Source organism: Tumidithrix elongata BACA0141, assembly GCF_036349135.1.
Classification (GTDB): domain Bacteria; phylum Cyanobacteriota; class Cyanobacteriia; order Pseudanabaenales; family Pseudanabaenaceae; genus Tumidithrix; species Tumidithrix elongata.
The window spans coordinates 1-46099 of sequence record NZ_JAZBJZ010000031.1; the positions used below are offsets into that span (position 1 = coordinate 1).

Annotated in this window: 49 protein-coding genes, 1 tRNA gene and 1 pseudogene; 26 read left to right on the plus strand and 25 right to left on the minus strand. The window is 45.6% G+C overall.

All coding sequences use genetic code 11. The features are described 5' to 3' along the window. Positions 1-202: 202 nt before the first annotated feature. Positions 203-1441, plus strand: coding sequence for an NB-ARC domain-containing protein (locus tag V2H45_RS09745; protein WP_330483446.1), 1239 nt, complete (start codon positions 203-205; stop codon positions 1439-1441). On the opposite strand, the gene V2H45_RS09750 is transcribed toward V2H45_RS09745, so the two are convergent. Then, positions 1442-2629 (minus strand): MFS transporter, encoded by a 1188-nt coding sequence (locus V2H45_RS09750; RefSeq protein WP_330483447.1) that lies wholly within the window; start codon positions 2627-2629, stop codon positions 1442-1444. Positions 2630-2725: 96 nt separating this feature from the next. Between V2H45_RS09750 and V2H45_RS09755 the strand changes: the two genes are divergently transcribed. Genes V2H45_RS09755 through V2H45_RS09765 form a run of 3 tightly spaced genes read left to right on the plus strand, consistent with a single transcriptional unit; the run spans position 2726 to position 4843 of the window. Continuing rightward, positions 2726-3055 carry a type II toxin-antitoxin system RelE/ParE family toxin gene (locus tag V2H45_RS09755; protein WP_330483448.1) on the plus strand — a complete coding sequence of 110 codons (330 nt, stop codon included), beginning with the start codon at positions 2726-2728 and terminating at the stop codon, positions 3053-3055. Then, positions 3042-3365 carry a helix-turn-helix domain-containing transcriptional regulator gene (locus V2H45_RS09760; RefSeq protein ID WP_330483449.1) on the plus strand — a complete coding sequence of 108 codons (324 nt, stop codon included), beginning with the start codon at positions 3042-3044 and terminating at the stop codon, positions 3363-3365. The genes V2H45_RS09755 and V2H45_RS09760 overlap by 14 nt, the downstream gene beginning before the upstream one ends. Positions 3366-3370: 5 nt before the next feature. Continuing rightward, complete coding sequence (locus V2H45_RS09765) at positions 3371-4843, plus strand: tetratricopeptide repeat protein (protein WP_330483450.1); 1473 nt, start codon at positions 3371-3373, stop codon at positions 4841-4843. 368 nt (positions 4844-5211) lie between these two features. On the opposite strand, the gene V2H45_RS09770 is transcribed toward V2H45_RS09765, so the two are convergent. Next, positions 5212-5832: a flavin reductase family protein gene (locus V2H45_RS09770; protein ID WP_330483451.1), complete on the minus strand. Its 621-nt coding sequence runs from the start codon at positions 5830-5832 to the stop codon at positions 5212-5214. 235 nt (positions 5833-6067) lie between these two features. On the opposite strand from V2H45_RS09770, the gene V2H45_RS09775 reads away from it, so the two are divergent. Beyond that, complete coding sequence (locus V2H45_RS09775; RefSeq protein ID WP_330483452.1) at positions 6068-7768, plus strand: tetratricopeptide repeat protein; 1701 nt, start codon at positions 6068-6070, stop codon at positions 7766-7768. Between the two features lie 79 nt (positions 7769-7847). Here V2H45_RS09775 and V2H45_RS09780 read toward each other — a convergent pair whose 3' ends face one another. Continuing rightward, positions 7848-8219 (minus strand): hypothetical protein, encoded by a 372-nt coding sequence (locus tag V2H45_RS09780; RefSeq protein WP_330483453.1) that lies wholly within the window; start codon positions 8217-8219, stop codon positions 7848-7850. 382 nt (positions 8220-8601) lie between these two features. Here V2H45_RS09780 and V2H45_RS09785 point away from each other — a divergent pair, with 382 nt between their 5' ends. Then, a complete protein-coding gene (locus V2H45_RS09785; RefSeq protein WP_330483454.1) occupies positions 8602-10812 on the plus strand; it encodes a phosphoketolase family protein in 2211 nt (736 codons plus the stop codon). A 174-nt stretch (positions 10813-10986) separates the two neighbouring features. Further along, the gene (locus V2H45_RS09790) at positions 10987-12576 is read left to right on the plus strand and encodes an FAD-dependent oxidoreductase (RefSeq protein ID WP_330483455.1); all 1590 of its coding nucleotides are present in this window, start codon (positions 10987-10989) and stop codon (positions 12574-12576) included. 64 nt (positions 12577-12640) lie between these two features. On the opposite strand, the gene pstA is transcribed toward V2H45_RS09790, so the two are convergent. The 3 genes from pstA to pstS all read right to left on the minus strand — a co-directional run bounded on the left by pstA (position 12641) and on the right by pstS (position 15880). Beyond that, complete coding sequence (gene pstA / locus V2H45_RS09795; protein ID WP_330483456.1) at positions 12641-13564, minus strand: phosphate ABC transporter permease PstA; 924 nt, start codon at positions 13562-13564, stop codon at positions 12641-12643. 81 nt (positions 13565-13645) lie between these two features. Further along, positions 13646-14605: a phosphate ABC transporter permease subunit PstC gene (gene pstC / locus V2H45_RS09800; protein ID WP_330483457.1), complete on the minus strand. Its 960-nt coding sequence runs from the start codon at positions 14603-14605 to the stop codon at positions 13646-13648. Positions 14606-14743: 138 nt separating this feature from the next. Beyond that, complete coding sequence (gene pstS, locus V2H45_RS09805; RefSeq protein WP_330483458.1) at positions 14744-15880, minus strand: phosphate ABC transporter substrate-binding protein PstS; 1137 nt, start codon at positions 15878-15880, stop codon at positions 14744-14746. Positions 15881-16728: 848 nt separating this feature from the next. On the opposite strand from pstS, the gene pstB reads away from it, so the two are divergent. From pstB to V2H45_RS09825, 4 genes are all read left to right on the plus strand, one after another. Then, on the plus strand, positions 16729-17517 hold the full coding sequence (gene pstB, locus V2H45_RS09810; RefSeq protein ID WP_330483459.1) for a phosphate ABC transporter ATP-binding protein PstB: 789 nt from the start codon (positions 16729-16731) through the stop codon (positions 17515-17517). 301 nt (positions 17518-17818) lie between these two features. Beyond that, a complete protein-coding gene (locus V2H45_RS09815; RefSeq protein ID WP_330483460.1) occupies positions 17819-18634 on the plus strand; it encodes an ABC transporter ATP-binding protein in 816 nt (271 codons plus the stop codon). A gap of 5 nt (positions 18635-18639) precedes the next feature. Beyond that, positions 18640-19890, plus strand: coding sequence for an MlaD family protein (locus V2H45_RS09820; protein WP_330483461.1), 1251 nt, complete (start codon positions 18640-18642; stop codon positions 19888-19890). Next, a complete protein-coding gene (locus V2H45_RS09825) occupies positions 19887-20324 on the plus strand; it encodes an NfeD family protein (protein ID WP_330483462.1) in 438 nt (145 codons plus the stop codon). The genes V2H45_RS09820 and V2H45_RS09825 overlap by 4 nt, the downstream gene beginning before the upstream one ends. A 25-nt stretch (positions 20325-20349) precedes the next feature. On the opposite strand, the gene V2H45_RS09830 is transcribed toward V2H45_RS09825, so the two are convergent. Further along, positions 20350-20853, minus strand: coding sequence for a hypothetical protein (locus V2H45_RS09830; RefSeq protein WP_330483463.1), 504 nt, complete (start codon positions 20851-20853; stop codon positions 20350-20352). 184 nt (positions 20854-21037) lie between these two features. Here V2H45_RS09830 and V2H45_RS09835 point away from each other — a divergent pair, with 184 nt between their 5' ends. The 4 genes from V2H45_RS09835 (at position 21038) to V2H45_RS09850 (ending at position 23343) form a co-directional block, all read left to right on the plus strand. Beyond that, positions 21038-21346, plus strand: a complete 309-nt coding sequence (locus tag V2H45_RS09835) for a hypothetical protein (protein WP_330483464.1) — start codon at positions 21038-21040, stop codon at positions 21344-21346. Continuing rightward, positions 21343-21636, plus strand: a complete 294-nt coding sequence (locus V2H45_RS09840; RefSeq protein WP_330483465.1) for a type II toxin-antitoxin system RelE/ParE family toxin — start codon at positions 21343-21345, stop codon at positions 21634-21636. Before V2H45_RS09835 ends, V2H45_RS09840 begins: the two co-directional genes overlap by 4 nt. A gap of 28 nt (positions 21637-21664) precedes the next feature. Continuing rightward, positions 21665-22258, plus strand: coding sequence for a TetR/AcrR family transcriptional regulator (locus V2H45_RS09845; RefSeq protein WP_330483466.1), 594 nt, complete (start codon positions 21665-21667; stop codon positions 22256-22258). A 92-nt stretch (positions 22259-22350) separates the two neighbouring features. Beyond that, complete coding sequence (locus V2H45_RS09850) at positions 22351-23343, plus strand: SPFH domain-containing protein (RefSeq protein WP_330483467.1); 993 nt, start codon at positions 22351-22353, stop codon at positions 23341-23343. A gap of 45 nt (positions 23344-23388) precedes the next feature. Here V2H45_RS09850 and arfB read toward each other — a convergent pair whose 3' ends face one another. The 12 genes from arfB to V2H45_RS09910 all read right to left on the minus strand — a co-directional run bounded on the left by arfB (position 23389) and on the right by V2H45_RS09910 (position 33648). After that, entirely contained in the window at positions 23389-23808 is a 420-nt protein-coding gene (gene arfB, locus V2H45_RS09855) for an alternative ribosome rescue aminoacyl-tRNA hydrolase ArfB (protein ID WP_330483468.1), read from the minus strand. Then, a complete protein-coding gene (locus V2H45_RS09860; protein ID WP_330483469.1) occupies positions 23808-24809 on the minus strand; it encodes an NAD(P)/FAD-dependent oxidoreductase in 1002 nt (333 codons plus the stop codon). Before V2H45_RS09860 ends, arfB begins: the two co-directional genes overlap by 1 nt. Before the next feature lie 317 nt (positions 24810-25126). Further along, the gene (gene rpsI, locus V2H45_RS09865; RefSeq protein ID WP_330483470.1) at positions 25127-25540 is read right to left on the minus strand and encodes a 30S ribosomal protein S9; all 414 of its coding nucleotides are present in this window, start codon (positions 25538-25540) and stop codon (positions 25127-25129) included. Between the two features lie 3 nt (positions 25541-25543). Then, positions 25544-26011 carry a 50S ribosomal protein L13 gene (gene rplM / locus V2H45_RS09870; protein ID WP_330483471.1) on the minus strand — a complete coding sequence of 156 codons (468 nt, stop codon included), beginning with the start codon at positions 26009-26011 and terminating at the stop codon, positions 25544-25546. Positions 26012-26096: 85 nt separating this feature from the next. Next, positions 26097-26909: a tRNA pseudouridine(38-40) synthase TruA gene (truA, locus tag V2H45_RS09875; protein ID WP_330483472.1), complete on the minus strand. Its 813-nt coding sequence runs from the start codon at positions 26907-26909 to the stop codon at positions 26097-26099. Positions 26910-27011: 102 nt separating this feature from the next. Beyond that, on the minus strand, positions 27012-27443 hold the full coding sequence (gene rplQ, locus V2H45_RS09880; RefSeq protein WP_330483473.1) for a 50S ribosomal protein L17: 432 nt from the start codon (positions 27441-27443) through the stop codon (positions 27012-27014). 70 nt (positions 27444-27513) lie between these two features. After that, positions 27514-28467: a DNA-directed RNA polymerase subunit alpha gene (locus V2H45_RS09885; protein ID WP_330483474.1), complete on the minus strand. Its 954-nt coding sequence runs from the start codon at positions 28465-28467 to the stop codon at positions 27514-27516. A gap of 129 nt (positions 28468-28596) precedes the next feature. Continuing rightward, the gene (gene rpsK / locus V2H45_RS09890; protein ID WP_330483475.1) at positions 28597-28992 is read right to left on the minus strand and encodes a 30S ribosomal protein S11; all 396 of its coding nucleotides are present in this window, start codon (positions 28990-28992) and stop codon (positions 28597-28599) included. A 209-nt stretch (positions 28993-29201) separates the two neighbouring features. Then, entirely contained in the window at positions 29202-29585 is a 384-nt protein-coding gene (rpsM, locus tag V2H45_RS09895; RefSeq protein WP_330483476.1) for a 30S ribosomal protein S13, read from the minus strand. 484 nt (positions 29586-30069) lie between these two features. Beyond that, positions 30070-30675, minus strand: a complete 606-nt coding sequence (locus tag V2H45_RS09900; protein WP_330483477.1) for a LabA-like NYN domain-containing protein — start codon at positions 30673-30675, stop codon at positions 30070-30072. 357 nt (positions 30676-31032) lie between these two features. Further along, positions 31033-32616 carry a methionine--tRNA ligase gene (gene metG, locus V2H45_RS09905; protein WP_330483478.1) on the minus strand — a complete coding sequence of 528 codons (1584 nt, stop codon included), beginning with the start codon at positions 32614-32616 and terminating at the stop codon, positions 31033-31035. Between the two features lie 108 nt (positions 32617-32724). Beyond that, on the minus strand, positions 32725-33648 hold the full coding sequence (locus tag V2H45_RS09910; RefSeq protein ID WP_330483479.1) for an ABC transporter permease subunit: 924 nt from the start codon (positions 33646-33648) through the stop codon (positions 32725-32727). A gap of 202 nt (positions 33649-33850) precedes the next feature. Here V2H45_RS09910 and V2H45_RS09915 point away from each other — a divergent pair, with 202 nt between their 5' ends. Further along, on the plus strand, positions 33851-34105 hold the full coding sequence (locus V2H45_RS09915; protein ID WP_330483480.1) for an AbrB/MazE/SpoVT family DNA-binding domain-containing protein: 255 nt from the start codon (positions 33851-33853) through the stop codon (positions 34103-34105). Next, positions 34102-34443 (plus strand): type II toxin-antitoxin system PemK/MazF family toxin, encoded by a 342-nt coding sequence (locus V2H45_RS09920; protein WP_330483481.1) that lies wholly within the window; start codon positions 34102-34104, stop codon positions 34441-34443. The genes V2H45_RS09915 and V2H45_RS09920 overlap by 4 nt, the downstream gene beginning before the upstream one ends. Positions 34444-34459: 16 nt before the next feature. Here V2H45_RS09920 and V2H45_RS09925 read toward each other — a convergent pair whose 3' ends face one another. The 3 genes from V2H45_RS09925 to V2H45_RS09935 all read right to left on the minus strand — a co-directional run bounded on the left by V2H45_RS09925 (position 34460) and on the right by V2H45_RS09935 (position 38558). Further along, positions 34460-36046 carry a YcjF family protein gene (locus tag V2H45_RS09925; RefSeq protein ID WP_330483482.1) on the minus strand — a complete coding sequence of 529 codons (1587 nt, stop codon included), beginning with the start codon at positions 36044-36046 and terminating at the stop codon, positions 34460-34462. Positions 36047-36055: 9 nt separating this feature from the next. Further along, positions 36056-36181: a hypothetical protein gene (locus V2H45_RS09930; protein WP_330483483.1), complete on the minus strand. Its 126-nt coding sequence runs from the start codon at positions 36179-36181 to the stop codon at positions 36056-36058. 70 nt (positions 36182-36251) lie between these two features. After that, complete coding sequence (locus tag V2H45_RS09935; RefSeq protein WP_330483484.1) at positions 36252-38558, minus strand: ATP-dependent helicase; 2307 nt, start codon at positions 38556-38558, stop codon at positions 36252-36254. Positions 38559-38906: 348 nt separating this feature from the next. Here V2H45_RS09935 and V2H45_RS09940 point away from each other — a divergent pair, with 348 nt between their 5' ends. After that, positions 38907-39722 (plus strand): pentapeptide repeat-containing protein, encoded by an 816-nt coding sequence (locus V2H45_RS09940; RefSeq protein WP_330483485.1) that lies wholly within the window; start codon positions 38907-38909, stop codon positions 39720-39722. 42 nt (positions 39723-39764) lie between these two features. On the opposite strand, the gene V2H45_RS09945 is transcribed toward V2H45_RS09940, so the two are convergent. After that, a complete protein-coding gene (locus tag V2H45_RS09945; protein ID WP_330483486.1) occupies positions 39765-40136 on the minus strand; it encodes a tetratricopeptide repeat protein in 372 nt (123 codons plus the stop codon). Positions 40137-40253: 117 nt separating this feature from the next. Further along, on the minus strand, positions 40254-40757 hold the full coding sequence (locus V2H45_RS09950) for an LOG family protein (protein ID WP_330483487.1): 504 nt from the start codon (positions 40755-40757) through the stop codon (positions 40254-40256). Positions 40758-41038: 281 nt separating this feature from the next. Between V2H45_RS09950 and rpsD the strand changes: the two genes are divergently transcribed. From rpsD to V2H45_RS09965, 3 genes are all read left to right on the plus strand, one after another. Then, the gene (rpsD, locus tag V2H45_RS09955; RefSeq protein ID WP_330483488.1) at positions 41039-41647 is read left to right on the plus strand and encodes a 30S ribosomal protein S4; all 609 of its coding nucleotides are present in this window, start codon (positions 41039-41041) and stop codon (positions 41645-41647) included. A 193-nt stretch (positions 41648-41840) separates the two neighbouring features. Continuing rightward, positions 41841-42434 (plus strand): DUF3038 domain-containing protein, encoded by a 594-nt coding sequence (locus V2H45_RS09960; protein WP_330483489.1) that lies wholly within the window; start codon positions 41841-41843, stop codon positions 42432-42434. Further along, positions 42431-43039, plus strand: a complete 609-nt coding sequence (locus tag V2H45_RS09965; protein WP_330483490.1) for a DUF4335 domain-containing protein — start codon at positions 42431-42433, stop codon at positions 43037-43039. Before V2H45_RS09960 ends, V2H45_RS09965 begins: the two co-directional genes overlap by 4 nt. 50 nt (positions 43040-43089) lie before the next feature. Here the strand turns inward: V2H45_RS09965 and V2H45_RS09970 are convergent, their stop codons facing one another. After that, entirely contained in the window at positions 43090-43242 is a 153-nt protein-coding gene (locus tag V2H45_RS09970) for a hypothetical protein (RefSeq protein WP_330483491.1), read from the minus strand. A gap of 87 nt (positions 43243-43329) precedes the next feature. On the opposite strand from V2H45_RS09970, the gene V2H45_RS09975 reads away from it, so the two are divergent. The 5 genes and pseudogenes from V2H45_RS09975 to V2H45_RS09995 form a co-directional block, all read left to right on the plus strand. Further along, positions 43330-43421 (plus strand) — tRNA-Ser (locus tag V2H45_RS09975). Positions 43422-43491: 70 nt separating this feature from the next. Further along, positions 43492-43716: a protein IsiD gene (gene isiD / locus V2H45_RS09980; protein WP_330483492.1), complete on the plus strand. Its 225-nt coding sequence runs from the start codon at positions 43492-43494 to the stop codon at positions 43714-43716. A gap of 86 nt (positions 43717-43802) precedes the next feature. Next, the gene (locus V2H45_RS09985; protein WP_330483493.1) at positions 43803-44333 is read left to right on the plus strand and encodes a hypothetical protein; all 531 of its coding nucleotides are present in this window, start codon (positions 43803-43805) and stop codon (positions 44331-44333) included. Positions 44334-44488: 155 nt separating this feature from the next. Beyond that, positions 44489-45814, plus strand: a complete 1326-nt coding sequence (locus tag V2H45_RS09990) for an FGGY-family carbohydrate kinase (RefSeq protein ID WP_330483494.1) — start codon at positions 44489-44491, stop codon at positions 45812-45814. A 143-nt stretch (positions 45815-45957) separates the two neighbouring features. Next, positions 45958-46099, plus strand: a pseudogene (locus tag V2H45_RS09995) (photosystem II q(b) protein); the annotation flags it as partial.

Sequence of the window (46099 nt, forward strand, 5' to 3'; positions counted from 1 at the left end):
TCCTATGAAACCCCTCTTCTGTCTTTATTGCAAGGTTTTGTCCTGTACTAAGGTCATAGCTTCAAAAAAAGGAATTGAATTAGCAGAGAAAGCAAGAAAAGCGAGGGGGTGGGATAAATACGAACCAGATTGGTTTAATAAAGCCCATGTTTCTAGAACAACACTTAGTCGATTTCACAGCCAAATACCGATAAGGACTGAAATGTTTAAATTAATTTGTAATGCAGTTGGGGTGGATTGGGTTGAGGTTGTTGAATGGAATAATGAATCAGAAGTTCTCCAAGAAACTGGTCTTAAAGAAAGCGATCGCCTTGACATTATCGATCCAGTAGAAACCAGATGGGTTGGACGGCAGGCATTGATTGCTGAGTTGATAAACAAGCTACAAGCAGAGTGTCGTATTCTTTCATTAATGGGAATCACAGGAATTGGTAAAACATCCCTAGCAGCAAGACTCTCTGTAGATATGGAACTACGCCAGACATTCCCAATCCTTAAAGTGGTGAATTTCGACCAGCAACCACCAAACTTTGAGGTGGTAGTGAAATGTTTAGTAGGAGAAACTGTCGCTGCTGACAAAGAGCTACAAAAGCAACCTGAAAAACTGGTAATGATTGCAGTAGGAGCTTTGCGATCGCATCCATGCTTATTAGTGTTAGATATGGCAGAAGCATTGCTCTCCACGATATCGGACGGGATGCATGATTTTTTGGAGCCAGCTTTTAAACAATTTCTAGAGCAAATCCTCAAAGTCGATCGGATGCCAAGTCGAGTTGTCCTGACTTCGCAGTATCGTATTCCCACCCTTGCCGAAGGTCGCTACTCAGGTTCTCGTCAAGAGTTTATGGATCTTAAAGGATTATCAGAGTCTGAAGCACTCGATCTATTTCAAGCTTGGGATATTTGCCCAGAAGAGAAAGAGTTAGAGTTACTTAAGCGCATCATTCATGTCTACGAGGGACATCCACTTGCATTGAGAGTCATTGCTGGGGATATACGGAGTTTGCCCTTTGCAGGAGATGTACAAGCATATTGGAAAGAATATGGACAAGAGATAGAAGATGTAGAACGAATGCAAAACTCATCTGCCCCTAAAAATAAAGGCGATCGCCCTCGGCTAGATCGTTACAGCCTAAGTTTAGAAGATTTGGTCAGACAGCGGGTAGAAAGTACATTTAAACGACTCTATCAGTCCTCACGACTTGCCTACTTAATGATCTGCATGATCTCAGAATATCGCTGTGCTGTTGAAAAAAAAGCATGCTTGATTATGATCGAAGACCTTTGCTCAGAAGAAGAAGCTAAATCAGCATTTCTGACATTGCAACGTCGGTTTTTACTAGAAACAGAACAGAATACTGACAAAAAAACGCTCTATCGATTGCATAGCATCATTCGCCGCGTCGCCCTAGATCATCTCGATAAGTTGGAAGATGAGTAATCATCGATCGCTTGTAAAGTTTCCATTCGCAATAGGAAGAAATAACCAACCGAGAGTGCCATAGAGAGCAGCCCCGATCGCCAAAAGTGGAAAAGGAAAACCACGATCGTAGAGCCAGCCCCCTGCGATCGCACCAATCATAGCAGCGAAATTTACAACAGAGACAAAGCAGGCATAAAACGTACCTTCGATCCGATCGGGACAAGAGCGGACAAACGCTTCTGAGAGACTGAGAAAGGCAATAATGGCGGCACAATTAGAGAGGATTTGAGCAAGAATTGCACTATTTTGATCAAAGATCGAGGCAAGAGAAATAGCCGAAAGCGCACCCGCAACTACCGCTAGTTTAAGTAAAATTTTTTGTTGGCACTGTCGAAACCAAATACCAAAAGCGATCACACCCAAACCCATGCCTAAAAAACCAAATGCACCCAAAACACCAAAAAATTCTTCAGAAAATCTCAGTACATCGCGTTGGTAATACAATAAAGGCGGTAACGGCTTAATTCCAAGTAAGAAGACAAAACTAGCGATCGCTAAAAAACTCGGCGATCGCAGCGCCACCCAAAGCGAATGAAAGCTCTTACGCATAGAAACTGTTCCAGACTTCACTTTCTTTTCTGGCATCCAAACTAGCACCACCACGATTCCCAATAGAGGGAAAATAATACTAACCCAAAATGCAAAGGAGAGCGTTTGATATTGGGCGATCTGTCCACCTAGATAAGAAGTAATTACCCCACCAAGCCCCATGCCTGTCCATTGCAAAGCCTGAAGTAGCCCTGTTTTTCCGATTGGTTTGCCAACTTCGATCATAAATTTATCGGCAAGCACATCCGAAAAAGCAATGCAGGCGGATATTGACACTGCGCCTACTGTCAGCACAGGTAATGGATAGGATTTCAGAGTAGCTAAAAACAAGAAAAATCCAGTTGCCAATCCATAGCAGACGATAAAGTAGCTTTTGAACTGGTAGCCTAATAGAGGAAAGCTATCCGCGATCGCACCAAAAATGGGTTTAATCATCCAAGGCAAAAAGGCGATCCCAACAAAATTAGCAGACTCTCTCGCAGACAAGCCAAGGGCTTCCTTCAGATAAATTGATAATGCCAGCGAAGAAATCCCCGGATTGCTGACATAGGTTTGAATGAAGTAAAAGAGTACGGTCAAGGCAAGAATTTGCGACATTATTTTTTGGTAAAGTCCTTACAAACGCATCAAAATCTTATCCTGTATGCAACAATTGCCGAAGCATGACCTAATGCCTTAGAGTTCAATTAGTATATGGAATCACACCCCAAGGAGATTCGCCGCTACATTACCAAAGATGGCAAGATTCCCTTTGCGATCTGGATAGATGCGCTACGCGACTCAAAAGTTAGAGCTAAAATAAATGAAAGACTTAGACGTGCCAGCCTTGGAAATTTAGGTGATTTCAAGTCCTTGGCAGATGGAGTTTTTGAGCTTAGAATTGATTATGGCTCTGGTTATCGAGTTTATTTTGGTCAAGTCGGCTCGACAATCGTGCTACTTCTCTGCGGTGGCGACAAAAGTACGCAGACACGAGATATTCGCAAAGCTAAGGAGTATTGGGCAGATTATGAACAGCGTTAAAACACCGACAAGTGATAGTTATGTTGATGCACTGATAGTATCTCTCAAAAAACCATCAGAAGCAGCCCATTACCTCACAGCCATCTTAGAAGTAAAAGATCCTGAAAATGATTTGCTGAAACTTGCGCTCAGTGATGTTGCAAAGGCTCTAGGTGAAGTGTCTATGTCACCAGAGTTATCAAAATCACATATCCAAGAGCTAGACGAATTGCTGAAAAAACAAGGCAGCGAAGCCATATTTGGCTTAGTTCATTGGCTCAATATGCTGGGTTTGAAGATCGAGATTGCGATCGCTAGCGAAACCAACTGAGATCGATGATTGTAAACACCACATTAGAATTACAGCAACTTACAAGGCAAGAAATGCTGAATCTATGTTGTGATGCCGCAGGGCAGATTATGCTGCCTCAGTCCAAAGTCGCCACTCAAACACAAGGAATCCCTACTCGCAAACTCAAAACGAAAGAAAGAGCAAAGCTACTTGCAGCTTTTTATTGGCTCAATGAATATCAGCCCGATCGGGACGCTTCTAACCTAGAGCAAGTGAAAGGCTATCTAGAAGCATTCCACCATCTCTGCCATGCTTCAATATTTGTAGAGGCACAAAAGATTCTCTTTATTCCAATTCAAATTGCTCAGATCGAACAAGCGCTGCACAAACAACTTGGAAATTGGGGCTATTACCGAGAACAGATTGAACTTTATAGCAGATTAAAAGGGAAACAAGATGCGGCGTTTGACTGTTTTTTGCTAAATGGTTTAGGAGAAGCATATTACAGCTTGGGACAACCACAGCCTGCGCTTTTAGCTTACGAAGAGCAATTAGCGATAGCTCGCACAACCATAAATCGCAATTCTGAAGTAGAAGCATTAGGTGGGTTAGGAAGAGTCGCTTTTCTCCAATGTCAAGATCGTAAGGCGATCGCCTACTATCAACAACAATGGGAAATTGCGCTTGAGACTCAAAACCTACAACAGCAAGCTATAGCATTGAGTGAACTGGCTCGTTCTTATTGTATCAATAAGCCTGTTCAAACTGTTCGTGTCAGCAAAAAAGCGTTAGCGATTAGTCGAGAGATTGGGGATCTCAAACTCACTGCAACGACACTGAGCAGATTGGCTGCAGCCTATAGTTTTTTGGGAAAGTCTAGACAGGCAATTCTGATCATGGAAAAGCAGTTAGAAATTAGCCGAGAGCTAGACGATCTCGAGCTAAAAAAGGAAGGTTTACGCGTGCTAGGGCATATATCCACGTCAAGCGGCAAATATGAAGCAGCACTCCATTACTTACTCGAATACCTGCAAATTAGCCGAGAAGCTGGAAACCGCTTTGACGAAGTTGATGCACTAAACTCTACAGGCGCTACCTATGCTCGCCAGGGAAAATATGAAGAAGCCCTAAGGTATTTACGCGAAGGCACAGAAATTTCGGCACAAATTGGAGATGACGTTTTTCGAGGTTTTACTCTTTCCAATGCCAGTCACTGCTATAACTGCCTATCTGAGTTCGCAAAAGCGGAGGAGAGCTACAAAGAAGCCATGCACATTGCTTGCCAACTCAAAAATCGACGCATGAGAATAACCGCAGAAATTGCACGGGCACATACTCTATGGCTACAAGGAAAGCGACTTAGAGGTTTACTATTGGCAATTAAGGAGATGTTCATGCTGCGCCCGTGGCAAACAGAAGAAGGGCGATTTATGCTGAGAAAAACAATTGAACTGGTTCGAGAGTTCTTGATGAAGCTATTGAAACAATTGAGAAGAGTCGATTTATCTGACTACTAAAGTTCAGTCAATTCTATCCATCGTTTAGTTACTTTTAGTTCCTAGGGAAGCCTGTCAAGATTCTCGAAGCACCTCCCAGAGCCTAGTGAAAGCTCCGCGCTTTTAAAGTTTTTAAAATTTTCTAAACGTAGGCTTTTCAGCATGTAAGCATCTAGTTTCTGGTCTGCTGAAGCGGAGTAACGATCGCACCTACTCGGAAAACCGCATCAGGGAAAGCAAGCAATGTTGTAACATCACCATCCACCTAAATTATAGCAATTTGGGCAGTTTTGATCGCTTGCGAAGTTGCTCTTTGATAAGGGAACAAAATATTCAGCCGAGAGTGGCATAGAGAGCAGTAATGAAGTCCGATCGGTGTTGAGAACATTTTAAAGATTACCCTTTTGCCATTGGTCGTGGCTAATGCGAGGAAGATCGAAGCGATCGCTGGTACGGCAGTAAACAGAAGGAGAGCCAAGACGACCGATTGGGGCAAAGCCATTGATGTGAAAGCGATCGCCGATTAAGCGATCGGCAACATGAAACATGACAACCTGCCCGACAAACAGCGTACAGACTCCCAAAGCTTGTTGGCTGTGAAGCGTACATTCCAAACTGGCTTGAGCTTCGGCAATGCGGGGAACCTCGATCTTCTTTGATTCTGCCATATGTAAACCAGCAGCGGTAACTTCGCTCTCATCGCTCGGGAAGTTAGCAGCAGAGATATTCATGGCAGGCAACAGTTCTTCTGTTACCAAGTTCACAACAAATTCGCCACTTGAGGATATGTTACTTGCTGTATCCTTAAGCCCGCCATCATCGCGATCGGCGATACTGATAATCAGATAGAGCGGGTTGCTACCCACAGCATTAAAGAAGCTAAAGGGAGCTAGATTCACAACACCCTGTGCATTTTGTGAAGTTACCCAAGCGATCGGACGTGGAATAACGAGATTCGTTAAAAGTTTGTAGTTGTCTGATGGAAGATTTGAGTCTGGATCGATATGCATAGGAGTATAGCCAGCGATTGCGTCAAGCGATCTATTTGAACCCAGTATATCCAATGCAAGATATACTCCGCCGTAATTTCAAACACTTTAACTTGTGAGATAAACTATACAAACAATCTAGAAGATGAAATATCGTGAGTAAGAACTCTAAGGTTATTCGCGAATCTCCTCCAGATTAGTCAAGTAAAGCCATCACCACCATGCTTTCCGCTTAAATCAAAAAACTGGCAGCATTATGTATCAGCTTACTATACTCGTTTTCTTAGGATGGTTGCTGTCATTATGTTTGCATGAATTTGGACATGCGATCGCGGCATATTGGGGAGGCGATACCTCCGTCAAAGAGAAAGGATATTTAACGCTTAACCCCTTAAAATATGTCGATCCCGTTTTATCCCTGATCTTGCCTATGCTGTTTTTGCTGATTGGGGGGATTGGACTCCCAGGGGCAGCGGTATATATTAATACCAGTCAAATTCGCAACCGTTTTTGGTTGAGCCTTACATCCATAGCTGGACCACTGGCAAGTTTTGTGGCGACAATTATTTTAGTTGTGATTTACAAGTTGATATTTAGCCAATTGTCGCCAAGTCATCTCCAAGAGCTTTCCCAGTTAGGAGATTTACACCCGTTGCCGACAGACCCATTTTTGGCGTCATTGAGCCCCATTATCGCAAAATATTGGTTCGTTCTCGGACTGGCTGTACTGATCTATTTGCAGGTTTTCGTAACTATATTTAATCTTTTGCCTGTTCCTTTTTTAGATGGTTATGGCGTAATTGAACCTTGGTTATCCAAGAAATGGCAGAAAACCATTGAGCCCCTCAAACAATATGGGTTCGCCATTCTAATTGCTTTATTCTGGTTTTCACCTGCTTTTAGCAGGCAGTTTTCACGATGGTGTTACCAACTCACAGGGCTTTTAACCATCGATCGCGAATATATCCAAACAGGATTTACGCTGTTTGAAAAAGCATCCCCTCCTCTAGCAATTGGAATCTTTATTATCTTTGCGATCGCGCGTAAGTTGACCACCCCTAAGCACCGTGCGCTCTACGAAAGTGCGTTAGCCTATCAACGAACGGGGAAATTAGATGCTGCGTTACGGGATCTAGACAAGGCGATCGCCATCCAACCCGACTTTTCACAAGCATTGCTGCTTAAAGCCGACATCCTGTTCCAACGCAAAAATTATGCTGAGGCGATTTGTATTTGGGAACCGTGGCTCTGCGAACATCCCAACGATTTGGGAATCGAACAACACCTTATCCTTGCCCAATGGAATCTAGGACATTTTACAGAAGCCCTAGCCCGATGCGATCGCCTGTTATCCGAAATTCCCAATAACGCCTATATTTGCCAGTTAAAAGCTGGAATCTTAAAGAATTTGCACCGCGACGATGAAGCGCTAGAAGCCTGCGATCGCGGAATTGCCCTAGAACCTCAGACAACATACCTTTGGCAGCTTAAAGGAGAGATTTTATGGAAAAAGGAATGTTTAGAAGAGGCTTTACAGGTCTACAGGCAAGTCGTAGAAATTGACAGGAAATCCATCTCGGCATGGATTGCACAAGCAAAAATTCTGATTGCTTTAAATCAGTTAGAAAATGCCCTTGCTTGTAGCGATCGCGCCTTGCAAATCGATCCGCGCGAATTAATTTCTCTCGATACTCACAGCTATATTCTCTGCTTGCTCCGTGAATATGATGCAGCCATCGACTTTATCGATCGAATTCTGAGGATAGATGCCAAAAATGCTCTTGCCTATTACAACAAAGCTTGCTGCTATGCCGAACAAAAGCAGTTAAGTTTGGCGATCGCACAGCTAAAATCAGCACTTCTCTATGGCGATCGCGATCTTAAGGAAAAAGCAAAAACGGATGAAAGTTTTGCGAATATTCGGGATTCTTTGGAGTTTCAGCAGTTGATGGTATGAGACTAGCGCACCGACTCTTCCAAGCTATCTCTTCCATCAACTCGATGAGGGAATACAGTCAGATTGATTTAATTGAAATTTAATTGTTACGAACGACAAAAGTATCAGAAAGTTGGAGCAGTTTCACACTACCGTTACTTGCCCGAATCACCGTGTAACTACGTCCCGCTCTGATTTGGAAACATTCTTGTTTCGTGCGATTGACCGCATTGTCTAAGCAGAGTTTAGTATTGCTTCGTACTGGATAGCTGGCGGAAATACCAGAACCGATCTCAAAGCGATCGCCACCGAGTTGTAAAGCGATCGTCGATCGCGTGTTGTTATTAATAAAAATTACATCTTGAGAAGAAGCCTTGGCGTCTGGGGCAGCGATCGTGGCGCTGATTCCTACGGATGCAATGCTGAGTGAGGCTGTAACTGCGATCGCCTGTAATGTCTGATGTAACTTCATAAAACTTTCTTCCCAATTTAACTACAAATCGATAACCTTAAAATTCCCAAAATCCCGTTTGCCTGCGGTAGGTTAGCTCAAAAGCTTGACTTTGCCATCGATAAACTTGTTCCTACAAGAATTAGTGTAGGTTGTGCATGACAAAATCACGTGTGATTTATATCACGCTAAATCTGTGAACTTAGCAGCTTCATCTGCAAAAGTTCTCAGCTAAAGACTTGGGGTTATGTAACAGCCAACTATCCTCAAGATTAGCAACATGCAATCTGCGCTTAAGGTACGCATGAGCGTATAAGATCGAACATGGCAAATTAGGTATGACTTTTAGTTAGCCTAACGCCGAAATTTACTTGCATTGTTCGTGTCAGACAAGGAATTTAATATGGTCGCAACCCCAGACATCAAAACCTCAGCTCCCGATTTTTGTGAAGGTATTCAGTACTTTGGTGAAGAATTAGAGGGGTTTGAAACCTACGGGCGATCGCCTGTACTCGCTGCCGATAAACCTGCGGTAACTGACCCCAAAGATCCTGCGGCTGTGTTTCAAACCTTGCTGGCAGCAGATGCCCTCCGCTACCTTACGCTTCAGGTTACGGCGAGTAAAGCATCGGGGCATCCGGGCGGCTTTGCGAGTTCGGTTGAGGCCTATGCCTCGTTATTTATGCTCGGACATAAAAATATCCCCACCGAAGTGGGACACCATGCCCCGGGATTTTATAGTGCGATGTTCCTAGACCGTTCTTTAGAGGACATGGGAATTCGTACAGTCACCCAATTGCGCGAGCGGTTTCGCGAAAAGCATGGCTTGCTGGGGCATTTATCGGGCTTTATTCCCGGAATTTTGGCTCCCGCCGGGCCCCTAGGGCAAGGCGAACATTTTGCCATGGCTGGAGCGCTACTACACCGCGATAAGCTCTTTCCCTTTACGATGGGCGATGGCGGCATGGGTGAGCCTTACCCCATGAGTGCGATGGCACATTTCCACACGGCCTATCCTCAAGTTACAAATTTCTTGCCCGTACTGGTTTGGAACGGCTTTAGCCAAGAGCATCACAGCATGGTATCGACCAAAACCAATGAGGAAATGATTGCCTATTGGTCGGGGAATGGGTTTGAAGAAGTGATTTTGGTGAATGCCAAGGATTTTGACGATCGCGGTCAAACGGGCGAATATGTCGATAGCACCATCTTTTCACTCAAACAACGTCTGGCTTTTACTGAGGCAGTGCTGGTGGCAGCCGATCGCGCCGCAAAATCGGCATTGGGCGGCAAATTAACTGTGCTGATCGTGAAGCAACTCAAAGGGGCTGGCGTTCATGCCAAGGGGGCAAAATCTCACAATCTTTACGCGCACCACACGCTCGACAATCCTGATGTGGTGAATGGACTCCAGACCAGAGCGCTCTCCCCTAGTGCATGGCAAACCGTACGTTCCAATTACGAACATGCTGCTGGTGGTTCTGCCTCTAAGGTAGCTGTAACGGAATCCATCTTGCCTCTGGTGGATTTGGGAACCTTGCCTTTAGAAGAATACGCGATCGGAGGAGATCCTAAGGTTTCCACAACGGCGATGGGACAATTGGTGGGCTATGTCGGACAAACCGATAAATCTTTTATCGTTACCAATGCCGATGGAAATGAAGCTTCTGGAATTGCCAATATCAATCAGGCACTAAAGATCAACCATCCTACCGATGACCCCCTTTACAACCAAACGCCGGGCGGACAGGTCTACGAACCTCTGAGCGAAGATGCCTGCGCGGGACTTGCGGTCGGTTTATCCCTATTGGGAAGTCGCACGCTCTGGTGTTCCTATGAGTCTTTTGCGATTAATGGTGTGCCAATTTGGCAAACTGTAACGCAGGCAATGGCAGAACTCCGCCGTCCTACACCCTCGACCATTTGTCTGTTTACCGCTGGTGCTTTGGAACAGGGTCGCAATGGCTGGACGCATCAACGACCTGAAATCGAAGCCTATTTTGCTGCCATGATGCGCAATGGGAATATCTTCCCTCTGTTCCCACCTGATGCCAATAGCATTCAAGTTTGCTATGACTGGGCATTGGGAACCAAGAATAAAGGGGTGGTAATTACGGCAAGTAAGTCTCCTTTACCAATTCGCACCTCGTTTGCAGACACCAGACAGGCGCTCCAAGATGGCGCAGTAATTTTGCAAGAAATCGCTGGTAATAAAACCGTGGTCTTTGCCGTGATTGGCGATATGACGCTACTTCCTGCCTACGAAGCGGCGAAGCAACTGCAAGCCCAAGGCATCGGCTCCAAAATTGTCTCGGTCGTTAATCCCCGTCGGCTTTATCGCCTTCACGATACGGCTTGGGATACCTGTTCCGAACCCGATGGCGACTTTTTGGATGATGCTGGCTTCACTCGCTTATTCTCTGGTGATGCTCTAATTGGCATTACGGGCGGTGCTTCGGGAATGCTAGAACCTATTATGTTGCGCGCTCAGCAACCCAGAGACACCTTCGCATGGAAGCGGGGTGAAACCACGGCAACTGCGGGTCAACTGATGGAGTTCAATGGCATTACTGCGGATGCTTTAACGAAACGAGCGATCGCGTTAATTGGATAAGAAGACTATTACCCCTCCCTAACCCTCCCCTTGCAAAGGGGAGGGAACTAGATTTCCGATCTTCCCCCTTTGCAAGGGGGAATTAAAGGGGGTAAGTTTGATTGCTGCTTACACCATAGCCCTTAACTCAAGAAAAACTGGAAGTAGTCAATATCCTTTCATATTTATACTGCAATGACCCAGTTGGAAAACCTACTTCCACAAATGCCTGTAGATCTGTTGGGTCAGTTGGATCGTATGGATCGATTTTGGCTTTCGTATCGCGAGACCGTGCATTCTAGCAAACAGAATCCATCGGTAATTAGTGAGAGTGACACGCTCTTGGTAGAGAATGACTTTGATGTTGCGATCGCAGGCGGAACATTGGGGATTTTTATTGGCTGTGCCCTTCAGCTTCGCGGTTGGCGGGTACTGGTAATCGAGCAGGGCATTCTCAAAGGTAGAGAGCAGGAATGGAACATCTCACGTCCAGAGCTAGAGGCATTTCTCGCCTTAGATTTGCTGACGAGTCACGAACTAGAACAGGCGATCGCCACCGAATATAATCCCGGTCGTGTGGGATTTCATCAAGGTATCGAACTGTGGGTGCGAGATGTGCTCAATATTGGGGTCGATCCTGTATTCCTCTTGGCTACGCTCAAGGCGAAATTCCTCGCGCATGGCGGAATATTACTAGAGAATATGGGATTTCAGCAGGCGATCGCTCATCCCAATGGCATCGAAATCGAAGTGGCGCATAAATCCAACGGCGAGAAGCTAAAAATTACAGCACGGTTGCTGCTGGATGCGATGGGACATTTTAGTGCGATCGCGCGTCAAGCTCGGATTGAAAATAGGCAGAGAACTAAACCCGAAGGCGTTTGTATGGTGGTGGGTAGCTGCGCCCAAGGCATCCCAGCCAAAGCCTATGGCGATTTGATTTATACATTCGCACCGATTCAAAATCAATGTCAGTACTTTTGGGAAGCTTTCCCCGCTAAAGAGGGGAGAACCACCTATCTATTCACCTATGTCGATGCCGATTTAGCCCGCCCCAGTTTCTCTCAGCTATTTGCCGACTATCTGCACTGGTTACCCCAATATCAAGATGTTGAGTTGGAAGCCCTGAAATTTAAACGAACCCTTTTTGGCTTCTTTCCTTCCTACCAGCAAACTCCCTTGCAAACAGCATGGCATCGAATTTTACAAGTTGGTGACAGTAGCGGCAGTCAATCGCCGCTTAGTTTTGGTGGTTTTGGGGCGATGGTGCGCCATCTCACGCGGCTCACCAATGGTATTGATGCTGCCTTGAGTGGAAATTTCTTGAGTCGTAACGATCTGCGATCGCTTCAGCCCTATCAACCTAGTTTATCGGTGACATGGCTTTTCCAAAAAACCATGAGTGTAGGCATCAATCAAAAAATAGAGGGGAATGCGATCAACTATCTTCTTTCTACCGTGTTTGCATCCATGCAGAAGTTAGGCGATCCAGTCCTAAAGCCTTTTTTGCAGGATGTGGTTCAGTTTCCAGCCCTGTCTCAAACAATGCTTAGCATGGCGATCGCCGATCCCGTCCTAGTTACAAAGATCGTGACGCAGGTGGGCATCCCCCCCTTACTAGACTGGATGCAGCATTATATGAATTTGGGAAGATACAGCTTGCTCGATCGCTTGGGGAAATCTCTAGAACCAACCTTTGAGAATCTCCTACCCGAACAGCGATACTACTGGCAAAGATGGTATGACCAATGGAAGTATGGGTCAGGCGGAGATTACCATAGCTAGTTGCGATCCTGCATCTTAGTATCTTGCTTAAAGGTGCAGGATCTGAGTCATAGCGAATGCTCTTTTAATAGGTTCTCTTTCCTGTAGCAAGGCGAGAAAGAATACTAGTAATCAAGATCATTACAACCAACACGAGCGCCCCTGCCCACGCAAGTTGCTGTTGGTTAATAAACTGAGGACCACCGGGCACGATTGAGAAATTATAGACAAGTACGCCCAATGAAGCTGATTTCTCGAAGATTCCATGTGACCAGTATTGACTAAATAAAGCTGTGAAGATTAGAGGAGCCGTTTCTCCTGCTGCTCGCGCTACAGCAAGCATTGTACCCGTAACGATCGCTGGCAAAGCGGCTGGTAAAACCACAAAAAACACCGTCTGAAAGTTCGTCGCACCAATACCAACAGAGGCTTGGCGAATTTCTTGAGGTACAAGTTTTAAACTTTCTTCACTTGTACGAACGATAATTGGCAGCATTAATACTGACAGTGCTACACCACCTGCAAATGCTGAAAATCCTAAACCTAGAGAAAATCCACCTTTAATCACAATAATGCTATAAGTAAACACACCTACCACGATCGAAGGTACACCACTCAAGACATTGGTCGCAAAGCGAATCCAAAAAACAATCGGCTTCTTGCCACCAAATTCTGACACAAAAATGGCTGCCATGACCCCAAATGGAACGCTAATTAAAGCAGCAATTACTACCATAACCAGAGTTCCCACAATGGCATTGCCAAAACCGCCCCCAGCAATGCCGGGAGCAGGGGGAAGTTGGGTAAAGACACCCAAGTCCAATCTACTTGCCCCTTTGATAATCACATAGGTAAGTACGGCAACCAATGGTAACAGTGCGATCGCGGCTGCACCAACTGTCAGCGTTGTCATCACATTACCAAAAAGCGTACGTGGCGAAGCTGAGCTTCTCACCAAGGTTCCCATCGGGATTCTACTTACAGTTAAATTTTGAGGTTCGGGTGTCATAGGTCAACGAAAATCATTGGGTTTGAGAGCAGAAGATTAATTAGGCTTGAATAAGGAGGTTGAATGAACGAATTGACAAAGCTACTTGATTCGCTGCACGCGTAAAATCAGCAATTCAGCCAGAATGTTAACCAACAGTGTTAGACCAAATAGAACGAATGCAGCATACATTAAGGCAGAAATCTGCAAACCATCGGCTTCAGCAAATTCATTCGCTAACTTTGCCGCGATCGAATTAGAAGGGGCTAAAATTGAGAAACTGAGTTGCGAAGCATTACCGATCAGCATCGTGACAGCCATCGTTTCACCCATGGCACGACCCAGTGCCAACATTACTGCCCCGACAATACCTGAAAAAGAAGCTGGAAGTAAAACTTGGATAATCGTCTCCCATCGTGTAGCTCCTAAACCAATAGAAGCTTGGCGTAAATCTGCTGGAACGGCGATCATAGCTTCACGAGAAATCGACGCGATCGTCGGTAAAATCATAATTGCCAAGACCATCGCTGCGGGGAGCATTCCAGTTCCGCTTAGTGGTGTGCTAAATAGAGGGAACCATTTAAAATTGGCAAATAGAAAATCACCAACGGGTTTAATGATTGGAATCAATACAAAAATACCCCACAGACCATAGACCACACTGGGGATTGCTGCCAACAGCTCCACTAAAAATACAAGAATTTCTTGTATTTTTTTTGGTAGAAAATCAAATTCTTCACTCAAAAAAGTGGCGACCCCTACACCAATCGGTACTGCAATCAGCAAAGCGATAAAAGAACTAACCAGTGTGCCATACACTTGAGGCAAAACCCCGTAAGCATCTCTAGTTACATCCCAGTCGCTAGAAACAAGAAATCCCAGACCATACTTACTCATGGCAGGAAAGGCATCGATTCCCACCTTAATTACCATCGAGATCAAGATAACAGCGACACCAATTCCAAAAATTCGGGTCAGCCAAACAAAGCCCTTATCGAGCGCTTGCGCAAGCCCAGAGCGCCGTGGCAGTTTGACTTCAGTGCTTACAGTTTCGGAACTCATTATTCAAATATTGATGATATGGATTAAAAACAACAAAATCAAGGGCTAAGCGAAAAGGGCAAGGTCGAGAATTGTCTCTCTAAACTTTGCCCTAGTACCAGAAAGCAGTCTCGGGGAAGATTGCCATTTAACGATCGCTTAGGCAATCGTTGCGATTGCAGGTTTGATTTTAGTAACCACTTCAGTCGGTAGTGGTACGTATCCCAACTCGCCACTGAGTTTTTGTCCGTCAGTTATGACCCACTCCAGCATGGCTTTGATCGCCTCAGCCTTAGCAGGATCGTCATACTTCTTGTAGAGCAACAGCCAAGTGTAAGAAACGATCGGGTAGGAAGCATCACCTGATGGGTCGGGACCAAAGGCAATGAAACTGGCAGGTAACTCGATCGCTGCAAGTGATTTCGAAGCACTTTCAGGATCGGCTTTAATATACTTACCAGCTTTATTCTCGATTGTGGCAAAAGAGATTTTGTTCTGAACAGCATAGCCATACTCAATATAAGCAAACGAACCAACAGTTTGCTGAACTTGAGCCGTTACGCCTTCGTTGCCCTTAGCACCTGTACCAGTTGGCCATTGAACTGATTTGCCTTCACCAGGCCCACCCTTCCAATCAGCACTTACAGCACTCAAGTGCTTGGTAAATACGCCCGTAGTACCGCTTCCATCCGAACGATAAACTACAGAGATAGGAAGATCGGGAAGTTTGACGCCTTCGTTAATCTTGGCGATCGCTGGATCGTTCCACTTTGTAATCTTACCTAAAAAGATATTGGCGTAGACTTCGCGGCTGAACTTGAGTTCTTTAACATCCGGTAAGTTGTAGGCAAGCACGATACTACCAGCGGCAACAGGCAACAGTAACGCACCTTTGGTGACCTTGGCAATTTCCTCTTCTTTCATGGCGGTATCGCTTGCGCCAAAGTCAACCGTTCCAGCGATAAACTGCTTGACGCCTGCACCGCTACCTACGGATTGATAGCTGATTTGAACGTTAGAGTTTTTCTTGTTAAATTCTGAAAACCAACGTTGGTATAGAGGTGCGGGGAATGTCGCACCAGCACCACTGAGACTTACAGGCTTACCACCTGCTATCTGAGCAGATGTAGATGCAGGTGTGTTAGCAGCAGTAGTAGAAGTAGGGCTGCTGGTAGCAGGTTTCGTTTCGGTCGTAGCAGTAGGAGTTGACGAAGTACAAGATGCCACGGCAAAGCTAAGTCCACCAAGAGATAGATAGATTGCCTTACGACGAGATAGTTTCAAGCTAGGACGCATAGTGATGATGTGATGAAACCTTTAATAGTTCTGGAGTTGCTTACATCAAGTATTTCTTTGGAAATACTTTTAGATAAGCTACTGTGCTTGCTCTAAAAAACGACAATGCGTGAAACCACACTATGTCAACTTCAAGCCATTTAAAATCAGCGGCTCGTAGATGAGCCAAAGTTTTAAAGCACAAACAAAACCACAATACAACTTAAAGGTAAAGGGAAAGTTAAGGCGAAAAAAATGCAGTATTAAAGGTAGCAAAATAATCTAAATATTTATGCAGTAAATCAAAGATTTTATACTAATCTCGTATACTTACTTGCGCTAAAATTATCTCACAGTAAGGTTTTCATGACTTTTAAAAAGCTTTTCACAAAAGTGTGCCCGAGGTGATATATATTTCTAAATGAGGCGCTAACAATTACCCTACAACTATAATTTTCGATTAATAGCGTAATATAGAGGTAGGGTATGTAATTATTAATGTGAACGGTAAATTTAAAATAATTATGAATTGAGAAGAACTTATTCTGAGAATTCCATTAATCCCACAATATAATCTTCCCAAATCATCTATGTTTATCTGATTTGGATAAATGGAAGAAGCATATTTGCCCAACTAGTTATTTTATTACCTCTCCCACTTTCATGTTTAAGGTTATCTAAATAGAGGAATGATTTTATCTAGGAAGTTACCTCTAGCAAACTGATATGAGAAGGTAGACAAAAGGCTCACATTTGATACATAGCTGAGATATGGATATCGAAACTGTGCTGCCCGCAAACAACTTTAGATCTCTGGTAAATCTCAATTAACCCCAAAATCATCAAAAGCGATCATGAATTCAAATCCTATGGAAAGCGCAATCATCAAGGCTGATGATGTCAACGTGTATTACGGTTCTCATCTAGCCGTCTCTGGAGTCAACTTAGCTATTAACACTAACCAGATCACTGCGTTTATTGGACCTTCTGGATGTGGCAAAAGTACGGTTTTACGCTGCTTTAATCGCTTGAACGATCTGATTGCTGGTGCCAGAGTAGAAGGTAAGATCACCTTTGGGAAGCATGACCTTTACGATTCTCAAATTGACCCCGTTGCAGTCCGTCGTCGTATTGGCATGGTGTTTCAGCGCCCCAACCCATTCCCAAAATCCATCTATGAAAATATTGCCTTTGGTCCCCGCATCAATGGTTTTAAGGGTAGCAAGAGCGATATGGACGATCTCGTCGAGCGATCGCTAAAACAGGCGGCAATTTGGGAAGAAGTCAAGAACAAATTGGGGGAAAGTGGACTCGCTCTTTCTGGTGGTCAGCAACAGAGATTATGTATTGCCCGTGCGATCGCAGTGGAACCAGAAGTAATCTTAATGGATGAGCCTTGTGCTGCACTCGATCCAATTTCTACGCTGAGAATTGAGGAACTGATGACAGAACTCAAACAACGCTTCACGATTGTGATCGTCACCCACAACATGCAGCAGGCTTCGCGGGTATCTGATATGACAGGGTTCTTTAATACAGAACTCGATAAGAGAGGACAACGCACTGGCAAACTCGTTGAAATCGATCGCACGCAAGTGATCTTTAGCTCGCCCAAGCAAACTGCCACTGAAGAGTATGTCAGCGGTCGTTTTGGCTAAGTAGTTTTTTCACTAGGCTGAATATTTTCACTAGACTGAATCAAACCAATAAACTACAACAGGTTTCCTGCCCAAATTAAAAATTCATCGATTTTATAAAGCCTGCTAACCGTAGGCTTTTTTTAGCACTTGAATTCATAAGCCCCTCAGCATTATTGCCTACAGGTGCAGCAAGTGGGTTTATGTGCTTCATGCTATGTTTTATGGGTATGTGATTTTTTGTAGTTCACAGAGTTTTTCATTTAGCTTTTTCACCTAGCTTTTTCACCTAGCTTTTTCACCTAGCTTTTTCGTCCAGCTTATGACTAGCTCATCGAGCATCACGCTGCAAAAACCTCCCTTACTGGAACTAAGAGGAATCCATAAACGTTTTGGCAACAATGTCATCCTTGATGGCATTGACCTCAAGGTTTACCCCGGTGAAGCGCTCGCAATCATTGGCCCATCGGGTACTGGCAAGTCTACGATCTTGCGGATTATCTGCGGGCTACTAGAGCCTGACGAGGGTGAGGTACTGCTCAATGGCAAGCCTATTCGCGGTGTTATAGAGGCAGAAGCTGAGGTTAACATTGGCATGGTGTTTCAGCAGGCAGCCCTGTTTGACTCATTGACCGTGGCTGAGAATGTGGGCTTTTCATTATTTGAGCGATCGCACCTGTCTCGCAAACAAATTTTAGAACTGGTCGAGGAGAAACTAGCCTTGGTGGGGCTACCGAATATTTGCGATCGCTTTCCCAGTCAGCTCTCAGGCGGGATGCGCAAACGGGTCAGCTTTGCCCGTGCCATTTTAGAAGATCCGACCGTGACCACCACCGCCAAAAAGATCCTGCTCTACGACGAACCTACAGCAGGGCTAGATCCCGTAGCCTCGACCATTATTGAGGATCTGATCAAGTCTTTAAAGGTAGAACAGCAGGTCTGCGATAGTTTTATTGTGGTCACCCATCAAGAAAGTACGATTCGCCGCACCAGCGATCGCCTGATTATGCTCTATAAAGGCGAGATCAGGTATTCTGGAAGCATCAGTACAATTGATACAACCGATAATCCGCACATACGCCAGTTTTTTAGTGGTAGTACGGAAGGACCAATTCAGATTGTGGGTAAGGAGGCATAGTTGTAGTGCAGTCAAGATCGTTACGCGACGGCTCATTGGGATTGTTGATTTTAGTTGGCATCTTTTTGTTTGGTGGTGCCATCTTTTGGCTGAAAGGTCTACGCATCGGCGATCCTCAGTTCAGCTTTGTGATTAAATTTCCTGACACGAGTGGGTTAGATGTCGGCTCCCCCGTTAAATTTCGTGGAGTCGCAGTAGGTAAAGTCCAAAAGATTGTCGCCGCATCCGCCAATGTTGAAGTCACCGTTGTGATTGAGAACCCCAAGTTGGCAATTCCACTGCAATCATCGGTAGAAACTACGCAAAGTGGTTTGTTAGGTGGCACGTCCATTGATATTTTCCCCCAAGCAAATATTGGTAACGATGCTGGCTTTGACCCGATCGCCCAAAACTGTAATGCCCAAGTCATTGTCTGTCAGGGAAAGACGATCGAGGGAGAACGCGGTGTTAACTTTACGCAAACCCTCAGAGAAACTACACTCGCACTCCGCAAAATTAACGACCAAGGGCTAATCGAGAAGCTGAGCAGTACCTTACAAACCGTTGAGGCGACTGCCCGCAGTTTCAAAAAGCTATCGGAGACTGCTACCCGTGCCATTAGTACCTTTGAAGGTCAAGCTTCCAAATTTGGAGACACAGCTACAGCGATCGCTAGGGCTGCCGATCAGGTTACGCAAACTGCTAGTAGTGCTGATGATTTAATCAAAGTTAATCGCGAAAAACTAGCACAAACCCTTGATGGTATTGCCGCCGCATCGAGAGAAGCGCGATCGCTGATCGCCAGTGCCAAGCCCTTGCTTGCCGATGGTAAGTTTGTGGAAAGCCTACAAAAGCTCTCAGAAAATGCCGCAGAAACCGCATCGAACCTGCGCAAACTTACGGGCGAAATGAATAATCCTGCCACGATCGCAGCGCTTAGAGAGACCCTAGATTCTGCCCGTGCCACCTTTGCCAATGCTCAAAAGATTACCGCCGATCTAGACGAACTCACAGGCGATCCCAAGTTCCGCAACAACATTCGTAATTTGGTGAATGGTCTCAGTGGGTTACTGTCAACCGCCCCTAGTCTAACGGTTCCTCCGACAGCGGCAAATCCAGCCCCCGATCTCAAGCTACCTGTTGAAGTTGCCAAAAGTAAGTCACCCGTCAATTCCTCTGACAAACACAAACAGGAAAAGATTAAAGTCAATAGTCCCAAACCCAACACCGTCATTGGTAAACCCTCTAATATTGCACCCGATCCTAAAAATGAATGAACCTGACGCCTAGCCAAATATGGCTTGTAATTTCCATTGCCCTGCTGTTGGTAGAGTTACTCGTTCCTATTCCAACACTTTTAATTGCGGGTGCAATGGGTTTAGCAGCTTTATTTGTAGCAGCGATCGCGTTTGTCATTCCATCCATAGAAATACAAATTGGGTTGTGGATTTTGGCTTCGGCTGGTCTGATTTGGTATTCTCGCCGCTTTATCCCCAAAGATTCGCATCAACTTAAGGATGCAACGGAAGGTGTAACGCTCACAGCCATTCCTGCTGGTCAATCGGGGCGAGTAAAGTATGAAGGTGGATCTTGGAAAGCCCGTTGCGAAGATCCCGATCTAACAATTCCAGCGCAGCAAAAGGTAGTAATCGTGCGTCGCCAAGGTACAACTTTAATCGTTGTGCCTGAATACTGGCTGCATGGTGATTAGTTGTCAGAATTCATGTATCGATTTATCAGAAAAATGGGAACAGGTCAAATTCTTGACGAATTTCCAAAAGCGAACGATCGAGCAGATGTTCGTAATCTAAGAATGGATAGAACTTGCGCGTACCACGGGTCTTGAACCACAGGCTAATTACCTCTGGCAACAAGCGCGGCAATACAACGAGAATGGAACTATATAGCCATAGCACCCCATGCTCCCTAATTAGGTCGTCGTACATGATCTGTATGGCTGGCTTAATGGCTGGATCTCTATTGGTGCGTAGGTAATCGCTAAACTTAAAATCACTCGTCCAAAAGCCTAGGGGTAGCAATTTGATCTCATCGTACATATTCGTGTCACACCCCAAAACAACATGGCTGACATCGTGAGCTAGTAAAATCTTGGCAAATTCTGGGGGCAGTTCTCTGGGGTCGGTGACATTAGGATTGACTGCATAATATTCTTCTAACCCTTGCCGAAGGGTCTGAGGCGTATTTTTGTCCATGTACTGCGGGCGGGAACGCTTACTCATAATCATCTTATTTTCGATACGGCATCGTATCGAAAATTATACCACGCTCGATGAACTAAGCGACCTCCCACAACCTCCAAGCCCCATAAGCGAGGCTCCTTAAATCTACCCAAGGAAACTAGACGCGATCGACAAAAGGCTACGTTATAGTAAAGCTATTCTCCTCATATGGGTCGAATAAACCATGCAACTCACCCTCAGCCAAGCGCAAACCCAAATCCTCGAAACACTAGTCAAACAAGGGCAATATCCCTCATTAGAAGAAGCTCTCAACACAGCCTTGCTATTACTGATTGATGAAGTTGCACTGCCCGAGCCAGACAATAGTCCTGAATACTTAATCTGGGCTGAAGCGACCCGCCAAAAAATTAACGCTGCAAGGGAACAGGCAAGACGAGGTGAAGTGCTAGAAGTAGATGAAGTGCTGACTCAACTGAGAGCTAAAGTGCAAACTGCCAAAGCAGTCAAAGCAGTCAAAGCAGCCAAAGTATGAAGTTGGTCATTACGCTTGATGCGAGTCGAGACCTCTCGGAAATTTCAGACTATTTTCTAGAGCAAAGCATAGATGCAGGCGATCGCTTTGTTGAAGGATTTGGTAAAAAATGCCAACATCTCGCCCAATTTCCATACTTGGGGCGATCTTATGATCGACTAGCTTCTGGTTTGCGAGGAATATCGTTGATGGACTACATTATCTTTTACCAAATTGTGGAAGAGGGCATTGAAATCTTGCGGGTAGTTAGTGGTTATCGAGATCTACAGTCTGTTTTCAACAAAAACTAATCCGATTCCCTTCTAGCTACTCACATCTATGAGCGATCGACCGAAAAAGTCAGTTGGGCGTCCCCGCAGTCTTCAATCTCACCAAGCCATGCTGCAAGCAACCGTGGAACTGCTTGGAGAAGTTGGGTTTGATGCCATGAGTATCGAAGCGATCGCTGCTCGTGCAGGCGTGGGGAAAACGACCATTTACCGACGTTACAAGGGCAAAGAAGAACTAGTTGCCGATGCGATCGAAAGTATTCGACAAGATGTGGTCATTCCTGATACGGGAAATCTTTGGAGCGATCTGGATGCATTAATCGAGAATGCTGCCCTCATTACCCTGACACCATTGGGAAAACAGACTGTTGCGATGATTATTAGCAGTGCCTCTAGTAACGAGCAGTTTGCCCAAATCTATGGGTCTAAATATTTGCAACCCCGACGACAAGCCTTTGCGATCGTCTTGGAACGCGCAAAAGAGAGAAATGAAATTCAGGCAGATGTAGATGCTGGGCTAGTTTTTGACATGATGAGTGGAATTATGTTGTATGCCTTAATCTTTCGGCCTGCAACCGAATCATGGATAGCTTACGTAAGCCGTGCCCTACGTTTCTTTCTCAGAAATGTTGAAATCTCTTGATGCTGGTGTAATCATAAGAAGATGGTGATGTGCGATCGTGCGACCTTTAAAGACTGCGGTATGCTGGTAAGTAGAGTTCAGAATTAGCAAATATGGCCGACTTTATTAGTGTAATCGTTGGTAGTGTCGTTGTTTTAGGCATTGGAGCTAATTCGTTTAAGGTTATCAATCAAGGTGAAGAAGCTTTGGTTGCAACCTTTGGCAAATATAAACGCAAGCTTTCAGCGGGACCAAATTTTATCGTCCCCATTGTCGATACGATCGCATACAAAGGCTCGATTAAAGAACAGGTTCTCGATATTCCTCCCCAACAGTGCATCACTAGAGATAACGTTGCCATTACTGCTGATGCCGTAATTTACTGGCGCATTGTCGATATGGAGAAAGCTTTTTATCGTGTAGAGAACCTACGTCAAGCCATGACCAATATTGTACTGACCCAGATTCGGTCTGAGTTAGGCAACTTGGAACTCGATCAAACCTTTACTGCTCGTTCTCAAATCAATGAGATTCTCTTACGGGATCTCGATGATGCCACCGATCCTTGGGGGGTAAAAGTTACAAGGGTAGAGTTGCGTGACATCTTACCCGCTAAGGCAGTACAGGAGTCTATGGAACTTCAAATGACCGCCGAACGCAAAAAAAGAGCGACAATTCTTACATCGGAAGGAGAACGCGAGTCAGCCATCAATAAAGCCAAAGGTTTAGCCGATGCTCAGGTTTTAGCAGCAGAAGCACAGCAAAAGGCAGCAATTCTAGAAGCGGAAGGTCAAAAACAAGCACGCGTTCTTAGAGCAGAAGCCCAACGGCAAGAGCAGGTGCTGCGATCTCAGGGTACAGCCCAAGCCCTCCAAGTTCTAGTTCAAGCAACCAAGGGAAATCCCCAAGCACAGTCTGCTTTACAATTCCTGCTTGCCCAAAACTACATCGACATGGGAGCGACAATCGGTGCCAGTAACAGCAGCAAAGTCATGTTTATGGATCCGCGCACGATTCCCGCTACATTAGAAGGAATGAAGTCGATTATTAGCGAAACTACAGACACAATACCTGCCGATGCTTTACCCAATGACTGGGGCAAATAGTTAACTGAACCAGCGAAGATTGCGAGAACAGACTCGTCTGGTCTTTCAGTCCAAGTCGGTAATGTTGCCTCTTAAGGCTTTAATTTCGCCGCGCTTGGTTTTATGGTCGATCCGTCTGCTTTGAGCGCCGCGTGAGGGCTTGGTAGGTTTACGCTTTGTTGGCAAGATCGTCACACTTTGAATCAAAAGCTGGAGGCGTTTTAAGGCATCTTCTTTATTTTGTTCTTGGGTACGGTGTTGTTGCGCCTTAATGATAATCACGCCATCTTTAGTAATGCGGCGATCGCTTAAATTCAGCAGCCGTTCCTTGTAGATCGGTGATAGGGAAGATGCGTTGATATCAAAGCGCAGATGAATTGCCGTGGCGACCTTATTCACATTTTGCCCGCCTGCGCCTTGAGATCGGATAGCAGTAAGACCAATTTCCTCGATCGCGAGGGCAGTGTTTTTGGTGATTTGGAGCATTAGGGTGCGCTGCTATCCTTGACATTCTCTTCCCAACGACGGGGCGGCGAACTGCGGCGAATGTCTCGCCAGATGCCCGTTGCCGCTAACGTCCCATCTGCCACGGCGATCGAAATTTGATTGAGACCTTGCTTCAGATCGCCTAGAGCAAAAATTCTTGGATGAGAAGTGCGACACATCTCATCAGTGACTAAATTCTCGCCACTGCGCTTGAGATCGATCTCTTTGAGATAGCCATTATGATAATGCGATCCCATCGCCACCAGACCCGTCTCTAATTCAAGCTCTGAGCCATCGACAAAACGCACGCCTGTCATGGTATGGTCGTGTCCCAAAAACTTAGCGATCGGCTGTTCGTAGAGTGGATAGCCATGTTCTGCCAGCTTCGCTCGCATTTCGGCTCCGACTTCGCAAGTGCCGTGGGTAATTACGCTGATATAGGGGGTGAACCAGTTGAGCACAAAGGCAGTATTAATCGCAGCTTCAGAACCGACAAATAGGCCGCAGCGTTTATCGCCAATTTCATAGCCATCGCAAATCATGCAAACATGAAGGTTATAGCCTGCATAGTCATAGACATTTTGCATGTCTTCTAGCTGGGGCAATTTATCAATAATGCCACTTGCCGCTACAACATACTTGGTACGAAACGTAACATATTCACTATTTTCTTTGCCAATTTTAACTTTTACAGCAAAGGTTTCACCCTCGTCCGTAACTGCTTCGACAAAGCCCCGTAAATAGTCGCCATCAAGCTCTAGAAAGCGATCTTGCCCGTCTTTTAGTAAGTCTCGCCCAGAGGTTTCATGGGACAGTCCCAAATAATTTGTGAGGTTTTGCATCCAAAAAGAACGACCTTTGCCTTTCTCGATCACGAGGCAAGAAAGACGATAGCGCGCCAGATAAAGTGCTGCTGACAGACCTCCTGCTCCCCCTCCCACAACGATCGCGTCATAGATGCGATCGAGCCTTTGTGACAGATTCTTTTTCGCAAGTTTCATAGTAATTCTATTGCTGAGAAAAATTTTTCGTTGACAAGATATTGTCTGGGGATTGACTGATAAGAATCTTTATAGGCTAAACATCTTTGTCATAAAAGCAAATACGGCGATTCTATAGCATTTACAGCTAATTGAGGATTGCTAAAGCCAAGTAAAGCCTATTGAGAATTATTATGACTTAACTCAGATTTTGCAGGTATCTTTCTTAAGCTCTAAATTGCCTATCTATTGCCTAACCTGAAGATAGGTCTTTTAATCAAAAAGCCTGCATAGGCAGGCTTCTGAAGCTTTTTGGTAATTTGCTAGCGCAAACAATATTAACGCTTTGAGTATTGAGGCGCTTTGCGGGCTTTGCGTAAACCGTATTTTTTACGTTCTTTCGCACGGGGATCGCGGGTAAGGTAGCCTTCTGTTTTGAGTGGCTTGCGGTTTTCTGGAGCTAACTCACATAAAGCACGAGCGACACCCAACCGAATCGCATCTGCCTGTCCCGTAACCCCACCACCATGAATATTGACCAGAATGTCATACTCATTTTCTAGACCCAAAGTTTCTAGGGGAGCTTTTACACCAGCAATATAGCTGGGGTTAAATTGCAAATAGAGATCGCCTGGTTTGTCATTGATCGTAATGCTGCCACTCCCTGGCACCAAACGAACTCTGGCAACAGCGGTCTTACGACGACCTGTGCCCCAGTAAACCGCACGACTAGATTGATCGGTAGCTTGCATAGGTTATTTCTCTCCAGGAATAGTATTGATCGCGAGGGTTTCAGGTTGTTGAGCGGCATGGGGATGGCTGTCGCCACTGTAAACCTTAAGCTTGGTAAATAGTTGACGACCAAGAGTGTTTTTAGGCAACATGCCTTTAACAGCAACCTCTAGAGGACGTTCTGGTACGCGTTTGATTAGCTTATCAAAGGTTTCTTCTTTCATCCCGCCGGGACGACCAGAGTGACGTCTGTAGAGCTTTTGAGAAGTCTTTTTGCCAGTTAGAGCGATTTTGTCAGCATTGATCACGACTACAAAGTCACCCATGTCAAGGTGAGGTGTGTAGGTAGGCTTGTTTTTGCCGCGTAAGATCATGGCGATCGCGCTAGCAAGACGACCTAAGCGTTGACCAGAGGCATCAACGAGATACCATTTTTGGTCTGGTTTCTTAGGTAAAAAGGTTCTGTTTTCGTTAAAAGAGTTATCTGTCATGGGATTTCAGTCATTAAGTAAAAATCAGGAATCAAGAACGAAAGACTTTTTAGAGTTTGGCGAGAAGTGCTTTACTTCATCTCTTCTAAGTAATCATCGTTAGCACCTCTCGGTTAGCAACCTCTTGCTTGAAGAATGGACTATTATCATAACCCACTCCTAACAAGCAAAGTCCTTGAGGCGGGGCAGCATACTTCACATCATTACGTCGCTGCTGTTGCCAAATATTTGTAAACTCTGCCACGCTCAAACGCGATCGCCCCACCTCCACAAGTAGCCCCACTAACAGGCGAATCATGCCATAGAGAAAGCCACTGGCTTGCATCTCCATAAACACAAAATCCCGTTCGCGCCAGCACTTGGCTTCTTGAACCGTCAACCAAGCATGGGGACGTTTTGAACCCGCACGCTGTAATGCTGAAAGATTTTGTTCTCCTAGCATCGGCTCAAGCGCTGAGTGCATGAGTTCTTGATCTAAGGCGTGGAGATAGTAGTGCCAACTGTAATCTCGCACAAACAGATTGGGAATTGCCGCCGTAAAGATGGTGTAGCGGTAACGCCGCCAGACAGCAGAAAATCGGGCGTGCCAGTTGCTAGGAACCCCCACAGATTGCCGAATCAGAATGTCTTGTGGCAAGTAACTATTGAGTATTTTTGACCAACGGTCTGGTGGCACAGGACTATGGGTGTCAAAGTGCGCGACTTGAGCCAAGGCATGTACGCCTGTATCCGTCCGTCCCGCCCCATGTAGCACCACAGTGTGTCCGCAGATTTGTGTCAAGGTATCCTCAATCGTTTGCTGTACGCTCTGATGATTTGCCTGTCTTTGCCAACCATAGAAATGCGTGCCCAAGTATTGAATGACAAGGGCAACTCTCCGCGTAGGGAGAGAGGGCATGGGTAGAGGGTCAACGTGAATCATAGTAGTCAACAGACAAAAGACAGAACCTTCTGCCTTGAGCGCGATCGCTTCGGGTGTTTCTAGAGGATGGTTTGTAATTTAAACGAGCTGGATGATTGCCATTTCAGCATTGTCCCCACGACGAGGCACTGTGCGCAGAATGCGGGTATAACCACCTTCGCGATCGCCGTAACGGGTAGGAGCTTGCTCAAACAACAGATCGACAAGGCGCTTAACCTGCTCTTCATCTGGAAGTTGCTTGGTCTTAGCAGTACGCATTTGGGGCTTAACGGGTTCCCCTTGCTTGACGGACTTGTTATAGAGATAGGCTAATACTTGACGACGCGCGTGAAGCGAGCCATTTTTGGCAAGAGTAATGATGCGATCGGTCGTAGCACGAATCGCATCGGCTCTAGCTCTGGTTGTTTTGATTTCGCCTCTAAGGATCAAGTCAGTGGTAAGCGTGCGAAGCAGGGCTTTGCGCTGATCGGCTGGCTTGTTGAGTTGGGGAGTTTTACAACGGTGACGCATGATTTTATTAGGTCTAGACTAAAGTTTCAAAGATTTTTGGTGAATACCAAAGATTTTTATACGAGCTTGTTTATACAGGCTTGGGGGTCTTAGATTCGGGCAGGGTTAAACCGAGATGACGTTTTAGAGCCTCAATCACCTCCTCAGCTGACTTTTGACCAAAGTTCTTGATCTCTAGCAAATCGTCTTGGGTGTACTCTAAAAGATCGGCCACGGTATTGATCTGAGCGCGTTTGAGACAGTTATAAGCTCTGACCGAAAGCTGCAACTCTTCAATATGAATTTGTTTAGTTTCATCTTGATCGTCTGAAGGCTCAGGACGAGAGGGAACCAAGGTGATTTCTTGTAAAGGCGAGAACAAACCTACCAAAACGCTTGCAGCTTGGCTTAGTGCTTCTTGAGGCGTAATGCTGCCATTTGTCCAGATCTCAATACTGAGGCTCTCTTTGTCAACACCCTCACCAATTCGAGCGTCTCTGACATCGTATTTCACCTTATTCACAGGCATAAATACCGCATCAATCTTGAGCGAATCAATTGGGGAATTGTGATCCTCTTTAGAGCGGTCAACAGAGCGATAGCCTTTGCCTTTCTCAATAGTTAACTCCATCTCAAGGGTTGCCCCTTCGCAAAGGGTAGCAACGTACTGATCGGGATTGACTACTTCTATATCAGAAGGCAAAGGGTGAAAATCTCCTGCGGTAACGGTTGCAGGACCTCTTGCCATCAAGCGCACAATTTGAGGTGCAGAACTGTAAGACTTGAGTACTAATTCTTTTAGGTTCAAAAGGAGATCCAGTACATCTTCACGCACGCCTGGAATGGTAGCAAACTCGTGGTTTACTCCAGCAATGCGAACGACAGTAACAGCCGCACCTTCCAGATTAGAGAGTAGTACTCGCCTCAGGGCATTACCGACCGTAATTCCTTGCCCTCTTTCCAATGGTTCCAGTACAAATCGGCTGTACTGGCTGTTGGTCTTATCCGTATAAGATTCAATACACTCAACCTGAAATTGTGCCATTTTTTCACCGATATAGTCTGAACAAGTAAAAATAGAAGCCAGAAATCAAGAAAAAAGCATCAGTGCCTTTCTTGTTTCTTTGTCTGGTTAGATACTCTACCTATCTAAATACCACTGACAATCCAAGGATTAAACGCGACGACGCTTGGGTGGACGGCAGCCGTTGTGAGGAATGGGTGTAATGTCACGGATCAAAGTAATCTCTAATCCAGCGGCTTGCAACGCTCTAACTGCTGTTTCCCGCCCAGAACCTGGACCTGTCACCATCACTTCTACTTGGCGCATCCCTTGTTCCATCGCTCGTCTAGCTGCGGATTCGGCGGCAGTTTGCGCTGCAAAAGGAGTGCCTTTCTTGGCACCTTTAAAACCACTAGCACCAGCAGAAGACCAAGAAATGACATCTCCGCCCGTATCAGCAATTGTAATAATGGTGTTGTTGAAAGTGGACTGCACGTAGGCAATTCCATTAGGTACGTTGCGCTTTTGCTTGCGCACTCCAGTCCGACGCGTTGGTTGGCGAGCCATAGTTTAGTTCTGAGCCTCAGTAGTTATTTTCAGTAGGTTTTATGGGGATGTTTTAACAGATGATTACCCAACGTTCGATCGAGCAATTAAGGGTAGGTCATCAGTTAGTAAGCCAGAAACTATGTATGTCACAAGTTGCTGACTTAGTTGAACTTTGAGTTGAGATTTGAAATGGGTAGAGATTGGCAATAACAATGTAAATCCAAACTCTATTTCTTAGCAGGCGCTTTCTTCTTACCTGCAACCGTACGACGACCACCACGTCGAGTCCGAGCATTGGTTCTTGTACGTTGACCGCGTACAGGTAACCCTAATCGATGTCTTCTACCTCTAAAGGTACCAATATCGACTAAACGCTTAATATTCAAGCCCTCTAGGCGGCGTAGATCTCCCTCAACTTGATAGTTGGTTTCAACCTCGAAACGTAAGGCAGTTACCTCAGCGTCATCAAGATCTTTAACTCTAGTGTCAGGGTTAACTTTTGTAGTTGCCAGAATCTTCTGAGCACTAGAGAGCCCTATGCCAAATATATACGTCAACCCGATTTCGACGCGCTTTTCACGAGGAAGGTCTACCCCAGCAATGCGAGCCACTATGTCATCTCCCTAAAATTATGTTGAATCTATTTTTTGCCGACGCATGTTGACGTTTCCGTGGAAACGCAGTTTACGGCGAACTCTATAATATATTAACTACGGTCGTTTGTGTCAACCTTATGCATTTAATGATGCTAATTTCTGAATTTAATCACAACAGACTAAATTTTTAAGCGCTGATTAAAGCTCGTGCAGATTAGGCTTTAAACGCCACAAGACAACAAAGAACCTTAAGCCAAATATAACAGTACTCAGACTATTTTTAGACTGGACTAATCATATCAGGAGCCTAAGTTGTTGATTTGGGTGATGAAACCCAGAGAATTGCTCGATCGCGCCAGTTCCAATCAATCACGATGCCTAACAAATATAAAAATCCTTACAAAAATTACTCGAATGCTACATATTCTAAAATCTACCAGAATGGGTAGTTCGAGATTAGGAGTCACGCGAAGGTTTTTGTAAGGATCTTAAGTTTTGCTTAAATATCATTCTCAAGCGTTGCTACCCCTGAAATTGGGCGATAGGTATAACCGCTATTGTGGGGTCTTGACACTTTCATAATGTCTTCTTTGATTGCCTCTAGGTCAATGTAGCGATCGGCTACGTTGATTAGATGATCGCTCGTCATAGAACGCAGGCTAACAACTTCTACTCGGACGCCTCGATAGCTGGTAGCATCTACGGCATAGGCAAGATCGCCATCCCCACTTACGAGAATCGCCGTATCGTACGAACCGACTAAAGCCATCATGTCTACGGCTATTTCTACATCAAGGTTAGCTTTTTTAGAACCGTCGGGTAGTTGGACTAATTCTTTTGAGATCACGCGGTAGCCGTTCCGACGCATCCAAAGCAAGAAGCCCTGCTGTTTTTCATTGGTGCGATCGACTCCTGTATAGAAAAATGCTCTTAGAAGTCTTGAACCTTCGGTCAAGCGCCATAGGAGTTTGGTGTAGTCAATCTCGATCCCCAGTTGTAATGCCGCATAAAACAGGTTGGAGCCGTCAATGAATATGGCGATCCTCCCCCGATTTTCCATCACTTGCTCTGGTGTAAATGCAGAGTCATTTTCAAAATTTAACATTGGTTTGCCTATAAAAGTTTTGTTAATAAAAGTTTGATATTAAAGCTAACGACTTCTAAATATGTGGATTTATCGATCGTTGATACTTTTGATCGCGCGTTTATAATCGCTCAAAAGTTCTTTGTGATTGGAGTATTGGCGATCTATGTGTGAGAAACATACGACAAATCCAAAAGATAAAGTATCAATTCCTAGACTGAGACTATATTTAATACTTTGTTAAAACCAAATATTCACTAATATTTTTAATTAATTGATTTGTTAATCAATCGATCGCTGGTTCAAACTAAGTAACTAAGTAGAGTATATCATGTAAGTAAATATGCCTAGGTGAGTATAAAATACTAGATTGCCCCCTTAAACTTTTTGAGGATTGGTGGCTGTTTGAGTCTCAATCCGCTGAAAAATTGGCGTTGGTGACTGTAAAGATGCCCCTTCGGTTAGTATTCCCCACTTGCAATGAATCCAATCAGGTGGTAAAGCTTCTTGAAAATCTAATCCAAGTTGACGATAAATCTCCGAACTTAGTTTCGGGGTGACTGGCGATAAAAGGTAGGCAGCAATGCGCACGGACTCTAAGATCGTATATAAGACTTCATTGACTTCTGCCTGTTGTCCTGCCTTAAAGAGTTTCCAAGGAGCCGCATCATCAATTAACTTGTTACATTTCCAGATCAAATCCAAAATGTTGTTGCAGGCAGATTGAAAATCAAGATTGCTGTAGTTGTCAGCGACGCGATCGCCCAACGAACTAGCAGTCTCAATTACTGGCACTACCAATTCACGCAATGCACTCGCTGTAGAAACGGGTACAACCCCATGGCAATATTTGCCGATCATGCCAAGACTGCGATTGAGCAAATTACCAAGGCTATTGGCTAAATCAGCATTGACGATCGCTACAAATCTCTCTTCATTGAAATCTCCGTCGCGACCAAATTCAATTTCCTTAAGGAAATAATAACGAACGGCATCCGCCCCAAAGCGTTTGACCAGATCGTAGGGATCGATCACATTGCCCATGGTTTTGCCCATCTTGAGACCATCTTTGGTCAGTAAGCCGTGACCAAAAACACGTTCGGGGATCGCTAATTCAGCGGACATCAACATGGCTGGCCAGTAAATCGCATGAAAGCGCAGAATATCTTTACCAATAATATGCACCTTGAAGGGGAACCAAGTTTTGAGGGCATTCTCTAGGGTAGGCTCATCTTCAGGGTCGAGTAAAGCAGTGATGTAGCCCAGTAGAGCATCGAACCAAACGTAGATGGTATGGCTGGGATCGGTGGGCATTGGGAAGCCCCAATCTAGGTTGACGCGAGAAATGGAAAAATCGGTTAACCCCTGTTTGACAAAACCTAGAACCTCATTGCGACGAGCCTCAGGTTGAATGAAATCGGGGCGATCGCGGTAGAGCTGTTCTAATCTGTCTTGATATTTGGAAAGGCGAAAGAAATAGTTAGCTTCATCGCGCCACTCACAGACAACATTGGTATGAATTGGACAGCGATGCTCGTCGAGCAGTTCTCTTTCTTCTTTAAATTCTTCGCAGGCAACGCAGTACCAACCCTGTTGTTGGCTCAGGTAAATATCGCCTGCCGCATAGACCCTCTGAAAAAATTCATTGACGATCGCTTGATGTCGCGGTGCTGTGGTTCGAGAAAAGCGATCGTAGCGAATATTTAATTGCTGCCAAAGGGCTTCAAACTCACTGACAACGAGATCGCAATGCTCTTGAGGGGTGCGATTGAGTTTTTCGGCGGAGCGTTGAATTTTTTGCCCGTGCTCGTCCGTACCTGTAATGAATCGCGTCGGGTGCCCCTTGAGTCGATAAAAACGTGCCAAAGCGTCCGCCGCAATCGTGGGATAAGCACTACCGATGTGAGGTAGATCGTTTGCATAAAAGAGGGGAGTGGTCAGTGCGACGGGTTCAAGGGACATAGGGAAGTACGTAAAGTTGAGAAAAAACTTAAAAGCAAAAACTGGAATATAAACTATCTCTTAGATTTTAGGTGCGATCGCACTGCCTTAGAGGTTTTTATCTAATTTTTATCGTTCGACAAACTGCACGCGGCGATTTAAGAGGTTCATGCCACTTGAGATAAAGAGACTTATACCTAAGTAGATGCCCATCAGCAATAGGACAACGTTTACGGGTCTTCCTGTTTGGTTAAGCGTCGTGGAGGCGATCGCATAGACATCCTCAAAACCAATGGCGATCGCAAGGCTAGAATTTTTGGCAATATTCAAATACTGGCTGGTCAGCGGCGGAATAATCACGCGCAAAGCTTGCGGCAACACGATCAAACGCATCACCAGTCCAGATTTTAAGCCTAGGGCTTTGGCAGCTTCTGTTTGACCTTTGGGAATAGCTTGGATGCCGCCCCGCACAATTTCAGCAATAAACGCACTGGAAAACGTGGTTAACCCAAATACTAAAGCAGAAAACTCTGAGGAGAAAGTCGTCTGGAACCAAGGTAGCTTTACACCTTCGATCGATAACGATATCGCCCCTAAATTAATCGGCTCGCCAGTCTTGGGGAGAGATAGAAAAACTGCTGAATACCAAAAGAAGAGTTGCAGGAGTAGCGGCACATTCCGAAACAGTTCGACGTAAACAAGGGCAATTTGACGCAGAAGCCAATTTTTAGACAGCCTAGATACGCCAGCAGTAATCCCCAAAACGGTAGCTGCTACCACCGACACCACGGAGACTTTGAGCGAATTGAGCAGACCAATTACCAGAGCGCGACTATAGCTGTCAGAGGGTTGATAGGCGATCGGGGTTTCGCGCAGATTAAAGGAAGCTTGAGAATTGAGAAAATCAAAACTTAACTCGAAGCCCAAATTTCGCAGATTTCGCCTCAGGTTTAGCCAAGCAGCCGTCGCGATCGCGATCGCTAAAATCGCAAACACAATTTGCAAGGCAGTGCGCCAATTCCAAAGATGTTTAAAGCGAAAACTACCGATCATGATTCATTCACTTGCTTGATTTACTTGGCTTGATTCACTTGGCTTGATTTTCTGAGCGATCGCGCTGGGTCAGATCATTTTTGCATACAGCCAAAACTGACCATGCTTGGCTCACTATATTAATTCACTTAACGAGCCGACTTCCGCAGACTACTTTCCTATAAGACCAAATGTTATCTTAAATATAACTAGCCTTCAGATTATGCACACCACAAACCTACATAAAGTCGGCGACTCGATCGTGTTAGCGCTTCCCCCAGCCCTCCTTGAACTTCTCAACTTGCGATCGGGCTCAACAGTGGGAGTTGCCATCGATGGTGGCAAACTGATTATCGAACCCCAACCGAAACCAATCTACTCACTAGACGAACTTTTGGCGCAGTGCGATGCCAACGCACCAATAACGAATGAAGAGCGTACTTGGATTGATGTTAAACCTTTGGGACAAGAACTGTGAGACGTGGTGATATTTATCTCGTTTCGCTCGATCCTACTGAAGGACACGAACAGCAAGGTACTAGACCAGTTTTGATCGTCTCACCAGATCGATTTAATGCCTTGACCAAAGTGCCTATTGTTGTACCCATTACATCAGGTGGAAACTTTGCTAGAACAGCAGGCTTTGCTGTTTCCCTAGAGAGTGCTGGAACCCGCACCAAAGGTATGATTCATTGCGATCAACCGCGTCCTATCGATCTATCTGCCCGAAAAGCTCGAAAATTGGAAAGTGTTCCACCTGCAATCGTTGATGACGTGTTGGCTAAGATTACGACCCTTTTTATCCCCGAACCATAAAGCCTTACGTCCATTCCTAATTGCGATATTCATTCTTTGACTTGTCAAGTTTTGATAATTGCATAACGCGATTTACTGCTTCTTGAATAAAAGATTTGATAAACTCATCGCGGCGGTTGAGTTGAAACTGTCGTTGTACGACCTCAGCAATACCACCATCTCCCCAATCTTGATTGCGACTGAAATATTCAATAAAACTTTTTCCTGCGATGCGCGTGAGATAGGCGGCAGTTACACCTTGCACGGTGGCTTTGAGCAGCAATCCCACAATTGTTAAAGAAATTGCGGTCGAGACAATCTGCACGACGCCTTTAACAATCCCCAGACTAACTAAAGTGCGTGTGAGAGAAGAGGCTAATTCCTTGCCGCGTTCTAAATTAATATCAGCGCCATAGACCTTGCCCAGTTCCACCACCATTTGCGCGTTGATCGCTGCGGTTGCCAGCAAGTCCACCACAGGCAAAGGCGTAGCAAACACCACCCCAGCTACCAACCATTGAAATTTCTCAACCACTTTTTCTGCTTCTGCTTGCCGTTGGGTATTGATAATCCGACGTGCCTCTGCTCCCAAACGCTGAGATTGCAAGAGTACGTTATCTGCGATCAACTCATCGGCCTCGTAATTGAGAATATCCACCAACTGGGTCAAAAGCGGTTTGAGTTTCGGTGATGGTGTGACGATTTCACCCGAATCTAAAGTAAGCGTGGCTGGACGTGCGGCGATCGCCACCACATCTCCAGGAGCAATAAACGAGACCACGCGCTGGCGTAACTGGGCATGAATGGATTCGCGATCGCTTTTGGTAAAGCGGTCAACCTTGTTAAACACCAATAGGGTGCGCTTGCCGATCGCAGTGAGGGCTTTGAGTGCTTCATATTCAGATTGGCGCAGATCGTCATCCACGACAAACAACAATAAATCTGCCTCGGTTGCCAATAGTCGGGCTTCTTGCTCGCGATCGCTGCCGATCGCACCTGCCTCCAAGATCCCAGGGCAGTCAGTAATAATTACGGGGAATTCTAGATTTTTAAACCTGACGGGGGCATAGGTTTCGCCGATCGTGGTGGTTCCCATCACCGCACCGACCTCACCTTTGGGAATCGACTCAGCAGCATTTTTATCTATAGCTTTATCTACAGCTTGAGCCTCAGCCAGTAGCGCGTTCACCAGTGAGGTTTTGCCTGCGGAGCCAACGCCAAACACAACCACCTTTAACTCCAGTCGTGTAAAACTTTCGCGCAAATCTTCAGAGCGTTCGAGCAACGATCGCTTAGTAATCTCATCTTGAATTTGCTCTAACTGCTGTTGGAGCGCCGCAATGCTTTCTTCGGCAGCTTCGACTTTATCCGTCGAAACCTCTGGCACGGGACGTTGCTTTTGCGGGTCAGCCCCAAAAATGCGTGAATATCGCCAAATCGCAATGAATAGACCAAACAGCAAAGCGATCAGAAGTAATACGCACAAACCTGCCAAAATTGGCGAAGCCGTGGCAATGACGCTGTAAATTTGTAGGATGCGATCGAGCAAAGCCACGGCAAAGGAAACAATTAGCCCAATACCGATAAATAACAATAGCGATCGCAACCAAGGAAATCTTGCCATTGCCCTATCCTACATGGAGAATGCCGAAATAGCCTGCACCCTCAGCAATCTCTCTTGTTCGGCGATCGGCAAAGTAAGAAAATCCTTTTGCCATTCGTGAAAAAAATTAGGATGCTTATGAATAATTGGGATCATAAACTCAATCCTCTGAAACGAATTTGTTCGACTGTAGCATTTTTCATGAACGAGCGAAATTTTAGATAATTCATCGTAGCTCTGGGAATTTCTGGGCTAGGGCGGCGATCGCGGGACAGACCGATACCTTGTCCGTGCGACTATCCAAATTATTCCAATTAAAAGGGGCATTGCGCGAGGCAGAAAGCCAGAGCAGGCGCTTGGCGCGGGTCATCCCCACATAGAGCAAACGGAACTCCTCAGCTTGCTTAAGCGTATTGCATTGATTCCAAGCCGCGATTGGGTCGGGAACGGAATCTTCGTGTAAAATCGAACGGATTTGCGCTCGGGCGACTTCGGGCAAGGTATAGTCTCCCAGAAACCTCATGCCATCAGGCATAAATGGACTGCCGGGACAAATGCGATCGCTGAGAAATGGCATAAATACCACATCCCAATCTAGTCCCTTTGCCTTGTGCAGGCTAATCACGGTGAGTTGTCCAAGCTTGACATAGCGGTCTTCTAGGTTCTCTTCTTCAACGGCTTCAAAGTTTTCTGATAGAACAATGTCTTGGAGTGCTTCGATTACCGTTGCCATATTGTAATTGCCTGAGAGTTCTTGACTGAGGCGATCGCCCAGCTTATCTGCGGTTGCCAACTCTCCCTGCTCGTAGTCGAGCGTCATCGCGATAAACGCAATCAAATTATATAAAGGAAGTTCAATCTTCGCTCTCAGCAATCCCGTACATTTTGCCTGTGCTTCCTTGGCAATTCTTGATAGTTCTGGATCGAGTACTGTGGGATAGAGAAACTGTTCGGGCGTACTCGCGAGGGCATTCAAATCCTGCTGTGTATTAATGAGCTGGCGTTCTGCCATCACCGTCAGTGCCGCTTTCAGATTATCCGTGGAATGCGGGCGTTCCATAAACTGTAAAATCGTCAGCATGTCCGCAGGAACGCGAGAACGACGATTGCTCTGCTCCACGTCATAGATCGGAATTTCATGTTCCTTCGCAAAAGCCTGAAGCCTTTCGCTAATAAACTTGCCTTGATTATGCTGCCTGACCAGAATGGCAATACTGAGATTGCGATCGCCTTCTAAAAGCTGTTTGACTCTCTCGCCAATGCGATCGGCTTCCTGCCCGATATCATCTAGAACTTCAGGTAAATAGATTTCCACACCTCTACCTAAGGGTTCAGGATTCGCATTGGTCTGCGGATCGTTGGCATCCACTGCCCGAATCCGTTGCTGGCGGAATGGAGCCTCCTGTTTGGCATATTGCGATTGATTTACCCAATCTAAGACGAAATTGGCGGCAGTCATAATTCTCGCTGTACTGCGTCCAGCTTGGTCGAGCGTCACCAGCCTTTGTTGCCGATCGCAGCGATCGCAAAACCGATTAAAGAAGCTCGGATCGGCGGTGGTGAAGGTGGAATTAATTGCCTGATTGGGATCTCCTACCCGAATTAAATTGCTGACTTCTAAAGCGATCGGTTCCATGACCGCAAGCTGACTTCCAACTAACACGGACTGACCCGCCAGAATTTCTAAGAGCTTCGTCTGTAAGGGCGAAGAATCCTGCGCTTCATCTTCAAACACGGCAAAAATCCGATCCTGCCAATATTGCCGCACAGATTCATTCTCTAAAACCCTGAGTGCGCCTAAGATCATGTCATCGTAGTCCAGCATTCCCTGCTGCTTGAGCAAGCGGTTATAGGTATCGAAAAGTCCTGCGGCAATTTCTAAGATCGTGCCCCCATCAGGTATGCCCCCAATGCGAACCACATTGCGTAAATCCTCAGGGGTTAACCCCGAACTCTTGGCTGTGGCGATCGCTTCTCTGGCTAAACTCGGTAAAACATCCGTTCGCAACACGGTTTGACGGCGCAATCTCTCGGTGTCTTCCCCATCAAAACCCCTTCCTTCCAATAGGAGTCCGTACAGTTTGGGATAATCTTTGATCCATTGGGCAGCCGTCAAGCGAATCAATCGCTGCTTTTGCGATTCCGAGACAATCTGGGTTTCGCCCATACTAAATCCTGAGATCTCGCGATGGGAACTGGCAATACTAAATGCCAAACCATGCAATGTATTTACCGTAAAAGCACTTTGAGGCAAATGCAGTTGCTCTAAATGTTTCCGCACCTTTTTGCGAATGTTACTTGCCGCCGAACGGGTAAAGGTGACGATAACGAGCTGATTTTGACGATGTAATTTGTACTTGGCGATCGCGATCGCGGCGGCTACTGCCATCCCTGTTGATTTACCTGCACCCGGCACAGCGGAGACGGCTAGCTCTCCCCCATTCCAGTCTGCCATCGCTCTTTGCCCTTGGCGCAGGGTTTGGCGTAATTCTTCCAAGGCATTATCTAGGGGTAGGACGTTGAGAGCTGACATACGTTACATTTAGAAGAATTTAAAAGTGCCAATCCGATCGCTGTAAACTAGTCTCTCTCATCCTATCCCGATCTAAAATGATGAACGCAGTTAAATTGCTCCTGATCGGTATTTGTGGTTTGATTGTGAGTTTTCGTCAAGACTTTTCACGTTGTACCATGCTGGCAGTATTGGCAATCGTGATTCTAATTGCGATAAAACTCAAAAACTACAGAAACTTGTAAAGAACTCTCAGGTAAGACTTGAACTAAACTGATTTTTCGGTTACTCAATTAAAAAATTACTTAGATCTTGCAGGGACATGAAAAGATAAACCTAGGATCTAGTGCGTGTGTGTGGTACTTACTGATGGATATTCAAGAAAAGTTAGAAAAGCACCAAGAATGGCTAGAAACCAATGGTAAAACTGGGGAGAGGTTTAATGCGAGTAAAGCCAATCTCAGTAAAGCGAATCTGAGTGAAGCCAATCTGAGTGGTGGCGACCTCAGTGGCACCGATCTCAGCGGTGCTAACCTGTTTGATGCCTTTCTGAGTAGAGCTAACCTCTTTGAAGCCAATCTCTTAGACGCTAACCTTAAAGGTGCCTATCTTGAAGGGGCCAATCTCAGTGCCGCAAATCTCAGTTTTGCTAACTTAAATGAAGCTAACCTCAATGAAGCCAACCTGATTGAAGCCAATCTTGCGGGAGCCTACCTAAGTAGGGCTAGTCTTTTTGATGCTTACCTAAGTAGAGCCAATCTTGAAGGAGCCTATCTGATCGAAGCCAACCTCAGTGATGCCTACCTCAGTGGCTCTAATCTCAGTAAAGCCAGCCTAATCGAAGCCAATCTCACGGGAGCATCCCTTAGCAACTCCAATCTCAGTAACGCTAACCTTACGGAAGCAACCCTCACGGGTGCAAATCTTGAAAGTGTCAACCTCACGGGCGCAAATCTCGAAGGAGCCAATCTCTTTGGTGCTAACCTTGAAGGAGCCAATCTTACAGGCGCGAATCTTACAGGCGCTAACCTTGGTAAGACCAATCTTGCTGGTGCTAGCTTTAATCAAGCCAACCTGTTTAAAACTTACTTTTATCGGGCAACCCTGATGAAGACAGACTTCACTGCTAGCATATTTTGTAATACGACGATGCCTGATGGTCGCGTTGATAATTCACGTTGCTGATCGATCGCAGTGTTAATTCTTAAGCTATAAATTCTTAAGTTATTAATTCTTAATCAGCTCGATCAGCGCGATCGCCCTTCGATAATCGTCCATTTGACCCTGTTGTTGAGAGAGGCGGGCAGCCTCATTAAGGTCTACAAGCGCACCCTGCCGATCGCGTAACTTACCCTTGACAACCCCACGATTGTAAAAAGCAAGGGCACAGTCGGACTTAAGCCGCAGAGCTTCGTTGTAGTCAGCGATCGCACCTTTGTGATCCCCTGCCTGAAATTTTTTGATGCCGCGATCGACATAGGAGAGTGCAGTTGCACTTCGGTTATCCTCCGTAGGCGATAGGCGTTGTAAAAAGGAATAATTTACCTCTAAAAACACCAAAATCGCCACGATCGAGAAAATTATCAGAAAGTAAATCATAGAGAGGTTATCGATAATTGGCGATCGGTCATCAGTATTCTGAGAATTAAGAATTCTGGGAATTGAGACTGAAAACCGACAACTGAAAACCGAAAACTGACAACTGACAACTGACAACTAATCGAAATAAAACAGGGTAACGACCTTGCGTTGTTCCTCGGCATCGTTGCAGGTTTGCAGCAAGGTTTGGCTGTCATGATAGGCAAAGCAGATCAACTGCTGGCACTTAGTAATAATCTCTTGGTTGCATGACGCACTCGCCTCTGCCAGAGACAATTGATCGCTTTCACTATGCTCGATGAGATGGATGACATTCTCAAGCTGATCGCGTGACTCTGCTGGCTGGCGAGATAAACTTTGCGGCAAAATTACTGTCAGCAAATTTGGATCTGCCCGCATCGCACCGCGAATCACGGCAAAATTTGTACCTGTTGCGCCAGAGGTAATGATGCGATTTCCAGCTAAGGCAAGTGCATAGCTGAGTAACTCGATTAGATGCTGATGGGTTAAAGGTACATGACGTGAGCCCAAGATTGCCACACGTTTAGAACTCTGCTGCTGAATCGTAGCGAGTTCCTGTAAAAAATCATCAAGCTTTGGTAAATTAATTGACTGAGTCAAGCAAGCCCCTCTCGTTCACTGCTTAATATGAGATGCCCATCGGGTGACCATAGCAAAACAATATCACCTAACCAACGGTGCTATCCAGATCATCTAGAGCCAAATTCTTTAAAGAAATTGCGATCTTGAGAAACTTTTAGATGGGTAAAAGCAAATTTGACCTGCTTTTCAACAAATCTTTAGTTTCTTTTTCGTAAGTCTATATTTTCTGATAACAAGTTTTGCAATGATTATCCTATACTAGATAGGCTAAAAAAGTTTTTATCTTTAAGGAAGGAGTCATGTCTCGATATCGGGGACCACGCCTCAGAATAGTAAGACGATTAGGAGAATTGCCTGGTCTCAGTCGTAAGCAGCCTAAACATGCTTATCCGCCTGGGCAGCATGGGCAAGAGCGCAAAAAGCGTTCAGAATTCGCTGTACGTCTAGAAGAAAAGCAAAAGTTGCGGTTTAACTACGGCTTAAACGAAAGGCAATTGCTACGCTACGTACGAAGAGCCAGACGAGTCAAAGGTTCTACAGGCTTAGTATTGCTGCAACTGTTAGAAATGCGACTAGACAACATTGTATTTCGCCTAGGTTTGGCTCCTACCATTCCCTCTGCTCGTCAGTTGGTCAATCACGGTCACATCACAGTCAACGGCAAAGTGGTATCTATCCCTAGTTATGGATGCCGCCCCGGTGAAGCCATTGGCGTTAAAGATCAAGAAAAATCTCGCAAGTTAGTCGAACATAACCTAGAATTTCCTGGTCTTGCCAACACCCCCAGCCATTTAGAATTTGACAAATCTAAGTTAAGCGGCAAAATCAACGGTTTGGTTGAGCGCGAATGGGTAGCGTTGCAAGTCAACGAGCTACTTGTGATCGAGTACTATTCACGTCAGGCCTAATCGTTCGGAGTTCGGAGTTCAGCGATCGCTTTCTTCTGCCCCATCGGTTGTTTTGACAAAACGATCGGTCTTGAAGATTTCGATGCACTGGAAAGCTAAATGTTAAGTAAGATTAAGAGCTATGGGCAACTTGCCTGTAGCTTACGTCTATTTAACTGGGTACAATCTACGAGTTTTAACCTTACTGCTAACTATGCAGTTAAATATTTCCCAGACCGCTCAAGCCGAAATAGATTTACCCGTTCCTCATCACTTTGCGCGGGGATGTCCTCGCAGCGTGCGAATGGATATCGATAACCTCATGCTGGCGATCGAGGCGATCGATCTGCAAGCCATTGAGGCAATGTTGGCACTCGTGCCACAACTCAAGCTAGAAGCTGTAATTCCCAATCGCGTTAGCTTTTGGCGGCTGCGTAATGCTAATCCCCTGCGGCGTAACTATCAACGCAGTAACCTTGGCTGGGAAGAGTTACGAGCTTTGGTAAAGCTTGTTTGTACGATGTCTCAGCAATTCAACACAATTTTGCGCCTCTTGGTTACCACCCATCAGCAGGTTGCTGAAAATAAAATTGAGGCTCTGGGATTACAGCAAAGCCAATTTTACTTAGATTTGTATGTTGAAAGATTTTCTTCCCTTTATTTGAGCCGCATGCGATCGCCTTCACCACTTTCTAAGGCTGACATTAAAGAATTAGGTTTGCAATTGTTAACGCAACTCTTGTTTGCTAGCGGCACAGCGGGTGAGCTGAGACTCTGGCACAGTTTGTTTGATGGAGCAACGGCATGATCGTTCAACGTACCTATAATTTGCCTAACTGTACCCTGCTAATCGAAGGCATTGGGTCGGGTGGAGAAGGCGTCGTATCGATGATGACGAACTTTGAGTTTCGTTTCCCTCATTGCCAAGAGCGCATTGTAGGAGGGCGCGATTTAATGAACGCCCTCATGATCTCTGTCAATCTCTATACGCAAGCCCTGCAAAGTGGCGATCTCGTCAGCTTATCCAATGACAAAATTAAGATCGCGCCTGAGGGTAAGTTCCTACATAAATTGCAACTTCCTGCCTCTGAGGCAACGGCGCTCAATGCCCAGCCCTTTCAAATCCAGCTCAATACGGTGCAATTGTTCGATTTAGTGGAAGGCATCGATCAGTTGTGTTTTGATAAGCAAGTTGTCCCTGATTTAACCCTTTCCCTTGACACAGAAGCCTATCGTGCTAAGCCCCAACCAGCAGCAAAACTATTTCCTGCTTTTGCTGGGGTTGCGAGTCTGGCGATCGCAGCAACAGTCCTATATTTTGTGCCCGTACCAACTCCCGCACCGAAGCCCGAAAGAGTTGTACCCGCTCAAACTACCCCTTTATCCACGCCACTACCTCCTAAACCTTTCTAACCAAACCCTTTTACATAGGGCAATACTCAGATTTACAAAGAAGCGATCGCCTAGGCGATCGCTTCTTTGCTGTTTGGAATATAGCTGGGATTGTGCCTTGCTGCATGATTACTCAGAGGCAATCCCATTCTCAAAAACGACGCCATTTGTTGAATCTCCGCACATAGCATCGAACTCAAATCCCTAGCTGTTATTGATTTCATGCGAATTGGTCAAGGTTTCTGTCAAAGTTGGCAAATTTTTTGTGTCTAATGTCAAACTATTTGATAATATATATATCCTTACTCTTTGGAGAGGTGGCCGAGTGGTTGAAGGCGGCAGATTGCTAATCTGTTTTACGGCAGGTAACTCCGTAACGAGGGTTCGAATCCCTCCCTCTCCGTTCTAAAGGACTTAGTAAGGTATCACGTTAACTTTTTCATTGAGAGCCTTGGCTCTAGGATCTTCGTAAAATGGGCACAAAATCCTCAAAGGAAAAAGATAAAGAGATTGATATCGACAAGCTCACCGCCGCAGATGTGGCAGAACTTGCGGCAAGATTAGAAGCTGATGATTATCCTAGCGCGTTTGAAAGCTTACAAGATTGGCATATCCTACGCGCTTTAGCGTTTAAAGGTTCTAATCTGATCGAACCTTACTATCACCTGCTCGATATGGAAGCTTTTGACGAGTGCTGATTTACTGCTTGCCTTACACGACCAAGCTTTAGCAATAAGAGAGCCAGAAACTTACTAGCTATCGAATGCAGAGCCAATGGAGAGAAATGAACGATCCCATATATCGCCCACCCAGCGTTTGGATTACACAAGTTCTCTTGGTGCTGTGCCTGATAAGCTTGGCGATCGCTCTACCAATTGCCTTGTTTCAGTGTTCCTCAGCCGATCCACCATTTAACTGCTCATCCCCTCTAGCAATTCACGCATTGCTAACTGGCTTCTTTACATTTGTTATGCTCTTTTTAACTTTCTGGGGACTGCAAAAAAGAAAACGCTATGGTAAATGGTTGGCGGTGAGTTTTCTAATCGGTGGTATGGTAACGGCGATCCCCAAGAGCCCCTCTCTTCAACTGATTTATCGCTCAATCGTCCAATGGCGGCCTCTACCTACTCCGCCCTATGAGTGTTGGCAAAAAGAGCCATTAAGCATTTCCAGTTATTCTTGCGGCTACAGCAGCTATCCAGAGCTGGTGATAAGGATAATCTCAGAGATTCTACCTGCCTTACTTCTGGGATTTCTGGCATTTCAACTCCTCTACAGCCCTGCTGCTAAACTCTTCTTCCACAAAAATGATTGATCGAGCGGATTTTGGTATAAAAAGGTTATGTTAGCCACCGACTGAGAAGCGATTGCTAATAATCCCGTTGCAAACTGGCTGAATGGCAATTATTGTTGAACCTGAAAAGTTACTGACAGCGGATGAGTGGGGTTGCTATTAGCGCTAAAGAATTTATGAATCTCTACCTTGGTATAGATTTTGGCACTTCAGGGGCAAGAGCGATCGCCATTGATGCCGAGGGCGTAATTCATGCTACGGCTAGATTTGAATATAGCATTCGAGATATTTCAACTTGGGAAGCCGCCTTATTTTCACTGCTGGAGCAGATGCCCCTTGAGGTAAGACAGGGGCTACAGGCGATCGCTGTGGATGCGACCTCAGCTACGGTTTTAGTTACAGATGCCAAGGGGCAACCTGTAAGTCAGCCTCACATTTATAGCGATGCCTGCGATGCTCAGATCGTGGCTTTGGTGAAGACCTTTGCCCCTCAGGGGCATACGGTTCTGAGTGCGACCTCTAGTTTGGCTAAGTTGGTGCAAGCGATCGCGCAGCTTGCCGATGGCGATCGCGCCAAAAATCTATTGAATGCTCCCTATTATTTTTTGCATCAAGCTGACTGGTTGAGCTTTTTGTTGCATGGCGAGTTAGGCATTAGCGACTACCACAATGCCCTTAAACTGGGCTATGACGTTGCACAATTGTGCTATCCCGACTGGCTGACGTACTGGCTAGAATCCGAATTCAACCGATGTCAGATTGAAGTCCAACTACCCAAAGTGTTTGTCCCTGGTAAAGCGATCGCGCGGCTGAAACCAGAACTAGCTCAAAAGTTTGGCATCCATCCCCACTGTTGGATCTGTGCGGGTACAACCGATAGCACCGCAGCGTTTTTTGCCAGTGCGGGCAGTTCTGTGCCGACCGTGGGTGCGGCTGTAACTTCCTTGGGTTCGACGTTGGTTGTCAAGATTTGCAGTCAAGTGCGTTTAGACGATCCTCGTTATGGTTTGTACAGCCATAGGTTAGATACCGATCGCGAAATTCTGTGGTTAGTGGGTGGTGGCTCCAATACGGGTGGGGCAGTTTTAAAGCAGTTTTTTAGCGATCGCGAACTGCAAGAATTCAGCGATCGCATTCCCGCCTCACAACCCAGCCATCTCGATTATTACCCCTTGCCTAGCAAGGGAGAACGCTTTCCGATTTACGATCCCGATTTACTCCCCCGTCTAACGCCCCGTCCCGACGATCCCGTTGAATTTCTGCATGGCTTGCTGGAAAGCATGGCAAAAATTGAGGCGAGAGGTTACGAACTGTTGCGATCGCTCGGTGCATCCCCGATCGCCCAGATTTATACGGCAGGCGGTGGTGCCAAGAATGCCGCATGGACGGATATTCGCCGCCGCCATCTCGCAGTTCCCCTCGTCCCTGCAATTCAAACTGAGGCTGCCTATGGCACAGCTTTACTGGCACAACAAAACATCCTTCATCCTCAATCGATGTAGTTACCCTACTTGACAAATCGGGAAGCGATCGCTCGATAGGCAGAGATCTGTAAAATCTCCTTTACAAAAGTCAATAAATCTTCTAACTTAGTATCCATGGCGAAAGCCTAGATAAATACTTCATTCATTAGGACTTATACAAGATGACAACTGCAGTACAAAGACGCGAAAGCGCTAGTCTGTGGGATCAGTTCTGCAACTGGATCACCAGCACCGAAAACCGCATTTACGTAGGTTGGTTCGGCGTATTGATGATCCCCTGCTTGCTCGCTGCCACCACATGCT

Excerpts from the sequence above, each read along its gene's own strand:
- V2H45_RS09745 (WP_330483446.1), top strand. The coding sequence starts at position 203 with ATGTTTAAATTAATTTGTAATGCAGTTGGGGTGGATTGGGTTGAGGTT.
- V2H45_RS09750 (WP_330483447.1), bottom strand. The coding sequence starts at position 2,629 with ATGTCGCAAATTCTTGCCTTGACCGTACTCTTTTACTTCATTCAAACC.
- V2H45_RS09755 (WP_330483448.1), top strand. The coding sequence starts at position 2,726 with ATGGAATCACACCCCAAGGAGATTCGCCGCTACATTACCAAAGATGGC.
- V2H45_RS09760 (WP_330483449.1), top strand. The coding sequence starts at position 3,042 with ATGAACAGCGTTAAAACACCGACAAGTGATAGTTATGTTGATGCACTG.
- V2H45_RS09765 (WP_330483450.1), top strand. The coding sequence starts at position 3,371 with ATGATTGTAAACACCACATTAGAATTACAGCAACTTACAAGGCAAGAA.
- V2H45_RS09770 (WP_330483451.1), bottom strand. The coding sequence starts at position 5,832 with ATGCATATCGATCCAGACTCAAATCTTCCATCAGACAACTACAAACTT.
- V2H45_RS09775 (WP_330483452.1), top strand. The coding sequence starts at position 6,068 with ATGTATCAGCTTACTATACTCGTTTTCTTAGGATGGTTGCTGTCATTA.
- V2H45_RS09780 (WP_330483453.1), bottom strand. The coding sequence starts at position 8,219 with ATGAAGTTACATCAGACATTACAGGCGATCGCAGTTACAGCCTCACTC.
- V2H45_RS09785 (WP_330483454.1), top strand. The coding sequence starts at position 8,602 with ATGGTCGCAACCCCAGACATCAAAACCTCAGCTCCCGATTTTTGTGAA.
- V2H45_RS09790 (WP_330483455.1), top strand. The coding sequence starts at position 10,987 with ATGACCCAGTTGGAAAACCTACTTCCACAAATGCCTGTAGATCTGTTG.
- pstA (WP_330483456.1), bottom strand. The coding sequence starts at position 13,564 with ATGACACCCGAACCTCAAAATTTAACTGTAAGTAGAATCCCGATGGGA.
- pstC (WP_330483457.1), bottom strand. The coding sequence starts at position 14,605 with ATGAGTTCCGAAACTGTAAGCACTGAAGTCAAACTGCCACGGCGCTCT.
- pstS (WP_330483458.1), bottom strand. The coding sequence starts at position 15,880 with ATGCGTCCTAGCTTGAAACTATCTCGTCGTAAGGCAATCTATCTATCT.
- pstB (WP_330483459.1), top strand. The coding sequence starts at position 16,729 with ATGGAAAGCGCAATCATCAAGGCTGATGATGTCAACGTGTATTACGGT.
- V2H45_RS09815 (WP_330483460.1), top strand. The coding sequence starts at position 17,819 with ATGACTAGCTCATCGAGCATCACGCTGCAAAAACCTCCCTTACTGGAA.
- V2H45_RS09825 (WP_330483462.1), top strand. The coding sequence starts at position 19,887 with ATGAACCTGACGCCTAGCCAAATATGGCTTGTAATTTCCATTGCCCTG.
- V2H45_RS09830 (WP_330483463.1), bottom strand. The coding sequence starts at position 20,853 with ATGAGTAAGCGTTCCCGCCCGCAGTACATGGACAAAAATACGCCTCAG.
- V2H45_RS09835 (WP_330483464.1), top strand. The coding sequence starts at position 21,038 with ATGCAACTCACCCTCAGCCAAGCGCAAACCCAAATCCTCGAAACACTA.
- V2H45_RS09840 (WP_330483465.1), top strand. The coding sequence starts at position 21,343 with ATGAAGTTGGTCATTACGCTTGATGCGAGTCGAGACCTCTCGGAAATT.
- V2H45_RS09845 (WP_330483466.1), top strand. The coding sequence starts at position 21,665 with ATGAGCGATCGACCGAAAAAGTCAGTTGGGCGTCCCCGCAGTCTTCAA.
- V2H45_RS09850 (WP_330483467.1), top strand. The coding sequence starts at position 22,351 with ATGGCCGACTTTATTAGTGTAATCGTTGGTAGTGTCGTTGTTTTAGGC.
- arfB (WP_330483468.1), bottom strand. The coding sequence starts at position 23,808 with ATGCTCCAAATCACCAAAAACACTGCCCTCGCGATCGAGGAAATTGGT.
- V2H45_RS09860 (WP_330483469.1), bottom strand. The coding sequence starts at position 24,809 with ATGAAACTTGCGAAAAAGAATCTGTCACAAAGGCTCGATCGCATCTAT.
- rpsI (WP_330483470.1), bottom strand. The coding sequence starts at position 25,540 with ATGCAAGCTACCGATCAATCTAGTCGTGCGGTTTACTGGGGCACAGGT.
- rplM (WP_330483471.1), bottom strand. The coding sequence starts at position 26,011 with ATGACAGATAACTCTTTTAACGAAAACAGAACCTTTTTACCTAAGAAA.
- truA (WP_330483472.1), bottom strand. The coding sequence starts at position 26,909 with ATGCCCTCTCTCCCTACGCGGAGAGTTGCCCTTGTCATTCAATACTTG.
- rplQ (WP_330483473.1), bottom strand. The coding sequence starts at position 27,443 with ATGCGTCACCGTTGTAAAACTCCCCAACTCAACAAGCCAGCCGATCAG.
- V2H45_RS09885 (WP_330483474.1), bottom strand. The coding sequence starts at position 28,467 with ATGGCACAATTTCAGGTTGAGTGTATTGAATCTTATACGGATAAGACC.
- rpsK (WP_330483475.1), bottom strand. The coding sequence starts at position 28,992 with ATGGCTCGCCAACCAACGCGTCGGACTGGAGTGCGCAAGCAAAAGCGC.
- V2H45_RS09900 (WP_330483477.1), bottom strand. The coding sequence starts at position 30,675 with ATGTTAAATTTTGAAAATGACTCTGCATTTACACCAGAGCAAGTGATG.
- metG (WP_330483478.1), bottom strand. The coding sequence starts at position 32,616 with ATGTCCCTTGAACCCGTCGCACTGACCACTCCCCTCTTTTATGCAAAC.
- V2H45_RS09910 (WP_330483479.1), bottom strand. The coding sequence starts at position 33,648 with ATGATCGGTAGTTTTCGCTTTAAACATCTTTGGAATTGGCGCACTGCC.
- V2H45_RS09915 (WP_330483480.1), top strand. The coding sequence starts at position 33,851 with ATGCACACCACAAACCTACATAAAGTCGGCGACTCGATCGTGTTAGCG.
- V2H45_RS09925 (WP_330483482.1), bottom strand. The coding sequence starts at position 36,046 with ATGGCAAGATTTCCTTGGTTGCGATCGCTATTGTTATTTATCGGTATT.
- V2H45_RS09930 (WP_330483483.1), bottom strand. The coding sequence starts at position 36,181 with ATGATCCCAATTATTCATAAGCATCCTAATTTTTTTCACGAATGGCAA.
- V2H45_RS09935 (WP_330483484.1), bottom strand. The coding sequence starts at position 38,558 with ATGTCAGCTCTCAACGTCCTACCCCTAGATAATGCCTTGGAAGAATTA.
- V2H45_RS09940 (WP_330483485.1), top strand. The coding sequence starts at position 38,907 with ATGGATATTCAAGAAAAGTTAGAAAAGCACCAAGAATGGCTAGAAACC.
- V2H45_RS09945 (WP_330483486.1), bottom strand. The coding sequence starts at position 40,136 with ATGATTTACTTTCTGATAATTTTCTCGATCGTGGCGATTTTGGTGTTT.
- rpsD (WP_330483488.1), top strand. The coding sequence starts at position 41,039 with ATGTCTCGATATCGGGGACCACGCCTCAGAATAGTAAGACGATTAGGA.
- V2H45_RS09960 (WP_330483489.1), top strand. The coding sequence starts at position 41,841 with ATGCAGTTAAATATTTCCCAGACCGCTCAAGCCGAAATAGATTTACCC.
- V2H45_RS09965 (WP_330483490.1), top strand. The coding sequence starts at position 42,431 with ATGATCGTTCAACGTACCTATAATTTGCCTAACTGTACCCTGCTAATC.
- V2H45_RS09970 (WP_330483491.1), bottom strand. The coding sequence starts at position 43,242 with ATGAAATCAATAACAGCTAGGGATTTGAGTTCGATGCTATGTGCGGAG.
- isiD (WP_330483492.1), top strand. The coding sequence starts at position 43,492 with ATGGGCACAAAATCCTCAAAGGAAAAAGATAAAGAGATTGATATCGAC.
- V2H45_RS09985 (WP_330483493.1), top strand. The coding sequence starts at position 43,803 with ATGAACGATCCCATATATCGCCCACCCAGCGTTTGGATTACACAAGTT.
- V2H45_RS09990 (WP_330483494.1), top strand. The coding sequence starts at position 44,489 with ATGAATCTCTACCTTGGTATAGATTTTGGCACTTCAGGGGCAAGAGCG.